The organism is Stenotrophomonas sp. YJH_SMC_138 (genome assembly GCF_059369855.1).
The window spans coordinates 793,084-848,766 of sequence record NZ_JCAFTB010000001.1 but is presented as its reverse complement, the minus strand read 5'-3'; the positions used below and the strand labels follow the sequence as shown (position 1 = coordinate 848,766).

Genomic DNA, 55,683 nt, shown 5'->3' with positions numbered 1-55,683 from the left:
CGTTCAGCACCTGGATGTCGCTGCCCTCGAACTCCTTGATGATCCGGTTGCGCGCGATCTCTTCCTTCTCTTCGATCAGGAACACGGCGCGGGCCAGGTCGATGGTGTACGGGTCGTCTTCCTTCTTCAGCGAGGCATAGGTGCTGCCGCGCTTGGCGAACGGGCCGAAGCGGCCGATGCCGACGCTGACCGGCTCGCCGTTGTCCTCGCCCAGCGCGCGTGGCATCAGGAACAGTTCCAGCGCATCTTCCAAGGATATGGTGTGCATCGACTGGCCGGGGCGCAGCGAGGCGAATTTCGGCTTCTCCTCGGCGTCCTCGGCGGTGCTGCCGATGGCGGCGTAAGGCCCGAAGCGGCCGAGGCGCACGCTGACCGGCTTGCCGGTCTTCGGGTCGGTGCCGAGCTCGCGCGCGCCACTGGCCTCGGCGCGGTCCACCGATTCCTTCTTGTCTTCCACCAGCTCCTTGAACGGCTCCCAGAAGCGGGCCATCAGCGGGATCCACTCTTCTTCGCCACGCGAGACGGCGTCGAGCTCGTCTTCGAGCTTGGCGGTGAAGTCGTAGTCCACGTACTGGGTGAAGTGGCTGGACAGGAACTTGGACACCGCGCGGCCGACGTCGGACGGGCGGAAGCTGCGGCCTTCCATTTCCACGTACTTGCGGAACAGCAGGGTCTGGATGATCGAGGCGTAGGTCGACGGACGGCCGATGCCGTACTCTTCCAGCGCCTTCACCAGCGCCGCTTCGGTGTAGCGCGGCGGCGGCTGGGTGAAATGCTGCTCGGCCTGGATGCGTTCCAGCGGCACGCGGTCGCCCGGCTTCATCGCCGGCAGCTTGCGGCCTTCGTCCTCGTCTTCGGCGCTCTTGTTGTCCTTGCCTTCCTCGTACACGGCCAGGAAGCCGGGCACCACCACGGTGGTACCGCTGGCACGGAACACGTGCTCGCTGCCAGCCGACAGGTCGACGCTGACCGTATTGAGCGTGGCCGGAATCATCTGGCAGGCGACGGCGCGCTTCCAGATCAGTTCGTACAGGCGGCGCTCGTCGTCGGTCAGGAAGCGGGCGACCTGCGACGGAGTGCGCAGGGCCGAGGTCGGGCGCACCGCCTCGTGCGCTTCCTGGGCGTTCTTGGACTTGGTCTGGTAGGTGTTCGGCTGGTCGGGCAGCGAGGCGATGCCGTAATCACGGGCGATCACGTCGCGGATTTCGGCCAGCGCGTCCTGCGACAGGTTCACCGAGTCGGTACGCATGTACGAGATCAGGCCGACGGTGCCTTCGTCACCGATCGCCACGCCTTCATACAGCTTCTGCGCCACCTGCATGGTCTTGCGGGTGGTGAAACCGAGCTTGCGCGAGGCTTCCTGCTGCAGGGTGGAGGTGGTGAACGGCGGCGCCGGGCGGCGCTTGCGCTCCTTGCTGGCCACGTCGGTGACATGCAGGGAGCCCTGCGCGGCCTGCTGGATGCGCAGGCGGGCGGCTTCGGCGGTGTCGCCGTCAGTGATGGTGAACTGCTCGAATTTCTGCCCGTCCAGCTTGATCAGCTTGGCGTTGAAGTGCTGCGACGGGTGTGCGCACTCGGCGGCGATCGACCAGTACTCGCGGGCGATGAAGGCTTCGATCTCTTCCTCGCGCTCGACGATCATGCGCAGCGCCGGGCTCTGCACGCGGCCGGCGGACAGGCCGCGCTGGACCTTGCGCCACAGCACCGGCGACAGGTTGAAGCCGACCAGGTAGTCCAGCGCGCGGCGCGCCTGCTGGGCATCGACCAGGTCGCTGGCGATCGCGCGTGGCTGGCTGATCGCTTCCTTGATGGCGCGCGGGGTGATCTCGGTGAACACCACGCGCTGCATCGGCTTGTCCTTGACCAGCCCGCGTTCCTTCAGGATCTCGGCGATATGCCAGCTGATCGCTTCACCTTCGCGATCCGGGTCGGTCGCCAGCAGGATGTCGTCGGCGCCCTTGGCGGCCTTGGCGATGGCGTCGACATGTTTTTCGTTCTTGTCGATCACGTCGTAGTGCATGGCGAACCCGTTGTCCGGGTCGACCGCGCCTTCCTTCGGAATCAGGTCACGCACATGCCCATACGAGGCCAGGACGGTGTAGTCCTTGCCGAGGTATTTGTTGATCGTCTTGGCCTTGGCCGGCGATTCGACGATGAGCAGGTGCTTGGGCATGGCAGCAGTGTCTGTGGGGCGAGCCGCAGGGGAGGGGCCGCTAGGGTGGAGCAAACGGCCGCATTAGTGAAGCGGCCACGGACAAATCAATACGCTGAACGCCCGGTAGTGTGCCGGGCGTTCAGGTTTCACCTTATTAGAGGAATCACGCCCGGCCAGCCCCTGTCAAGCAGCCAGACGTGAGGATGGCCGTTCATGAGGCCATCTTGGCGATGAAGCCGACCGCGGCCACCAGCACCACCAGGCCCGCCAGCACCAGCAGGCCGGTGAGCACCAGGATCACGATGGTGACCGTGCCCAGCTCATGGCGCTGCAGGTGCGGCTGGTCGGTGTAGGCCCAGCGGTCGACCACCAGGGTGTCGCAGATCATGTCGTGCAGGCCCTGCTTGCGCTCGGTGAAGGCGGCCATCAGGAAGCCGATGCCGAGGGTGAAGCTGCTCAGCAGCATGGCCCAGTAGCGGCCGAAGGCGCGGCCCTTGGTCAGGCGATCGCCGTTGCTGCGCACGACCTTGATGCCGACCGCCATCTTGCCCAGCGTGGCGCCACCCTGCGAGGAATGGAACCAGGTGTAGTAGGCAACGCCGATGGCCATGTTGATCAGCGCGCTGGCCACCTGCGCGACGATTTCGATGGAGGTCTCGCCGCTGCCCACCGCGCCCATGCTGGCGCCAAGCACCACGCCGATGATGGCGCCGATGATGCCGCACGGAATGGCCAGCACGAAGTAGTCGATCATGTACGCCGCTACGCGCTTCCAGAAGCCTGCGTAGACCACCTCGCCGCCGATCACCGGCTGCGGGCCACCGGCACCGGAAGCGGCCGGGGCGCTGTAGGGCGAGCTGCTGAGCGCGCCCGTGCCAGGCAGCGGTGCAGTGCCGTTGTCGATGGCGGCGTAGTCGCCGCGCAGGTCGAAGCCGCCGCTGGCGGTGGCCGTGCTGGCATCGGCCAGTGTCTGCAGGCCGAGCTCATCGACCACCTGGCGCAGTGCAGCCCACTGGGCCATGCCTTCGCGCCAGACCAGGGTGTCCAGGTTCAGTTCGCCCCGCTGGAAGCGCTGGCGGATTTCCTGGACCGGCAGCGGGCCCTGGCGTTGCTGTCCTTCGGCGTAGTACCACTCGGTCATTGCATGTTCCCTGTTGGATCGTCCTTGGAGGTGCTGCCGTGCGCGTGGCTCAGCCGCGGCACGACGGCGGCAGGTACTTGTCGTCGCTTTCACCGCTGCATTCCCAGCGGCCGCTGTCGCGATCATATTCCAGCCACAGCAGGTCGCCATCGAGGCTCTTGCCGGGCACGGCCAGCGTTGCTTCGATGCCGCAGTGGCCGTTGTTGAAGCGGCCGATGTTCACCGCCGACAGGCCGGCCTGGGTGAAATCACCCGGCGCCGGGAAACCGGCATCGTTGGCACCGGGGCAGCGGCCTTCGTCGTCGGCGAAGTGCTGCACCTGCTGTTTCAGCGGCTGCAGGGCATTGACCGCGGTGGCAACCTTGGCACGCACGGTGTAGTCGTTGTAGGCAGGCAGGGCGATCGCCGCGAGGATGGCCATGACCGGCACCAGCACCAGCAGCAGGCCGCCGCCGATGATCGCGGTCAGGGCGCAGCCGGAGAGCTTCTTTTTCGGCGGCGGCAGCACCCCGGCCGGGGTCTGCGTGGCATAGGGCGTGGACGGTGGCAGCACCGGTGGTTGCGGCGGCGGCGGCGCAACCGGTTCCGGTTCGGGCTCCGGCTCGGGTTCCACAGCCGGCGCGGCGACGTCCAGCGCCGGCACGATCAGGCCCAGCTCATCGACCACGCTGCGCAACGGCTGCCATTGCGGCAGGCCGTCGCGCCAGACCAGGGTGTCCAGGGAGATCTGGTTGTTGCGGAACAACTCGACCAACTGTTCCGCCGGCAGCGGGCCTTGCTGCCGGTTACCTTCTGCGTGGAACCACTCGCTCACGGGGACGCTCCTGAATGCGCTATGCCCCCAAGTGTACGGTCAGTGCAGGGGTTCTGGCTCGTCCATGAACATCTGCGTCTCCATCCAGGCGTAGGCCGCTTCGGAGCCGGGCTGGTTGAACAGCACCATCAGCACGACCCACTTCAGGTCGTCCAGGTCCAGTTCGTCCTGGTCCAGGGCCATCGCCCGGTCCAGCACCAGCTCGCGCTGGTCGGCGTCGAGGATGCCGTGCTGTTCCAGGTACAGCAGGAAGCCGCGGCATTCCACGTCCAGCTTGTCCAGCTCGGGGCCGTGGTAGATGCGCACGGGGCCATCGACCCGCGCCTGGGCCACGCTCGGCCGCTGCGCGGCCAGGGCATCGAGCCAGTCGAACGCCTTGTTGATCTCGGTGGGGCTGAAACCGGCCTGGATCAGGCCGTTCTGGAGCGAATCGCGGTCACGGATCAGGTCCGCATCTTCGCTGAAATAGTGTTCAAACAGGTACAGCAGTACATCCAGGATGCTCTCTTTCATTGCCCCTCGGCCTGCGTCGCGCGACGCTGTGGAGGTGAAGAAACTAGGGAGTTCGACAGTAGCGGCCGTGTACGCACACCACGATTCCCGCCAGTTCCATGGCCAGCAGCATGGAGGACACCTGTGACGCCGTCAATCCACAGCGCGTGATCAGTGAATCCATACCGCTTGGGTTGTGGTCCAGGGCCCGCCACAAGCACTGGTAGTCAGGGTCGTCGGCCCAGCGCGCCGGCAGGAGCGCCGGCGGTGCCTGTTCAGTGGGGGTGGCCAACCGCGATTGCAAGCCCGGCAGCTGCTGGCGAAGGGCGGGGGCGAGCAGTTCCAGGACCTCCTCGGGGCGCTCGACCAGCGCCGCGCCCTCACGGATCAGGCGGTGGCAGCCGGCCGCGCGCGGGTTGAGCACCGATCCGGGCAGGGCACAGACCTCGCGGCCGGCCTCGGCGGCCAGGCGCGCGGTGATCAGCGCGCCCGAGCGCTGCGCGGCCTCGACCACCACGGTGGCCAGCGCCAGCCCGGCCACCAGCCGGTTGCGCGCAGGGAAGTGGCTGGGACGGGCAGCCGTGCCCGGCAGGTACTCGCTGAGCACCACGCCTTCGGCGGCGATCCGCGCCTGCAGCCGGGCGTGGCTGTCCGGATAGGCCCGGTCAGGGCCGGTGCCGATCACTGCCATGGTGCAGCCGCCGGCCTCCAGCGCAGCCTGGTGCGCGGCCGCATCGATGCCTGCGGCCAGGCCGCTGGTCACCGCCAGGCCGGCCTCGACGAAGCAGCCGGCAAAACGCGCGGCCAGTGCACGCCCGCCCGGGGTGGGCGAGCGGCTGCCGTCCAGCGCCACCGAAGGGCGCCAGGCCAGGCAGGGATCACCGGCCACGAACAGCGCCAGCGGCGGGTTGGGTACCTCCAGCAGTGATGGCGGAAAGGCCGGATCGGTACACGGCAGCAGGTGATGGTTGTCCTGTTCCAGCCAGCGCCGGGCGGCTGTCCAGGCCCGGGTATCAACGCGTTCCAGGGCGGCGCACTGCTCCGGCGTGCAACCGTGCGCACGCCAGGTCGCAGTGCCTTGCGCGATGGCGGTTTCCGCATCGCCCGCGGCCTGCAGCAGGGCCCGTCGGGACGCCAGTGCGCCTCCCGCCATCAACAGGCGCAGCAGCGCCTCGTATGCATGTGTGGTCATCCCCCACTATCGGCCGCACACAACAAAGGCGCCCTAGGGCGCCTTCGCATGTGGCTGTCAGGTTTTGCCGGAGGTGCCTGCCGGCCCGCGGCCGGCACTTCAGTGGTGGCCGGGGCAGTCCGGCAACCGTTACTTCGCGTCCGGGTGCAGCGCGTTGTAACCCACCTGCACCGGCTTCACGCCCTGCATCACCAGCGCGTAGCTGACGTTGTCGAAGGTGCGGAACACCATCGCATGCGCGGCATATTCATCCGGCAGCGAGACCCGGCCTGCGCCGGTGCTGAGCGAGTCGTCCATGCGCGAGGAGGTCGGGTACTTCATGCGGTGCGCTACATGCCGGCCCGGGCGCCACAGCGAGAACACGGTGCCGTTGTCCACGCCCTGGGCACGGCCGGCCGAAATCGCGATCACGTCGCGTGGGCCACCGGCGGTGAACATGTCGGTGACCGCCAGCACGCGCACGTCCACGCCCTCGACACCCGCAGCGGGTACGTGGGGCACGAACTGCAGGTCGTACGGCCGGGCTTCGACCGGCACCAGGCGGTCGCCGGCGCGCACTTCGCGGCCGCCGACGTTCTTGTCCAGCACCAGCGTGGAGGCCTCGACCTTGCCGCCGGCGATCTGGGTGATGGTGCCGGTGGCGACCTGGGCCAGTTCGTAGCCGAGCACGCCACGACGTGCGTTGGGTGCGTTGTAGGCCTTCCACAGGTTGCCGCTGCCCGGGGTGACGTCGCCATTGGCGGTCAGGTCCTCGGTCGGCTTGGGCTGGGCGTAACGCACGGTCGGGCGTACCACGGCCCAGCGCTGGCCCACCTGGGCATCCGCCAGGCGCACGTAGACGGTGTCGCCACCGGACACGCGCAGGCGGCTGTCCTCCAGGCCGACGACGTAGGGCAGCTGCTTGACGCTGTCGACAACGCTCAGCTGCTTCAGGAACGGCTCGACCTGGGCCAGCGGAATGGCGTCGATCGGGGCCTCCTGGCGCGGACCGGCCTGGGACACGGTCACCCGGTCCAGGTAGGCCAGGCTCAGCACGTCACCTGGATAGATCAGGTGCGGGTTGGCGATCTGCGGATTGGCTTGCCAGATCTCCGGCCACAGCCAAGGCTTCTGCAGGAAACGTGCGGCGATATCCCACAACGTATCCCCTTTTCGGACCACATAGGTGTCCGGGTGCCCGCCATTCACTTCCACGGCGGTAGCATAGGCAGCCACGGTCAGCATCGCCGCGGCGACGACCGTACGAAAACGAAGCAACATAGGTGTGAAGCCCTGATTCCCCAACAGGTCCACGCACTATAGTCCAGAAACCGGGGCGCAAGGCAAGCGTTGGAGCTAGAATCTGCGACGTATGCCGGCGTGCCGGCCCCCTACCCGGAAACAGCCATGGCCCTTCTCCCCATTCTCGAGTTCCCCGATCCGCGCCTGCGTACCAAGGCTGCGTTGATCGACGCCGCCGAAGTCACCACGCCGGCCTTCCAGGAACTGATCGACAACATGTTCCTGACCATGTACGACGCCCCGGGCATCGGCCTGGCCGCCACCCAGGTGGACGTGCACAAGCGCTTCATGGTCATCGATGTCAGCGAAGAGAAGAATGAACCGCATGTGTTCATCAACCCGGAAATCGTCGCCAAGGACGGGGGCCGGGTGTACCAGGAGGGCTGCCTGTCGGTCCCGGGCATCTTCGCCGACGTGACCCGCGCTGACACCATTACCGTGAAGTACCTGGACCGCAACGGCCAGGAGCAGCAGCTGGAGGCCGGTGAAGTGCTGGCCACCTGCATCCAGCACGAGATGGACCACCTGGACGGCAAGCTGTTCATCGACTATCTGTCGCCGCTCAAGCGCGAGATGGTCCGCAAGAAGCTGGCCAAGCAGCGCAAGCACGTGGCGTGATCGCCAATCCGGGCCGCCCTCCGGGTGGCCCGTGCCTGCGCGACGCGCGCGGGCTGTACGGCGCCGGCCGACGGCGCCGTTTTCTTTCCTGCACGAATCCATCCTGCAAGTGGGGTAGCCATGAGGATTGTCTTTGCCGGTACGCCGGAATTCGCGGTGTCGTCGCTGCGCGCCGCGGCGCGCCACCACGAGGTCGTGGCCGTCTATACCCAGCCTGATCGCCCGGCCGGGCGCGGCCGTGGCCTGGCACCGTCGCCGGTCAAGCTCGAAGCCGTGGCCCGTGGCATTCCGGTCTACCAGCCCGAATCGCTGAAGGATGAAGCTGCCCAGCGGCAGCTGCGCGACCTGCAGCCGGACCTGATGGTGGTGGTCGCCTACGGCCTGATCCTGCCCAGGGCGGTACTGGCGATCCCGACCCACGGCTGCTGGAACGTGCATGCCTCGCTGCTGCCGCGCTGGCGCGGTGCCGCGCCGATCCAGCGCGCGATCCAGGCCGGTGACGCAAAGACCGGCGTGTGCCTGATGCAGATGGAAGCCGGCCTGGATACCGGCCCGGTGCTGCTGCACCAGGAGCTGCCGATCGCGGCCACCGATACCGGCGGCCAGCTGCATGACAAGCTGGCCGAACTGGGCGCACAGGTGCTGTCAGACGGCCTGGGCCTGCTGCGTGCCGGCATCAAGCCGATCGCGCGGCCGCAGCCCGAGCAGGGCGTGACCTACGCGCACAAGCTGGACAAGGCCGAAGCCCGCCTGGACTGGGCACAGGACGCCGATGCACTGGCGCGCACCGTGCGCGCCTTCAATCCGTGGCCGATCGCCGAGGCCACGCTGGCCGGCGAGCGCGTGCGCATCCACGGCGCGATCGCTCTTGACCTGGCCCACGGCCAGGCGCCGGGGGCGGTGCTGGCGGCCGGCCGCGATGGTATCGACATCGCCTGCGGCCAGGGCGCGCTGCGCCTGCGCACGCTGCAGCGCGAAGGCGGCAAGGCGATCACCGCCGCCGACTACCTCAATGCCCGCCGCGACCTGCACGTGGGGGCATAAGCGGTGTCGAAGCAGAATGATTTCTCCGTCGCCAAGGCGGCGCCCGGCGCGGCCACCCGCATGCTGGCCGCACGCGTACTGGCGCAGGTGTTCACCCGTGGCCGCTCGCTGAAGGCGGAACTGGCCTGGGCACTGCCCAAGCTGGCCGACAGTCGTGATCGGGCCTTGCTGGAAGCGCTGTGCTTTGCAGTCCTGCGCCGCCGCAGTACCTACGACGCTGCCTTGCAGTCGTGGATGCAGAAGCCGCTGTCGGCGCGTGATGCCGACCTGCGCACGTTGCTGATGGTGGGCTTCGCGCAGCTGGACGTGCTGGAACTGCCGGCGCATGCGGCCCTGTCGGCCACGGTCGACGCCGCCCGCGCGCTGGGCCGTGAGCGCCAGGCCGGGCTGGTCAACGCGATCCTGCGCCGCGCGCAGCGCGAGGGGTTCCCGGAGCAGCCTGCGCGTGACGCCTTTCCGGCGTGGCTGGCCGATGCCGTCGAGCGCGACTGGCCGTCCCAGGCCCAGGCGATCTTTGCTGCCAGCCTGCAGCCGGCGCCGCTGTGGCTGCGTGCCAACCGCCAGCAGGGGGGGCGTGACAAGGCGCTGGCCACGCTGGCCGAGGCCGGCATTGCTGCCGAAGCCAGCCCGCTCAGCGCCGACGCGCTGCGCCTGGTGGCGCCCATCGCGGTGAACCAGTTGCCGGGGTTCGCCGACGGTGCGCTGTCGGTGCAGGACCTGTCGGCGCAATGTGCGGCGGACGCGCTGGCACCGGCGTCCGGCGCCCGCGTTCTGGACGCCTGCGCGGCACCGGGTGGCAAGTCGGCGCACCTGCTGGAGCGTGACCCGAGCCTGCGCCTGCTGGCGCTGGATATCGATGCGCGTCGCCTGGCGCGTGCCCGCGATACCTACACCCGCACCGGTGTAGGTGAGGGCGCGCAGACCCGGGTGGCCGATGCCAGCGACCCCGGTGCGTGGTGGGATGGCACACCGTTCGACGCCATCCTGCTGGATGCGCCGTGTTCGGCCACCGGCGTGATCCGCCGCCAGCCGGACGTGATGTTCCACCGCCGCGCCGAGGATATCGATGCGCTGGTCGGCGTGCAGGCCCGCCTGCTGGAGGCCTGCTGGTCGATGCTGCGCCCGGGCGGCGTCCTGCTGTACGCCACCTGTTCGATCCTGCGCGCCGAGAACATCGATCAGGTGCGGGCCTTCCTGAAGTGGCATCCGGACGCGGTGGCACAGCCGCTGGATGACAGATTCGGCCTGGACTGCGAGGGGATCGCGCGCCAGCGACTGCCGGGTGACAGCGATGCTGACGGTTTCTTTTACGCGCGTCTGCTAAAAACGGCCTGACCCCCGCTGACGTTGCGAGTCCCATGCTGAAATCCCGCGCGTCGCGCGAGACGTGGTTGTTCGTGGTGATGGCCCTGCTGGTGCTGGGGGCCGGGCTGGGCCTTCGTGATCCGTGGCCGTCGGACGAGCCGCGCTTCGCGCTGGTGGCCAAGCAGATGTTCGACAGCGGCCACTGGCTGTTCCCGCACCGCGGGACCGAGCTGTACTCGGACAAGCCGCCGATGCTGATGTGGTGGCAGGCCACGCTGTACAGCCTGGTCGGGCAGTGGCGCGTGGCCTTCCTGCTGCCGTCGCTGCTGGCGGCACTGGGCACGCTGTGGTGCGTGGTCGACCTGGGCCGGCGGCTGTGGACGCGGCGGGTGGGGCTGTATGCCGGCTGGGCGCTGCTGTTCGCGCTGCAGTTCACCTTCCAGGCGAAGAAGGCGCAGATCGATCCCCTGCTGCTGCTGTTCATCACCCTGGCCAACTACGGCCTGCTGCGCCACCTGCTGCTGGGGCCGGCCTGGCGCTGGTGGTGGCTGGGCTGGTTCTTCGCCGGCATCGGCGTGATCACCAAGGGCGTGGGCATGCTGGCGCTGCTGATGATCGTGCCCGCGGCAATCGCCACGGCGCTGCAGTGGCCACGGGTGGGCCTGCACGCGCGCGACGCGCGCTTCTGGCTGGCGCCGCTGGCCTTCCTGCTGGCGGTGTCGTTGTGGCTGGCGCCGATGCTGCTGGCCGGCTTTGCCACCGGCTCGGACGAATATCGCGCCTACATGGACGATATCCTGTTCCAGCAGACGGCGCGGCGCTACACCCATTCCTGGGATCACCACCAGCCCGCCTGGTACTTCCTGGCGACGATGCCGCTGATGTGGATCCCGGCATTCCTGGCCCTGCCCTGGGCGATTTCGGCCTGGCGCCGCCGGCTGCAACGCCGCGACGCGCGCTATCTGCTGCCGCTGGCCTGGTGGCTGATGGTGGTGCTGTTCTTCTCGATTCCCGCCGGCAAGCGCGACGTCTACATCCTGCCGGCGCTGCCGATGTTCTGCCTGGTGCTGGCACCGCTGTTGCCGGGGTTGCTGAAGCGACGCGATGTGCAGGCCGTGGTGGGGCTGTTCACCGGCCTGCTGTCATTGGGCCTGGCCGTGGCTGGCGCGATGGCGGTGCTGGGTGACCCGGCCTTCGAGCTGCGCCTGACCCATAGCCGCGGGCTCGCCCCCGGGGCCGTCGACGCGCTGGCGTGGACGATCCTGGCGATGGGCCTGTGGGGCGGATTGAGCCTGCTGGCCTGTGGCCGTCGCCGGCACCTTGCGCTGGTGTCGACCCTGGCGGTGGTCTGGGTGCTGTACAGCCTGGTCGGCTACCCGCTGCTGAACGATTCCAGTTCGGCCCGTGGCCTGATGCGCGCGGTCGGTACCCGCCTGGGCCCCGATGCTGAGCTGGGGCTGGTGGCCTGGAAGGAACAGCACCTGCTGCTGGCCGACCGTCCCGCCGCGACCTTCGGTTTCGAGACTGACTGGGACGAGCAGCTGGTGGCGGCCACGCGCTGGCAGCGGCTGGCGCCCGGACGTCGTTGGCTGCTGGTCCACGAGTACGCGATGCTGTCGTGCGTCGACCGCAACCGCTCCGAACTGGCCGGCGTGGCCAACCGGCGGCGCTGGTGGCTGGTGCCGGCGGCGGCGGTGACGGTGCCGTGCGTGGTCACTGCCGAGGAGCGGGAACGTGAACGGCGTTTGCAGGAACATGACTAGCCAGCACGATTTCCGCTTGTCCAGTCTGCCCAAGCGGGTCCAAAGGCAGTAAAACAGCAGGCTGGGACGGCCCGCGTTGGCCCGTCCCATTCTTCCAGCAGATTGCAGCGATACTTCCCGACGTGCCAGCTTCACCGGACAACCTGAACTTCATGGCCGGCGACCCGCTGGGCGTTCCCGTCGGTGGGCGTCACGGGGTTGCACACGGGCTGGCCCAGCTGGGGCTGTTCTGCCTGCCGGCACTGGTGCTGACCGTGCCGATCAACCTGTTGCCGTATGGTCTCCTGCTGCTGCTCAGCACCCTGCTGGCGCCGGAGCTGCTGTGGCGCGCGCGGGGCATGGCCGGCCAGCCGGTGAAAGTGCTGGTCTGGCTGATGCTGGCGGTGCTGGCGCTCGGCGTACTGTCGGTGGTGCTGTTCGAACAGGGCCTGCGTGACGTCGACAACCGTTCGCGATTCGTGGTGATCCCATGGATCGCGCTGTGGATCTGCGCGCTGCGTCCCAGCCTGCGGTGGCTCTGGTACGGCTCGTTGACCGGCCTGCTCGCCACCTTCGTGATGTCGCTGTGGCAGGTGCTGGGCGGCGCCCCGCGCGCGGAGCTGTTCACCAACGCCATCGTGCTGGCCGACATCGTGATGGTGTTGATGGTGCTGCTGGTGTTCTGCCGGCCGTCGCGGCGCTGGTCGCTGGTGATCCTCGGCATGGCCGCCGGTTGCGGCACCATCGTGCTGACCGGCAGCCGCGGTGTGTTCGCCGCCTTGCTGGCGCTGCTGGTGGTGCTGGCGCTGAGCCTGCGCTGGCGTACCGGTGCGGCGCGCCTGTCGGTGCTGGCCGGGATGCTGGCGATCGGTGCGACGCTGCTGCTGTCGGTGCCGGAGCTGCGCCACCAGGTCCGCCTGAGCGAGCTGCACAGCGACGTGCAGCGGATGGAGCTGGGCGACAGTGATTCTTCCGCCGGTGCCCGCGTCGAGCGCCTGCAGGTAGCCTGGCAGACCTTCCTCGATCATCCGCTGGTGGGTGTTGGCATCGGTCATTTCGACAGCGCGATGCAGCGCGTGCCGGTCTGCCGGGAGAACCCGGAAGAGTTGCGCTGCCACCTGGGGCATGCCCACAACGACGTGGCCGAATGGGCGGCGACCCAGGGTGTACCGGGCCTGCTGCTGTTGCTGGCGGTGTATGGCATCCCGCTGTGGTTGTTCGTGCGCCTGCATCGCCGCAGCGGACGGGCGACCTTCCGCGGGCCGGCCGCTGCCGGCGTCATGCTGGTGATCACCTACGCGTTGTGCGGGCTGACCCAGTCGATGTTCGCGCACCAGATGACGGCCAGTTTCTACGTGACCCTGGTCGGGCTGCTGACCGGCCTGTCGATCGTCGAAGGCGCGCGCCACCGGGCGATCACCGGCTCGTGATGCGTCGGCGCGCCGGGCGGGCCCCGGCGATCAGGGGTTCGGCGGGTCGGCCACGGGCTGGCCGTTGCCCAGCATCCACAGCATGATGGTCTTCTGTCGCACGTAGTTGGCGCGCACGTAGGCGTAGACCAGGCCGTGCCAGCCGTCGCGGAAGCCGCCACGGAACACGAAGCCGCGCCAGAACCGCCAGGCCGGCGCCAGTACCAGCTTGCCCAGCGTGGCCCGCTTGCCGCGTGCGAACTCGTGCTCGGCCATCATCCGCGCGTACTTCTCGGTCTTGGCCAGCTGCTGCTGCAGGGAGCGGTACGGGTAATGGACCAGGTCGCCGCGCAGGGTGCCGACGCTGCCGTCGACGCTGGCCGCCTCGTGGATCTCGCGCTTGCCGCGCCAGCCACCGCGGCGGCGGTCGAACAGGCGCATCACCCGGTCCGGGTAGGCGTTGCCATGGCGCAGGAACCTGCCGAAGTACTCCGACAGGCGCGCGAAGCGATAGCCGGCATGGCCGGCGAAGCCACCGTCGCGGACCCGTTCGATGGCTGCGCGCAGTTCCGGGCTGATCCGCTCATCGGCGTCCAGGCACAGCACCCAGTCGTGGCTTGCCTGCTCGACGCAGTAGGCCTTCTGGCTACGGAAGCCATCGAACGCGCGCTGCAGCACGCGGGCGCCTGCGGCCTCGGCGATGGCCAGGGTGGCATCGGTGGAGTACGAGTCCACGACGATGATTTCGTCGCAGAAGGCCAGCGAGGCCAGGCAGTCGCCGATGCGGCCGGCCTCGTTGAACGCGATAATGCAGGCCGAGATGCGAGGCCGTTCGATGGGAGCGGTCGTGGAGGACATGATGGCCGGGTACCTGTTGTTTGCGACGGAGCGCTATGCGCTGCCTATTCTCGCCCCGTTGGCGCAGGCCTTGCACGCCTCCGGGCAGGAGGTGGCGGCCTGGTTCGAGGACGGCGCTGCCGCCAGCAGCCTGCCGGGCGTGCCCAACATCGGACTGAAACAGGCCCTGGCGATGCGGCCGCGTGCCGTGTTCAGCGCCGCCAACTGGGTGCCGACCTTCCTGTCCGGCGCCAAGGTACAGCTGTTCCATGGCTTCAACGTGGAGAAGCGCGACAGTGCGCGCGGCCACTTCCGGGTGCGCGGCATGTTCGACCTGTACTGCACGCAGGGGCCGGCCACCACCGCGCCGTTCCGTGAGATCGCCGCCCTGCAGGGCCATTTCGCCGTAGCCGAGACCGGCTGGCCGAAGCTCGACCCGCTGTTCCGCGACGACGGTGGCGAGAGCGCCGCGCTGCGCGCAGCGGCGGGCGGGCGCCCGGTGATCCTGTTCGGTTCGACCTTCACCGAGCGCCTGAGCGCAGCGCCCCACCTGCATGCGCAGATCGCCGCCGATATCGCTGGCGGTGAGCGCTACTGGCTGCTGACCCTGCACCCGAAGTGCCCACCGGAACTGTTCGAGCGCTACCGCGCGCTGGCCGGTGCCCATGCCCGCTTCATCGAGCCGGAGCAGGTGATGGCCGCGCAGCGCGCCGCCGATGTGCTGGTGTCGGACACCTCGTCGATCGTTTCGGAGTTCATCGTCCAGCACAAGCCGGTGGTGACCTTCCGCAACCGCGTGCCCAAGCCGCACATGATCGACTTCGACGACCCGGCGCAGCTGCCGGCGATGCTGCAGCGCGCGCTGCATCCCGACGCCGCGCTGCAGGCGGAGATCGTGCGCTACGCCGACGCCATCCATCCGTACCGCGATGGCCTGTCCAGCGAGCGGGTGATCGCCGCCACCGAGGATTTCCTGTCCGGTGAAATGGGCGTGCTGCGGCGCAAGCCCTTCGGCAGCTGGGTGCGCGACCTGCAGATCCGCAAGGACCTGGGATATTGGGGGCCGTCGCAGCGCTGATGCCTCGCCGACCCCGCTCGCGGTAGTGCCGGCCGCTGGCCGGCAACCTCGGGAATGTCTGCGGTTGCCGGCCAGCGGCCGGCACTACCGGTGTTGCTTACCAGCGCAACTTGCGCCGCGCCAGCGCCGCGGCCAGCTGCTCCATCACGTGTTGCGCCTGTGCCTGCGGCAGGTAGCGCAGGGTCAACGCCACATCACCGTGCGCACCGGCCGTATCCAGCTGCAGGCTGCTGGTGCCGAGCAGCTTGTCCAGCGGTGAACGCTGCAGGCGCAGGCCCTGCACCTTGTCCAGCTCGGCCCAGCGCCACCAGCGCTTCCACCAGCCGCCGCGCACGGCCACGTAATGGGCATCCAGATACCAGCCCATGCGCGCCATCTGCCGGTGTGCCACCAGCAGCGCCACCGGCAGCCAGGCCAGCATGATCAGGCCCCATGATCCCCAGCGCCAGTACGCGGCCGCTGCCAGCAACGGCACCAGCAGCAGCGCGCCCAGGCACAGTCGCCACCAGCCACGCTGCTGAATGGACTGCCATTGCGCTGGCGGCCATTGCAGTTGAGGCAACAGGTGCTGCACCAGCTGCTCGCAGCGCATTGCCGGTGCCAGCGGTGCCAGCTCGCGCAGGGCGCGGTCCTCGTCGCGCGAGGGGCCGCCGGCGGCGCTGTCGATGCGCAGCTGGCGCAGGCCGAACCAACGATGCAGGGTGGTTTCGCGCAGCGTCCAGGCCTGGATGCGGCGACGCGCGACACTGCTGCGGGTGCGGCTGAGCAGGCCGGCCGAGACGGTCAGGCGGCGATCCTGCTCGCTGAGGGTGAAGCCGTGATAGCGCAGCAGGGTCAGCACCACCGACAGCGCACGCAGCGCCAGCCAGCCCAGCAGCAAGGCTACGGCCAGCAGCAGGAAGGCGCCGGCCACGCCGGGATGCAGGTGGCTTGCGTAGCCGAAGGCTTCCCGGCCGCCACGCTGGATGGCCGCGTCCATCACCGGCCGCGGCACGGTCTGGAACAGCACGCCGAAGGCGGCGATCGCCAATGCCCAGCCGCGGTTGGACAGCAGGCCCATGCGCACCACGTCCCAGCTCGACAGGCGCAGCAGCACCTGTTCGGTGTCGGCGTCGGTGATCGAGTGGGCGGCCACGACGTCGGCGGCCTGCGGTGCCTGCCCACGCTGGCGCACCAGTCGTTCCAGCGCCAGCGCCTGGTCCAGCTTCAGCACGCGCATTTCGGCTTCCGGACGCACGCCACCGGCCGATTCCAGGCGCAGCTCGGCCACGCCGAACAGGCGGTGCAGCGGGTTCTGCCGCACTTCCACGTTGTGGATGCGGGCGAACGGGATCTCGCGGCGGTTGCGCGCCAGCAGTCCGCTGCGCACGGTGATCGCGTCGCTGCCGATGCGGTAGCGGTAGCTGAGGTACTGCAGCACCGAGACCAGCACCAGCGCGGCAATCGCCGACAGCGGAATCAGCTGCGCCCACATCGGGTCGCGGTCACCGCGTTGGCCGAACACCAGCAGCGCCATCAGCGGCAGGAAGTAGTGGCGCAGCTGCATCAGCAGCACGAACAGCCACGACCACGGGTGCAGGCGATGGTCCTCGCCACCGGCAGGCAGCGATGCGGGCAGGGGCGGCGGCAGGCTCACAGGGCGTCGGCGTCCTGGTCGAGCTGATGGGACAGGGTGTCACGCAGGCGCTCGGCGTCGGCCTCGTCCAGGCCGCTCACGGTCACTGCGCTCATGCGGGTCCCGGCGGTGTGCACGATCAGCGTGGCCAGGCCGGCACGGCGTTCCAGCGGGCCGCGGCGCAGGTCCAGGTGCTGCACGCGCGAAATGGGGATGCGCGTTTCCAGCTGCCACATCAGGTCGCGGCGCAGGCCCAGCCCTTGGGTATCCAGCCGCCAGCGGGTGCGGGTCAAGCGCCGGTGGCCAAGCCACGCGCCGAAGACGATGCCGATCAGCAGCCCAAGGGCGGCCGTCCACAGGCCGCCGGGCAGCTCGAAGAACCACGCGGCCGCGGCCAGCGGCAGGCCCGGCACGAACAGTCCGCCGAAGGCGCCTTCCAGTGCGGCCAGGCGGGCGGCGCGCTGCGGCAGCGACTGCCAGGCATCGGCAGGCGGGGAGGTCAGGGGAACGTCGATCACGCAGGCTCCGTCAGGTGGCAGGGCGGGCGGTGGCGGCAGGGCCGCACCGCGCAGACGGTAGCAGGTCGACCGCGCTACTGGGCAGCCTGGATCAGCGCGTCCACATCCAGCATGTGGCCGGCACGATCGGCCTTGGTGCGCAGGTAGTGTTCGTTTTCGGCAGTGATCTCGCCGGTGACCGGAATGCAGTCCAGCACCTCGATGCCGGCGTTGCGCAGACGCTGTGCCTTGGTCGGGTTGTTGCTGAGCAGGGCCACGCGCGAAATGCCTAGGCCATGCAGCATCGCCACCGCACTGCCGTAGCGGCGCTCGTCGGCACCGAAGCCCAGCTGTGCATCGGCATCGATGGTGTCCAGGCCGTCGTGCTGGTAGCCGTAGGCGCGCATCTTGGCGGCGATGCCGGTGCCGCGGCCTTCCTGGTCCAGGTACAGCAGCACGCCGCCGCCCAGTTCCTTCAGCTTGCGCAGGCCGCGCCGCAGCTGGTCGCCGCAGTCGCACTTGAGTGAGCCGAACAGGTCGCCGGTCAGGCACGAGGAGTGCACGCGTACCGGCACCACCGCCGACAGGTCCGGTTCGCCGACGATGATCGCGACCTGGTCGCGCTGGGCCACGCCGCCGCGGAACACCGCGAAGGTGGTCATGCCGACGTCGCGCAGCGGTACCGGCGAACGGGCGACCAGTTCGTAATCGTGGGCGGCGTGTGCCGCGCCCTCGGCCAGGTCGCACAACGCCACTTCGGCCGCACCCGCAAAGGTCATGTCCTCTGCATCCAGGCGCACCGCCACCATCGCCGGCAGCAGCAGGCCCAGGCGGGCCAGCTCCACCGCGCCGGCATCGAAGGCGTCGCCGGCCGTCCAGTCGTCCGGCATCGGGCCGGGCTCGCGCAGGTAGCCCAGCGAGGGCAGGGCATCGAAGGCAACCCCTGCCAGCGGCAGGCGCGCGCCTGCCGGTGCCTCCACGCCGAGCACGCGGGCGCGGGTGGCGGTCAGGAACAGGTAATGGCGCTCGCGTGCGGCAGCGGCGAAGGCAGCGAAGCTGCTGGCAGTGGCGCTGTCCAGTGCAATCACCGCCAGCCGCTGGCCCTGCCCATCGTGGAGCAGTACCGGGCGACCGGCACGCAGTTCGGCCACCGCGCGTTCGCAGCGGATCGCGGCGGGGTCGCCGAACAGGGAAGAGGCAGCAGGCATGGCGGGACCGGGGGAGGCGGACATCGCAGTCTCTATGGGGGCGCCGGCGTCGTATTCAACGTGGTGCGGCCGCCGGTCGCAGGGGCCGGATGGGCATGGGCGTGGGGGCCGTCAGTGCGGATGCTCTTCGGTCGCATACGGATCTTCCTCGCCGCTGCCCGGTGGCCGCAGCGTATAGCGCTTGTAGGTCCACTGGTACTGCGACGGGTCGCGGCGGGCGATGCGCTCGATGCCGGCATTGAGCGCGGTGGCGGCCACCTGCGGGTCCGGATCGGCCACGGCCGGGTCGGTCGGCTCGATGTGCAGGGCGAATTCCATGTCCGGCCCGATGCGCTCGCACCAGCCATACAGCACGGTGGCGCCGGTGCGCTCGGCCAGCCGGTTGACCAGGGTCATGGTCAGCGCCTGCACGCCGAAGAACGGCACGAACACGCCATCGCCGGCCTTGGGCTGCTGGTCGGGCAGGATGCCGGTGGCGCCGCCGTCCTTGAGCACCTTGAACAGCTGGCGCACGGCCGGGCCCTCGGCGCGTACCTGCTGCACGTTCTGGCCGCCGCGCACCAGCTGCAGGAAGGCGTCGCTGGCCTCGTCTTCCGGCGGCTTGTAGACGATGGCGATCTGCCCGCGCGAGGCCAGCCACTGGTTCAGCAGCTCCCAGTTGCCGAAGTGCGGTGCGGCCACGATCACGCCCTTGCCGCTGGCCAGGGCCGCGTCGTACAGGGCTTCGCCGTGGCGCTGCTTCAGGTGCAGCCGCAGGTTGTCGGCCGGCTGCCGGCTCCACAAACGCAGGGTCTCGATGGCCTGCAGCGCAGTGGAGCGCAGCAGTTCGCGGTGCAGGCGGTCGCGTGCAGGACCGTCCAGCTCCGGGTAGGCCAGTTCGAGGTTGCGCCGGGTAACGCGGCTCTCACGGGCATTGACACGAACCCACGTCCACGCCAGGGCGTGTGCGAACCCCCGCAGCAGCGGCCAGGGCAGGCGGGCGAACAGGGTGGTGGCGCGGTAGACCAGCCGGGCTTTGCGTTGCGGATTCATCGGCGCCAGTTTAGCCAAGGGCGCTGCTATCGTGGCCGGCCCCGTTCATTGGAAGCCCACGATGCTCGTCCTGATCCAGCGTGTCAGCCAGGCCGCCGTCCATGTCGACGAGGAGGTGGTGGGGCAGATCGGCCCCGGCTTGCTGGCCCTGGTCGGCATGGAACCGGGGGATAGCGAGGCCCAGCTGCGGCGGATGGCCGAACGCCTGCTGGGTTACCGGGTGTTCGCCGACGAGGCCGGGAAGATGAACCGGTCGCTGCGCGACACCGGTGGCGGCCTGCTGCTGGTCAGCCAGTTCACCCTGGCGGCCGATACCCGTTCGGGCATGCGGCCGAGTTTCACCAGCGCCGCACCGCCGGACGAGGCTGAACGCGGGTTCAATCGATTTGTCGACATCTGCCGTGAAAATCATGCGCCAGGGGTGGAAACGGGCCGGTTTGGTGCCCATATGGTCGTCAGCCTGGTCAACGACGGTCCCGTGACCTTCCTTCTCAGGCCCTAGGCCGCCGGGACCACCGCCCGGCAGGCAGGGCCCCGGGCTGGTATAATGCTACGTTCCCTATTTCTCCCTAGCCGGTGGCGCGAGCACTACATGGCCAACGAACGTCCTGCCCAATCCGAAATCAAGCAACTGATCAGCAAGGGCCTGGAACAGGGCTACCTGACCTACGCCGAAGTCAATGACCATCTGCCGGACGACATGGTCGACCCGGAACAGATCGAAGACATCATCGGCATGATCAACGGCATGGGCATCGATGTCCATGAAGTTGCGCCGGATGTGGAAACCCTGCTTCTCAACGACGGCAACACCGGTAACCGCGAAGTCGATGACACCGCGGCCGAAGAAGCTGCCGCCGCGCTGAGCGCGCTCGACACCGAAGGTGGCCGTACCACCGACCCGGTGCGCATGTACATGCGCGAAATGGGCACGGTCGAGCTGCTGACCCGCGAAGGCGAAATCGCCATCGCCAAGCGCATCGAGGAAGGCCTTTCGCAGGTCCAGGCCGCCCTGGGCCAGTTCCCGGTTTCGGTCGAATCGCTGCTGACCGACTACGAGGCCCACAAGGAAGGCAAGAAGCGCCTGGCCGAAGTGATCGTCGGCTTCAACGACCTGGCCGACGAAGAGCCGGCGCCGCCGGCGGTCGCTGCCGATGACAGCAGCGATGCCGACGCAGAAGGCGACGAGGACGAGGACGATGACGTCGAGGGTGGCGAGGAAGAAGCCGCACCGACCGGTCCGGATCCGGAGGAAGTCGCTGCGCGCATGCAGGCGCTGAGCGATGCCTTCAATGCCTTCAAGAAGGCGGCGACCAAGGGCGACAAGAAGAACCTGCCGCGCCTGCGCGAAGAGATGTCGGCGGTGTTCGTCACCCTGAAGCTGCCGCTGCCGCTGACCGACGTGCTGACCAAGCAGCTGCGCGACACCATGGCGTCGATCAAGGCCCATGAGCGACGCGTGCTGAACCTGGCCACCGTCACCGCGCGCATGCCGCGCAAGGACTTCATCCGCTCCTGGGAAGGCAACCAGACCAACCTGGAGTGGGTGGAAGACGCACTGAAGCGCAAGCAGAAGTGGTCGTCGGCCCTGCGCGAAGTGAAGGACCAGATCATCGCCGAACAGCAGGCGACGATCGACATCGAGAAGCTGACCCAGCTGGACCTGGAAGAGCTGAAGGAAATCAGCCGTGCCATGGCCTACGGTGAAGCCAAGGCGCGCAAGGCCAAGAAGGAAATGGTCGAGGCCAACCTGCGCCTGGTGATCTCGATCGCCAAGAAGTACACCAACCGTGGCCTGCAGTTCCTCGACCTGATCCAGGAAGGCAACATCGGCCTGATGAAGGCCGTGGACAAGTTCGAGTACCGCCGCGGTTACAAGTTCTCGACCTACGCCACCTGGTGGATCCGCCAGGCGATCACCCGCTCGATTGCCGACCAGGCGCGCACCATCCGTATCCCGGTGCACATGATCGAGACAATCAACAAGTTGAACCGCATTTCCCGCCAGATGCTCCAGCAGTACGGCCGCGAGGCTACGCCGGAGGAGCTGGCCAAGGAAATGGACATGCCGGAAGACAAGATCCGCAAGGTGATGAAGATCGCCAAGGAGCCGATCTCGATGGAAACCCCGATCGGCGACGACGAGGATTCCCATCTGGGCGACTTCATCGAGGACACCAACGTGGAGTCCCCGATCGAGAACACCACCAACATCAACCTGTCTGAAACCGTGCGCGACGTGCTGGCCGGCCTCACCCCGAGGGAAGCCAAGGTGCTGCGCATGCGCTTCGGCATCGACATGAACACCGACCACACGCTGGAAGAAGTCGGCAAGCAGTTCGACGTGACCCGCGAGCGCATCCGCCAGATCGAAGCGAAGGCGCTGCGCAAGCTGCGTCACCCGAGCCGCTCGGAGCAGCTGCGCAGCTTCCTGGATATCGATTGATTTCCAGCGGTTGGTGAAGCGTTGAGAGAAACCCCGCCTGGTGCGGGGTTTTTCTTTTTGGGGTGCCTGGACATGCCCGACGGGGCTTGCCGATGACGCATCTGCCGTTTGAATTTTTCCTGCGACGGTCGCACGCTGATCGCGCAGATGCTCAACACATCCCGTAGGCGGGCCAGTCATCACCGGCGCCGATGCAAGCGCGCGGCAGGTCACGTGCAACTCGTACGGCCTGCGGCATTGATTCGTCATGCATCTGGAGTCACGCCATGAATGATGTGGAGCACGATGTTCCCGAGCCCGTGCAAACCGATTTCCCGCCGCTGCTGGACTGGGATGAGGTGATGCGGGATGAGTGCGAGGATCGATTGGGATTTGCACGCCGTACGACGTATGCGCTGCTGACGCTGTCGGAGCCCGGATTGCTTGCCGGCTTCAGCGGCGACAACCAACAGGGACTGGAGCAGATCAGAAGGATGGTTGCGTTGTTCCAGGCATGCCTGAGGCGGCAGGTATGGCTCGCGGAAGCGGCGGAGAGGCGGCTGGGGCATATTTCGGAGGCGCTTGCCGCCGTCGGGTAGCCGATCGGGCGCGGCCTCCACTACACTGTGACGCTGCGCCGGGCCTATAGCTCAACGGTTAGAGCAGGGGACTCATAATCCCTTGGTTCCAGGTTCGAATCCTGGTGGGCCCACCAATTCATCCAATGGCTTGCATCATTTCAAAGGCACCGCTATGCAGTGCCTTTCGCGTTCAATGCCTATGCGGCGCCTATATTTCAGTCGAGGCAGGCCCCTGGGGATGACCATTCATTGGGTGCCCACTGCTGCAGATCCGGGTCGGCTCGATGCGGGATCCGGTAGTCGCGCTTCTACTACTTCTCGCAGTTGCAGAATGAACGTTGCTGTTCATGCAAGCGGGAGGTGCTGTTCCCGCTTGCCTGATCTGTTCTACGCTTCCAATGCTACTTCGGGCGAATAGGAGTAATTGGTTTGATCGTTACCCTTCCGTTGCCGCTACCGCCGCAGTTACCGTGGCAGCCTCCACCCAGATTGGCTCCGCCCGTGCCACCACTACCTCCTCCACTGCCGCCGCCAGCGCCGCCACCACTGGAGGGCGGACGCGTAATGGGCTCTTGGTTGGTTCCATTCCAGTCATAGCTGTCCGTCAACTCATAGGTGGCGCAGTGCGTCGTGTTGCAGACGATGACCTTGGAGCCTGCCTGTATTGAGTATTCGAACCCCCCCTTCCTTTGCTGGTTTACGACATCTCTGTATCTATTAAGGAACGCCTTCGTGGCGTTGTCTGGAATTCGAGCCTGCAACTGACACGTACTACAGTTAACTGGACCAAAGACGGTGAGGGCAGGATCAAAGGGCCAAATCGCATAAGCCATGGGAAGGGCTGCGATTGCGGCGGCCAGGGGAGTTGCAATCAACCATTTCTTCGGAATCATTGCTTTCATCGTGCGCCACGTTGGGTGGGTAGGAAATTTCTGTTGGATTACAAGCAGCAGGATCTGTATATAGCCTCAGACATCTCGTTGGATCGCTCTATCTGGTTGGGATGTAACAGTTTGGAGAGCCTCGCAATGGACGCCGCCGAATGGCTGTTGGGTTGCGCGCGCTGATATGCGAGCCAGTATGCAAGGCTCTTTTCAGGGGATTTATCGGTAATGATCCCTCGGTCATGGATGTCAGCAAGGGCTTCAATCGAGTCGACGCTTCCCAGTGATACCGACTCATTTAGGTAATCAATCGCATCCCTTCGATAATTGGTTATTCGCTCCGGATCCTTGAGCGCCTCAGTCAAGTCGCCAATGATGGCTTTCGGGTCTTTGGCGAAAATCAGTCTCGCTTCGACCGATCCTTGGGCGGCAGCAAGAGAGAGCCAATTCTCATCTCCGAGTTCCGTTCGCCCTATCAGTCCTTGGCAGTGGTCAATCTCCTGTTCGATCTTCCTTGAGTACTGCTCCCCCAGGCCAACTGATGCGTAGGCCTTGTACTCATCGGCATCACCTGAGTTAAGCGCCCGCTTGCAACTGGCAATGCGGTTGTGGATCTCATAGCTCGACTGGGCATTGCCCGACCGTGCAGCCGCGATGCGTATGTCAATGTATTCCGAGGCATCGCCTTCGTAGTGAGGCGCATCGATCTTGAGCAGAAATGCCTTGCCACCCAAAGCCAACCTTGATTCGGTGGATTGGGGCGGCGAACGCGAGGATTGGTGAATGCTTAATTCAGATGCGGCATCCGTTGGCGAAGCGCCTCTTTCACTGCGAGGAACCCCATCTCCTTTGTTTCCTGTGACGTCGGATGGTCTGCAGGCCAACCAGGAAATGGTTGCGATTGCGCCGATGACGACCATTCCATATACGAGACTCCTACTCATCTTCACCTGATTCCTTTCCCTTGTCGTGGCGGAGGTTTGCAATGGACTGGACCTCCGGCCGTGGTGATAACGGATTTCAGGCCTGATCCCCTGCCTCCCGATTCCCGGAATTTCATATTGCGGGTTGACATTCAATGTCAACCAGAAATTCGTTGCAGCTGGCTGCACTTGCTTCTTGCGTGTTCTCAGTCACGCATCACTGGACTTAAAGCGACAAATGCCCTGCTTGGGGTGGCAAGCGCATGAGTGGCAAAATGGCCATTCCGTGCCGCGGTAGCACTTGGCTTCTTTAGCTCGTTCGCCGGGCGGCGGCCGCCGCAGTTGCGATCTCATCGCGAAGGTTGCGCCCTCCCTCCTGATGCGGCCGCGACGCGGTCGTGTTTATCGTTGGCCTTGGTGTATCTGTAGTGGAGCTCCAGCCCGGCGCCCGCGAGCTTCGTACATCCGGTCAGCCCACACCGTGCGATGCTGGATCTGCGGCCTATTGGCCGATCGGTAAGGTGGCTAGTTCGTTGTCTCTGAGCATCCCTTCATTGCGCCCAATGGCGACCGCTCGGCGACCTTCTGTCAGCGGAAATAGGTGGACGATAATGAGCGAAGATGGTCGCGCGGCTTGGAAGAATCAGCGGCTTGGTTTGCAGCGGGAAGGTCTGTGGAGACGCGTGGAAGCCCTCTGGAAGCCTCAAAATTCCTTGGTTCCTGATTCGAATTCTGATGGGGCCAGAAAGAAGGTGGCACTTGGGTTTCGGTCTCGGTGCCTTTCTTGAGTGGTCGGCAGCCCACGATCTGGTGGTGCATCTCCTGGATACCCCGCATGGCATTCGTCGTGATCGCGTCCGCCAGCGCAATCGCGAGAAAGGCGCAACGTTCCCCATTGAGGTACCCGCTGCCTTCTTTGAGCTGGCGAGCGAGCATTGGGAACCGATGGACCCAACCGAATGCGAGATCTACGACGTCAGGCAATCACCTGGAATCCAAGGCCCCCTTCTGACTGACAGGGATACCAAGGCCCCAACGCCGCTGCACGCTCCTGACACATGAGGTAGCGCGTCATCGCCCCGCAACCGCGATGCTGATTCATGGGAGGAGACGGCGGCAGCCGCCATGCGGCTGCCGCGCATGTGGACGTCCTGCTGCTTGCAACTACTTCGGCATCAACACCGTGTCGATCACGTGGATCACGCCATTGGACTGGCCGACGTCGGCAATGCTGATCCCCGCCTTGCCGCCCTTGGCATCGATGACCCACAGCTTGCCGTCATGCAGTGCGACGGTGAGGGATTCACCTTCAACGGTCTTCAGCGTGGCCTTGCCGCCGTGCTTCCTGGCATCGGCCATCAGCTGCGCTGAACTGTAATTGCCTGGCACCACGTGGTAGGTCAGGATCTTGGTCAGTTGTGCCTTGTTTTCAGGTTTCACCAGCGTATCGACCGTACCTGCGGGCAGCTTGCTGAAGGCTGCATTGGTGGGCGCGAAGACGGTGAAGGGGCCGGCGCCATTGAGGGTATCGACCAGGCCCGCTGCCTTGACCGCAGCGACCAGGGTCGTGTGGTCCTTGGAGTTGATGGCGTTCTGGACGATGGTCCTGGTGGGATACATCTCCGCTCCGCCGACCATCACGGTACTGGCGGCGAAGCTCATTGAAGTGGCTGAGACGAGTACGGCGAAGCTGACTGTGGCGGCTATCCGCTGAAGGGCTTTCACGGCGCGTTCCTCTATAGGATGCCCGCAAGGCGCGGGCATCCTACATACGCGCTGGCGCGGCCCTTGGATGCAGGCAGATGCATCAGTGCGCGTTGTCGCTTGAAACGTCGCAGCGTTGTAAAAGCCGAGTGAACGACTGCCCCTGCCGGCGGCTACGCAGTACGAACTGCGCGCCGCTCAGCGGCGCGGATGGCGGATGTCGGAAGCGCAGCCAGAAAGGCGCGCGTTGCTGATGGCCTGGCGGACACCACAGCCACGGCATGACAGCACGGTTCCACCGGCAACGTGTTCCATCTCATGCTCGTCCCACACGCTCGTCGATCCGCAGGCGGTGCAGGTGGCGACGATCTGCAGTGCGCGGGCCAGGTCGCCCTGCTCCCCAGCCTTGTAGGTGAGATCGGTGATCTGAAAAATGCCGGTATGACTCATGGGAATGCCGGGGGGTGCTTGTTGACGAACGATAGGGCCCACCGGGTATCGGTCGTGTCGGTGCTGTGTTGATGGATGGTTGAAGTGCAGGCTATTCGTCGCTGCGTCGATTGAGCTCTTCAAGCCGTGCGCGGCTGACTGACTGGTGATTGCCGCAGGTTGGGCAACTGAGGGCAGCCGCACCGTCGAGATCGACAAGGCCATGGTTGGGAATGGCCCTGAACTGCCAGGAACACTTGATGCAGGAGCAATCGATTCGGGTGACCTGCAGCAGGGTGCCGTCTGCCCGCGTCACTCCCTCGACGCTGATTACGTAGAACTGTCCGATGTCACGCATGAAGATGAACGAAATCCCTGAATCCGTAGGGCGCCATCATGCTGTTTTGTGGGCCATCTGGGACAAAGGTGGCTTGGTCGAATTCTGAAGAGTTAAGAATTCGAGTGACGGTGCGGACTCGCAGCGGGACAGGTAATCCAACGCCGCGCGAGTGAGAGTTGGATACGACGACGTGAGCGCCTTCCGCAAGGTGTTCCAGAGCATTGTCGGCATGTCCCCGTCCGCATGCCGGGATCATTTCCGTATCCGGCGGCGTGCACAGGGGGAAGGCGACGTCGGGGGGCCGTGGTTGACGGGATGGTGTCGATCCATCGCCAGCATGCCGGTGTCACCGCGCGGGGTCGTCGACCACAGGCATGCTGGGCGTGCGGATGTTGATTCCGATCCCGACAGGAGATCGCATGATGCGCAGTGCTTGTGCGTTCTTCGTTCTGGCTGCATCGCAATGCGTTCGGGCATTCGAGTCCGACGCTGGCGAATCACCCAGGTCAAGACGCCGGCGCCGATCATCGATGGCCTGCAGTACAAGCGCGCCTTCAACCTGGCCGGGCCCTCACGGCCGAGGGTTACGGTGCCATCGAGTACCTGCATGCACAGGGCAAGGTGATCCACACGCTGGCGCCAGAGGCCGAACTTCGCCGCTAGCGGGTGCACACTCCGAATCGAGGCTTACCCGCGCCGACCGCGCCCGTCGATGCTGTAGCGCCCAGCCCCGGTGCAGGCCAGCAGCAGGAACCCACCGGCCAGCCCCAGGTTCTTCAGGAACATGATCTGCTGGGTCTGGTCGGCGAAGTTGTGGTGGAAGATGAAAGCGGTGACCAGGCTGAAGCCCACCAGCACGATCGACACCAGCCGGGTCTGGAAGCCAAGCAGGATGCACAGGCCACTGCCGATCTCGAAGGCGACCGTTGGCCACAGCAGGATGCCGGGCACGCCCATGGCTTCCATGTAGGCCTGGGTGCCGCTGAGATCGCCGAGCTTGCCCAGCCCGGAGACCAGGAACAGCGCCATCAGCAGGATGCGCGCAAGCAGGTAGGCAAGCGAATGCGATGAGGTGCTCACAGGGATGTCCTCGGGGATGGCCGACGAAGGCGATCGGAGCCCACCCGCAGTGAAGCCCGTGTCTACGCGGGGGCAAGCCGCCTTGACAGGCGCCGCGCGGCAGTAGACCTTTCCAGCATGACGATCGATATTGAATCGCTCAGCCTGCGGGAGCTGGGCGCCTTGGTGGTTGCCGCTGAACAGCGGAAGCAGCTGATTTCCAACCGCCGTCCTGCCAGCGCGGTGCGGCGTATGCTGAAAGCCGCCGCGGCGGAAGCGGGATATACCCTCGAAGAACTCTTTGGCGATGAAGCCATCGAAGCGGGGGCACCCAGCCGGAAACCGGCACGGCGCAGAACCGGCAAAGTGGCCGCCAAATACCGAGACCCGGAGTACAAGCGGCTGACCTGGTCCGGCCGCGGGCGCATGCCGCGTTGGCTCGCTTCCAGGATCCAGAAGGGCCACAAGGTCACCGACTTCCTGATTCCCGGGTTGGCGCGACCGACGGCGCGCAAGGGCAGCCCGATCGGCAAGCGCACGGTCTTCAAGAAGGATTGAACCTGCCACGCTGCTACCCTGCCGGGGTCTTTGAACGAAGGAGCGCGGGATGGCACACGATGCAGGCAGGACGATCACGCCCACGGTGCTGTATACCGCCGCGGCCGCGGCCGTGCTGGTCAGCCTGCTGGCCTGGGCGGTGGAATGGAGCGGGATGGCCTATGTCTGCCCATATTGCCGCGTGCAACGCACGGTCATCGGCGTGTTGGGCCTGCTGACGCTGTTCGCGCGCCCGGGCGGCATCGTGGTGCCCTGGCTGTCGTACAGCGCGGGCGCCTTCGCGTTCGTGGTGGCGGCGATGCAGCACTTCAACGGTTGGAAGCGCATTTCCGCCGGCGACTTCAGTTTCAACGAACAGTGGTACATCGATCCGTGGCTGCTGTCGGGCTGCGCGATGCTGGTCCTGGTGGCGCAGCTGATGCTGGTGCAGGCCGCCTGCCGGCGCAGGTTGCACTGACAGTGTCGTCGCTGCGGGAGAAGTGCCGGGTATGGCAAGCGCTCTCAATCCTTCAAAGCGGTAGTGACATCGCGTGTGGCGCGCGATGCTCATGAAGTATGCCGTCGCACAGGATCCTCTACATACTGAATCCATCGGGCAACATGGCACGAAAGTTCAGCGTCATGCGTGATCGTGAAGGCGGCATCCGTTGCGACAAAATGGAACCCGGCGCGATGGATTGCGAACCCTTCGTCATCATCGACGAGCTCCCGGTCGAGCAACCGGCGATCAACTATCTTCAGTTCAAGCGCATAGTCGCTCAATCGGTGATCAGCCTGTCTGAGCCCGGCTACCCGACCAATGTGTACGATGACATCCAGAATCCGCAGAGAAGGGATGCGGTCAGCCAGCATCTGGGGCAGCGTTTCGAGACTTACATCTACCTGGCTTCCGGCGCGTACTCGCTTGGCATCGATGTCTGGGCGCCGCAGAAGATCCGCTATGCTGACGGGTCTACCGCTTCCTACAACTACAGCATGATCAACCGTCGCTGGGAGCCCAACGCCCTCCTTTACAAGGACAGGTTCGGTAACTCCATTCCGCTTAGCGTTACACAGTTGAGCGAGGGGCGAGGCGGCGTTACGCATCGCTTCGAATTCCCGAATGGGAATGCCACCGATATGGGAAGCTTCGTCAATGCGCTCAACAACATCGGTGTCCCGGTGACGGGGGCGGGCAATCAGTCTGTCACCTGCACCAGCACGATCAGGCTGACCGAGGTCAAGGTGACCTGCAACCGGAACTGATGAGGAATAGATCGATGCGAGTTTCACCAAGCCTGGGTTCCACGGTCATATTCGGTACTTCCTTTGTGGGAGCACTGCTATGCGGGTTCGTGTTTCCATCCATGTCGGCAGGTTCCCCGGAGCTGACCCCTTGGATGTTCAACGGTCTGCTGGCGTGCGGCGCGGTTGCGCTTTTTAGTGCTCCCTTTGGCTGGCGGGGTTACCTGAACTGGAGATCGCGTCGATTGAAGTAACGCATGGGGCCTGCGTAACTGCTGGCCCCTTGTTATCTGGGAGGAGGCGCAGCGCTAGGCGTCCTGGAAAACCGCCAGCTGCGCAGCAAACGCACGCTGGTAGGCGGGCCGCTGCATGGCCCGGGCCACATAGGCGGCGATCTGTGGGCACTCGTCGAGCAGGCCGCTGCTCTTCAGGCGCAGCAGCACCGAGACCATCATCAGGTCGCCCACGCTGAATTCGCCGTCCAGCCACGTTGTCCTGGCCAACCACGTCGATAGTTGGGCCAGCCGCGTCCGGACCCGCTCATCGAGCATTGGCAGCCGTTGCGCGTACCAGGGTTGCTCGCGCTCAAGCACCCAGGCCATGGAGCGCTCGACGATGGGGGGCTCCACCGTGTTCAGCGCAGCGAACACCCACGTGATCGCGCGCATGCGGGCGTCCGGATCGCGCGGCAGCAGGCCGGGGTGCTGTTCGGCCAGGTGCAGGGCGATGGCGCCGGATTCGAACAGGGTCCGGTCGCCCTCCTGCCACGTGGGAATCTGCCCGAACGGATTCCGTGCCAGGTGCGCGGGCTGCTTCAGCTCGGCGAAGCTGAGCAGTTGTACGTCATAGGCCACGGCCAGTTCCTCCAGCGCCCAGCGCACGCGCATGTCACGGGCCAGGCCCTGGCCGCGGTCGGGGGAGGCGGCGAAGGCGGTGAGGATCGGTGGCATTGGAGCGCTCCTGCAGGCCGATGGGCCTGCCTTTCCTGTTCCGACGAGCGACGGGGCGGGAAATCGACAGCCCTCGATGCGGGCCTTCACCCGGCCCGATGCTGCTCCCGATACTGATCGGGCGTGCACTGCGCGTGCCGCTTGAACATTTCGGCAAACGCGCTGACGCCTGAATAGCCAAGCTCCCCGGCGATGCGGCTGATCGGCTTGCGTGTGCACAGCGCCTCGGTGGCGCGCACGAACTTCACACGCCCACGCCGGCCGCCGAGTGACATGCCCAGTTCACTGCGCGCCATGCGCTCCAGCGTGCGCACGCTCATGTGAGGCCGCTGCGCGATCTCGGCCACGGATTCGGCCGTGCATTTGCCGCCTGCATCGTGCTGATGCAGCGCCGGAAGATTCCGCTGACGGTGCTGGAGTCACTGTTCCTGCAGGCCACGGCGGCGTCGCTGATCCTGCTGCCGCTGCAGCTGCCGGAGTGAACAACCTGACCGCGGTGGGCTGTTTCGGTTTCGCTGCGGTGTGTGCGTCGATCCTTGCACCCCTCAGCTGGATGACCGGTCTTTCGCGGTTGGGCGCGGCGCGCGTTTCGGGATTCTTCAGCCTGGTGCCGATCGTGACCACCGCACTGGCGGTGCTGCTGCTGGGTGAGTCACTCAGCGGATGGGGTGCTGGGTGGCAGCCTGCTGGCGGTGTCGGGTGTGGTACTTGCTGAATATGCCGCCAGGCACGGGTGCGGAAGGCCGATGCGGCCCGATATTCCAGCAAGGTCTGCACGAAACGTGCACCTCACGTCGACGTTGTGCGATGCCGTTGCGCTTCAGTCTGGCAACCCCATTCCCCGCCCGCGCAGGAGCCCATCGATGAATACGCCTGGAAAGCCGAGACCCACCTGGAAGCAATGGCACGTGCTGCTGGTGATCCTGGCAATCGCGCTGCTGGTCACTCTGATCATCGTCACCGCACCGTGGTAACGCGTGCAACGCGCTCAGATTCCGTGAAAGCCGACGATGCTTGAAATGACGAAGTCAGCAGGTGTTCCGCATGGTGATGCGTGCATCAATTCGTGCTCACCTGGTTGGCACACGCGATTGCACACAGTCGGGTCGAAGGCAATGCAGATGCACTGCCATTCTCCACTGACTTTCGAGCACACAGGAGCGACGCCATGAGCACCCAGTCCACCATCGAACATCGCCTCAACGACCTGATCGAAATCGCCCGCGATGGCAAGTCGTTCTATGAAGAAGCGGCCACCAAGGTCAAGGATGCCGAGCTGTCGGCACTGTTCACCCGCATCGCTGGCGTCAAGGGCCGCATCGTGGCAGCGTTGAGCGGCTCAGTGGCCGCCAGCGGTGGCAAGCCGGCCGAACATGGCACCGTGGTCGGTTCGATGCAGCAGTTCTACGGCAAGGTTCGAGCCGCTTTCGGTGACACCAACTATGGCTACGTGGCTGAACTTGAAGAATCCGAGGACCGCCTGCTGGGCGCGTTCAAGGATGTGCTGCAGGACAACGAGCTGCCGCCGGCCGTGCGCCAGGAAGTGACCCAGCTGCTGCCGGAAGTGCAGGAGTGCCACAACGTCATGCGTGCGCGAAAGCACGCAATGAAGGCCGCCTGACCGCAGCGGTCGGCCCAATCAGCGGGACTGGCAGCCGGGGCGGTTTACCGCCCCGGCTGTTGCATTTGCGGCCCGCGCCGATGGCCTTTGATCAGGCCGCGTCGTCGTTCAGCATGTAGCCCAGCCCACGCTTGGACTCGATGCTGACACTGGCCGAGCGTAGGGCACGGCGCAGGCGTGATACGTGCGGATCCAACACGGTGGTACCGCCGTCGGCGCCGGCCAGGTGCACGGCAGCACTCAGCACTTCATGGCGGACGATCCGGCCCTGGCGGGCGCAAAGCGCTTCCAGCAGCAGCAGCTGGCTGCGCGGCAGGCTCAGGGGCGCACCGCCTACCAATGCCATGCGGTTGGAAAAATCGAACGTGAAATTGCCGATTCTCAGAATGTGGCCGGCATCAGCGTCGAGGCGCCGGGTAATCGCGCGCAGCCGCGCGGCCAGTTCGTCGAACTCGAACGGCGTGGGCAGGTAGTCATCGGCACCGGCATCCAGGCAAGCGATGCAGTCGGCAGCGTGGTTGTGGCGCCCCAACAGCAGAATGGGCAGCCAGGTACGCAAGCCGCGCACGATCTGCACCAGCTTCAGTGAATCGCCTTCGGGCAGCCAGCGGTCGAGAATGAGGGCGCGGTACTCCACGGCCTGTACCGCGGCCTTGGCCAGTGACCAGGTTGCCACGAGGTCCACCAGCATGTTGCGGCTCTGCAATACGTTGCGAAGCGCCTGTGCAAGTTCGGCGTCGTCCATGGCCACGAGGATGCGCATGCTGCGTCTTTTCCTGATTGCTGGATCCGGCGGGCGTGCAGGCGCACTGCGTAGCGTCCGTCATGGTGGTGAGGTCGCAGCGGGGCCGAGCAATGGTCACGGCTGCAGCACGTGCTGCAGCTGGCTGATCATCCCCCCCCGGGATGCCTGTCCTGGCATTGGCAGATGCAGGACGCGCAGCGCGGGCAGCGGACGGCTGCCTGCCAAGCGATCTCTACGTCGTATGGAGACCTGCCACGTGGCGGTGCATCACACTGTGGCAGATGTCGAGGTGGTGGGCGCGCACCACCACCTCAGGCAAGCCGGAGAGGCTTAGCCGTTGCAGCAGTTGCTGTCGGAGCTGCTGCAGCTGTTGCCCAGGTTTTCCTGCTGGTTTTCGATCATCAGGCGCTGCAGATTCAGGACGCGATTCATATCAACTCTCCTTAGTCGTACATGGGATCGGGAGGCATGCGTGCCTCCCACGCGTTACGCAATGAAATGATTCACTGCGCGATTGCACCACGCAATCTCAAAGCCCTGTTGCAGTTGCTGAAGAACCCCGGTCTATACGTGGCGGATGGAAAATGGCATTGCCGATTGGAATGAGTCAAGTCAATTGTGGAATGAGAATCGCCTGCGCAATGTAGCGGCAAGGTACGGTGGCAATCATCGATCTGCAGGGACATTCCGGGCGGCTGCATTGCAGCGATAGCCGGCGGATTTCACGCCGTGCTTACGAATGAAGCAGGCAGGGAATCCGCATTCCGCATTTTGCGATGCCTGCAGGCTGGAGCGCCCGCAATGCATCCATCGCGCATGTGCGAGGCGTTCGCGGATGTGTGCACCGGGCAAATGAGCCGTGGAACCGACCAGGGAGAGACGATGTCAGCGCGTCAACGATCACTGCGTGAAGCACGCCACATGGACAAGGCCGCCTATGTGGGGGGCGACGAGCGGTTCTACGAATTGAGCTACAACCAGTACCGGCCCAGCGAAGATTTCCGCAGTATCGTTGAAGCGGAGATCGAGGCGGCCGGCATGGCGTGGACGATCCATCGCATCGGAGTCTGGTCGCACCTGGCGACGCATGGCGACCCGGTCGCCGGCAACCTGCCGCCGCAAGGCTGGAAGATCCACGTTTCAGCCACGCAGGAGAACTGCCAGCGGTTGCTGCGCACCGTCACCCGGATGGCCCTGGCCGAGCGCGTGAAGTTCAAGTTCGCCAATGACATGAACACGATGCGCATGATGAGCTCCAAGCGTTGGCCACGCGGTGGCTCGGGCAAGTTCATCACGCTCTATCCGCTGGACCTTGCGGTCTTCACGCGCTTCATCGAGCAGCTGCACGGGGCGCTGAAGGACGAAGATGGCTCGTACATCCTGTCCGATCGACGCTACAAGGACTGCCGCTGCCTGTATTACCGCTATGGCGGCATGCGCCAGGTGTACCGGCTTGATTTCATCGGCCAGAAGGTGCCGATGCTGGTCGCGCCCGACGGCAGCCATGTTCCCGACCTGCGCAATCCCTATTTCGAGGTGCCTGCCTGGGAAACCGACCCGTTCCCCAGCGAGGATGATCCCGGCGAGATGACGTTGAAGGAGGGCCGCTATCAGGTGCAGGCCGCGCTTGGGTTCTCCAACACGGGCGGGGTCTACCTGGCGTTGGATCAGGTCACCGGGGAGGAAGTGGTCATCAAGGAGGCGCGGCCCCATGTGGAAATGCACGGGGAAGGGCTCGACGCCACCAGCCGCCTGGCACGCGAACGACGCAATCTGGAACTGCTGGGCCCGGTGGGCGCCTCGCCGCGCTGCCTGGATGCATTCACCGATTGGGAAAACAGCTATCTGGTGGAAGAGCGCCTGGATGCATTCGATCTTCGCGAGCTGATGCTCAAGCATTCGCCGCTGATGAAGGCCCGTCCCAGCGCACGCGATGGTAGTGACTACTACGGCATGTGCGTGACCATCTTCACCGGTCTGCTTCGCGCGGTCGACCGCGCACACAAGGTGGGAGTGGTGATCGGTGACATCTCGCCGTCCAACATCATGGTCGACCGCAGCGACATGCGTGTGCGCCTGATCGATCTGGAGGCCGCGTTCCTGGACGGCAGCGATGAGTGGGATGACATCCATACGCCCGGATTCCGCCGGATCATGAAGGGTCGCAAGCGCGCCAGCTGTTTCAGGGATGACCGCTATGCGACCGCGGTGGTGATGTTCTACTGCCTGTTCCCGCTGATGGCCATGGCCTACATCCGTACCGACCTGTTCCAGAAGGTGCTGCCGGTGATGATGGAGGACATCGGCTGGCAGCACACGCCAGTGGCCGAGGTCATCCAGGCGCTGGTGGACGATCGTATCGGCCTGGAAGAGGCCGCACAGCTGCTGCAGCAGCCGGCGACCCTGCAGGCGCCGTTCTCGTCGCCGCAGCGCCCGTTACCGGCGCCGCGCCAGTGTATCCGGCGGCTGCTCGCGTTCATGGATGCACACAGCCGGCTGCAGCCGGAGCGGACGCTGTTCCCACTTGACCCGTTCTCGCACTCCACCAACACGATGAGCCTTGGTCTGGGGGCGACCGGTGTGATCCACGCCTTCCATGGGGTGGGTCATCAGCCGTCGCCGGCGGTGATGGAGCGCTATGCGCAGGAGCTGCAGGCCCTGGATCGCACATCGCTACCGCCGGGGTTCCTCACCGGCCTTGCCGGCATCGCCTGGTCGGCGCTGCTGCGTGGCGAGGTGGAACTGGCCCGCAGCCTGCTCGACAGCGCTGACGGCAGTGACCTGTTGCATGCGCATCACTCGCTCTATCACGGCATGGCGGGTATCGGAATGGCGCACCTGGCCATGCATCACGCGACCGGCCTTCCCGGGCATCTCGACAGGGCGCTGTCGCTGGCGCGGCGGCTTGCAGACACCGTCCACCACGGAGAGCGGGGTGCCTACTGGCAGGACGAAGGTGGCGTCCGCATCGGCATGGGTTACGGCCAGGCCGGCGTGGCGCTGTTCCTGCTGAGGCTGTCGCAGCTCAGTGGTGATCCGGCATGGCGCGTGCTTGGCGAGCAGGCACTGCGACACGATCTCTCCTACGGCTTCGAGCTGGAGACCGGAGTGACCACCTTCCCCAGCTCACCGGAAGAGGTCAACACCTATGAACCCTATCTGGAGCAGGGGACTGCGGGCATCGCCAAGGTCGCGATCCGTTACGGCCTGTGGCAGGACGTGAATCGGCTGGTGGATGACTTCCATCGCAAGTATTCCGGCTTCTGCGGCCTGTTGTATGGCCTGTCGGGCATGCTGGATGTGTTTGTCGACGCCCATCTCTACTCCGGTGACCCTAGGTACCTGCAGATGGCGGAGCGACCGTACCAGGGCATCGTCGATCTGTATCTGTTCGAGGAGGAGGAGGGAATGGCGGCGGTGCCGGGCGAGAATCTGTTCCGCATTTCCTTCGACCACGGTACCGGCATCGCCGGAGTGATCCGCGCCCTGCATCGGTACGACACGCTGGCGCCGGATGAGTTCTTCCTGGATGCACTCGATGTGCATGGCGCGGTGGTACGGGAAGTGGACGGAGTCGGGGTGGGGCAGGCGGCGGTTGCATGAATGCGCGCCCGCACCCGGCCGGACAGCCACTTCAGCGCGAGCAGACCGCGCAGCGGCACAGTGTGCGCGCCATCCTCGCCAGCTTCGCGATCCTGCTCGGCCCCCTCCGCGGGCGCTACCTTGCGGTGGCCGCCACCACCGCGATGTTCGGCGGACTGGGCGGGCTGCTGCATCCGCTGCTGATCCGCGCGATCTTCGACGAGGCCGCCAGCCGGCAGGATTTCAATCGCTTCCTGCTGCTTACCGGTGCATATCTGCTGCTGTGCCTGGTGACCAACCTGGGCAACTACAGCTGCGCGCTGTGGCAGCAGCGCGTGGATAACCGCATCGTGGAGCGGATCGGGACCTCGTTGCTGACCGCCTACTATGGCCGCAGTTATGACGAGGTGGTGCAGAAGGGGGCTGGCTACTATGTGGCGCGGATCCGCTCGGACGTGAAGGATGGCGTGGTGCCGATGCTGTCGGTCGCACGCACCACCCTGACCCAGGCGGTGACATTCGTCGCCTTGATCGCAGCCCTGCTGATCATCTCCTGGCGTGCGTTCCTGGTGCTGATGGCCATCATTCCCATCGCCACCACGGTCAGCGTGCTGGTCGGCCGACGCATCCGCGAGCTGACCGTGGTGGAGCGTGACCGCGAGGCCGAACTGGTTTCTTTGCTGACCCGGGCCGTGTCTGCCTTCAAGATGGTCTGTACGTTCGGCCTGGGCCCCAGGACGGTGCAGGCCCATGACCGCAGCCTGCGCGAGGTGCTGGATTCGACCTACCAGCGCTTCAGGGTGGTGAGGACCCTGCAGGGTGCGAGCGACCTGACGATGGTGATCTCGGATGTCTGCTCGATCTTCGTCGGCGCACTGTTCGTGTTCCGCCAACAGATGACACTGGGTTCGTTCATCGCCTTCATGAACGCCTTCTGGCGCTCAGCCACGACGCTCATCGGCATCTTCAAGAACATTGCCGAGATGCACAGCCACGGTGTGGTGGTGGTGCGGGTGGCGGAGTTCATGACCGCGCCGGCAGCCGCGGCGTCGGCCACGCACATCGAGGGTGGTCTGCTGGCGACGTCGATCGGCTACGGGTACGGCGCCACTCCCGTGTTTTCGGATTTCACCCTGGCCCTTTCACCCGGTGAACGTGCACTGGTGATTGGCGACAATGGCAGCGGCAAGACGACCCTGGCCAACGTCCTGGCCGGGTACTTCCAGCCCGTCGCCGGCCAGCTGCTGCGACCGGCGCGTATCCGCGCCATCACGCTTCCTCTGCAGTTCCCTCCGCTGAAGGTGCGCGACCTCGGCGCCGATCCGGTGCTGCTGGCGCGACTGGGGATGGACGGCGACGGGATCGCCGACAGCCTGCCGGAAACCCTGTCGGCAGGGCAGCAGCAGAAGATCGCCCTGGCGATGGTGCTGGGCGAGGATGCCGACCTCTACATTCTTGATGAGCCGGTCGCCAACCTCGATACGGCCAGCCGCGAGATTGCGATGGACGCGATCTTCGCACGCAGCCATGGCCGCATGCTGGTGATGATCATGCACGGCGCCGAGGCCTACCGCGCCCGATTCGATCACGTACACGAACTTGGCAGGTCCATGTGGCAACCGGCACGGGTCACGCCCGTGCACGTCCGGGGAGAGGCATGACATGAAGTCGATACAGGGTGCAGAAAAGGGTGCGGGCATGCGCAGACTGGTCTACTGCGCGCAGGTGGCGCTGCACAATACACTGCGGAGCAAGGCCATCACCGCCCTGATGGTGCTGGCCATCGCGGTGGGAATTGGAGCCAGCATGACCACCTTGACCGTGGTCTACCTGCTGTCCGGCGATCCCTTGCCCGGGCGCAGCGGTGACCTCTACTACCCCCAGCTGGATGCCAATCCGAACTCGAAGGGCCGCGAGCCGTACGACGTGCTGGACTATCGCTCGGCCTTCGACCTGTGGTCGTCCGGGCGCGCGGACCAGCAGACGCTGGTGGTTGCCAATCCGGTCAAGCTGCGGCCCGATCAGGGCAGCGCGCCACCGGTCATCCGCTCATCGATCTCCACCACCACCGACTTCGCGACGATGTTCGCGGTGCCGCTGGCGCATGGACGCTGGTGGTCGCGCGAGGAGGATGACGCGCGCGCACGTGTGGTGGTGATCTCGTCGGAGCTCAACGAGCAGATGTTCGGTGGGGGCGACAGTGTGGGGCAGACACTGCGGGTCAAGGACACCGCGATGCGCATCGTGGGCGTGCTCGCGCCCTGGCGACCCTCGCCGCTGTTCTACAAGGTGCGGGGCGGCCGCTTCAGCGGCGGCAACACGTCGGGCTTCTTCGCCTCGGCCGATGATCTGTTCATGCCGCTGACCTCCAGCCTGGAGATCAATGACGGCGACTTCGTGCCGTTCACCTGCTGGTCCACGCCGGAGGAGCGCGGCCGGCTGCAGACCGCGCCGTGTGTCTGGGTACACCTATGGGTCAAGCTGGACAGCGCCGCCAAGGTGGCCGCCTATCAGCGGTTCCTGCAGAACTATGCCGCTGAGCAGAAGGCCCTGGGCCGGATCAGCCACGCCGACAACACGCGGCTGCGCTCATTGATGCAGTGGCTCGACTTCAACCAGGTGGTACCCAGCGACGTGAAGCTGCAGGCCATCCTGGCCTTCGCCTTCCTCGGGATCTGCATTGCCAATGTGGTCGGTCTGCTGCTGGCGAAGTTCCTGCGCTACAGCGGCGAGATCGGCTTGCGTCGCGCACTGGGCGCAAGCCGCGCGGCGATCTTCCTGCAGTGCGTGGTCGAGGCCGCGCTGGTGGGGGCACTGGGTGGCACGCTGGGCCTGTTGCTGACCTGGCTCGGCCTGAGCGCGGTGCGCAGCCAGCCGGTGGCCTATGCGGACCTGGCGCGGCTTGATACCACCATGCTGCTGTTCACCCTGGCGCTGTCGGTGCTGGCCAGCCTGCTGGCGAGCCTGATTCCCGCGATCCGTGCCAGTGCGGTCCAGCCCATCGCCCAACTGAAGCTTCTGTAGAGGAACCACCATGCAGATCGGCATCGTACTTTCGGCCCTGCGCCGGCACCGCCTGGCGACCTTCCTCATCGCGATGGAGATCGCATTGGCCTGCGCCGTGCTGTGCAACGCGATCTTCCTGATGATCGAGCGGAACGCTGCAATGCAGCTGGTCAGTGGCCTGGACGAGTCACGGCTGGGGGTGATCCAGCTCGACGGCATCGATGCCGAGCGCGCCAACGATGTCAACGCGCGGGTCGTTGGTGCATTGCGGGGGCTGAGCGGCGTGACGGCGGCCGGGCTGGTCAGTGCCATGCCGTTCGGCAGCCCGGGCATACGCGCCGGCGTCAACCTGGACGAGGACCAGCAGGTGCCCGGCGGTGTTCTGGATTTCTACCTGGCCGATGCCGTGGCCCTGGACGCGCTGCAGTTGCACCTGGTGGGGGGGCGCATGCCCGGTGCGGACGAGTTCGCACCGACCGATGAACTGGTGCCGGCCAATCCCCCGGCGCTGGTCACCCAGGAGCTGGCCCAACGTTACTGGCCCGGTGAAAACGCCGTGGGCAAGAGCCTGTGGGCGATGGATACCCGGCTGCGGGTGATCGGCGTGGTCGAGCACATGGCCGTATCCCGCCCCGGCCGCGGTGAAGCCAAGGGCTCGGACTGGTCGGTGATCGTGCCCGCATCGCAGGGGCCGCGCCTGACCGGCCGCTATCTGGTGCGCGCCGAGGCCGGCGACATGAACCGCGTAATGCGCGATGCGCAGCAGGCAATCCGCCGTGTCGCGCCGGACGTGGTGTTCGATGTCGAGGGCAGCCGGCGGATCTCCGAACTGCGCGAGCGGCATTTCGAAGGTGACCGGGTCATGATGGGGCTGCTGGGCGGTGTCATCATCGCACTGCTCGCTGCCACTGCCCTGGGCATTGTCGGACTGGCCAGTTACTGGGTGGAGCAACGTCGCAAGCAGATCGGCATCCGCCGCGCGCTGGGGGCCACGCGCACCGATGTGATGCGCTATTTCCAGATCGAGAACCTGCTGATTGTCTCCATCGGCATCGCGGCCGGGGCTCTGCTGGCCTACGCGATGAACCTGACCCTGATGCGCTTCTACGAACTGCCGCGCCTGCCACTGCTGTACCTGCCGGTGAGTGCGGTGATCCTGCTGCTGCTGGGCCAGGCGGCGGTACTGCTGCCGGCGCTGCGTGCCGCGGCCATCGCGCCGGTGTCGGCCATCCGTTCGTTGTGAGTCCCGCAGCGGCCTTGGCCGGTCGCTGCTTCCATCTGCAAGCGAGAATTCCCATGCTCAGGATGCAAGGCGTCAGCAAAGTGTTCCAGGTGGGTGAAGTCATGACCCATGCATTGCGCTCCATCGACCTGTCGGTGCAGGAGGGCGATTTCCTCTCGATTACCGGCCCTTCCGGCTCCGGCAAGTCCACACTGCTGAACATCCTCGGTCTGCTCGAGGGCTTTTCCGGCGGCCACTACGCGATCGGCGGCGTGGATGTTGGCTGCGTGCGCGACGCGGCGCTCAGCGCGCTGCGCAACGAGAAGATCGGCTTCGTGTTCCAGGCGTTCAACCTGATTCCGGATCTGACCATCCAGGCCAATGTGGAGGTGCCCCTGCGCTACCGTGGCATGGCGGCAGCCGAATGCAGGCAGCGTGTGGCCTCGGCACTGGCCCAGGTCGGACTGGGCAGCCGCATGTCGCACTATCCCGGCGAACTGTCGGGCGGGCAGCAGCAGCGCGCGGCGATCGCCCGCGCCATCGCGGGTACGCCGGCCCTGCTGCTGGCTGACGAGCCGACCGGAAACCTGGACTCGCAGATGTCGCAAGGGGTCATGGAGATTCTGCGTGAGCTCAACCAGGGCGGCATGACCATCATCATGGTGACGCATGACAAGGAGCTGGCGGCGTGCGCGGGTCGCAGCGTCCACATCGTGGATGGGCAGATCGTCGAGGTCACAGCGCAGGCCATGCAGGCGCTGTGCGCCTGAGCTGAAAGAGTGTCACCCGCAAGCAGAAGGGGCGGCCGATCGGCCGCCCCTCCTGTTTTCATCGCACTGCAGGCACAGATCAGAAACGCACGGACCAGCGTGCATTCGCACCATGGTCACGGCTCTCGCTGCCGAACTGGCCGCTGTAGCCCAGCTCCAGCTGCTGGCGCGAGGTGAGCCACGCCGACAGGCCCAGTTCGGCCACCACCGCGTTGTCGGCGATCGGCGCGCCGTTGACCGCGAACGTGGAGCTGCCATTGGCAAACGCAAGGTTGGCGACCTGGCTGCGATCCCCCGAGGCACGACGATAGCCGACGCCCCCGCGCAGGTGCAGCCAGCTGTCCTGCTGGAACGAAGCCTTCAGCCCCTTGTCGAAGCGCACGCCGGCGGTGGCGATCGTGGTTCCGGTGTCGTCCACCTTGCCCTGCAGCGCCGCTGCTCCACCGCGTTCGCTGATGCGCTTGAGGTCCACTTCCACGCGCGCCACCTGCAGGTACGGCTCCAGCCCGGCTTCGGGGCCACCGAAGCGATAACCAGCTTCGATGAAGGCCTGGCGGGTGCGGGCGTCGTAACGCGCGCTCAGGCTGTCACTGAAACCTGCGAAGGCGACTTCACGCGTGCTCTTCACCTCGTGCTTGCTCCACGCCACACCACCGCGCAGGCCGAAGCCGCCCCAGGTGTGGCTGGCATAGGCACCGAAGTGCGTGTTGTCGATCTTCGACTTGGCGCGGCGGTCCTGCTGCTTGACGTCGGTACGGCCGGTACCGGCCAGCACGCCGACCTGCCAGCCGGAGAACTCGCGGTCGATGCCGACCAGCAGGCCGTTGCTGTTGGCCTCGGTGCGGGCGGTGTTGAAGTCACCGTCCAGCCTGCTGTTGCCACCGATGGCCTGCACCCATGCACCCGTCGCATCACCCACGTCGCTGCCGGGCGCGGTGGCGCCGGCACGGCGTGACAACGCGGCATCGCGCACGTAGCGGCTGCCCTCGACCAGGGCGATGGCCGTGGCCGGATGCAGCTCGCCGCTGAGGCCATCGAGCACGCCACCGACCTGCTGCGGGAACAGCTGGGTCAGCGGCTTGGGCAGGCCCTGGGCGATCGGCAGCAGGTCGGCGGCGGCCGCCACCGCACGCTGGTTGGGCGTGTTGGCAGCCGTGGCCAGCGAAGCGCCACGGGCAACGTCGATGCGCGTGCCATTGGCACCGTAGGCCAGGCTGAACTGCAGGAAGGGCGAGAACGCACTGAAGTCGGTCTTGGCGAACTGGCCGCTGATGCCACCGTCGGCACGCAGGACGTTGAACTGTTCGCCGAGGTAATACACGCCCGGTTCCGGCAGGGCGACCAGGGTGCCGCCGAGGGTCGCGGTGCCGGTCACGTGCAGCTGGTCACTGCGACTACCCGGTGCCAGCTCCGCCGCATACACGCCGGTGGCGCCCTGCACGTAGTTGCCGTTGATGGTCAGCGTGCCGATCGAGTTGCCCGGCGCGATGATGCCGTCCACGCGGGTGTTGCCGAGCGTGCCGACGCCCTTCAGCAGGCCATTGGCGCCGACGGTGGTGGTGCCACCGGTCTGCGTGCCGTTGAAGGACACCACGCCGCCGTTGACTACCAGGTTGCTGTTATCCAGCACGCCGCTGGTGCTGACCGTGCTGACGCCACCGGTGGTGGTCAGGGCGGTGGAGACCAGCCTGCCGTTGAGCAGCAGCCGGCCACCCTGGACCTCGACCGCCGAGGTGAGCGTGTTGGCGCCGTTCAACTCCAGCATGCCGTCCTGCACCACGGCGCCGTTGAAGCTGTTGTTGCCGCTCAGGCGCAGCCAACCGATACCGGATTTGGTCAGCTTGCCGGGGCCGCCGATGTCGTTGGTCCAGTTGTCCCACGCATCGCCTTCCCAGACCTTCAGGCCGCCGGCCCTCTGGTTCATCACCACGTTGGTGTCCACGCGCAGCGAGCCGTAGCCTTCGATGGCCTTGCGCAGGTCGACCATGCCCCAGCCGTAGATTGCATCGATGCCTGGCGCGCCGAGATCGCGTGCGGTGGTCAACAGCACGTCGCGGACCTGGGCGTTGTCCAGGTACGGGAAGCGCTCCATCAGCAGGCCGAGGGCGCCGGTGATATGGGGGGCGGCCATCGACGTGCCGGTCTTGGTGCCGTAGACGTAGTTGGTGTTCTCGCTGTCGATGATCAGCCGCACGTAGGCGGAGGTGTTCTCGATGCGGCCCTGGATATCACCGGAGACGATGGTGCTGACGATATCGGTACCGGGGGCCGAGATGCACCAGTTGGCGGCAACCCCGCAGATGCTGGAACTGCCATCGATCACGTAGTCGGTTTCACCTGCGGCGGCGTCGGGCCGGCGGACATTGGCGACCGCCAGCCAGTACGGTTCCAGTTCGGGCTTCCAGCGCGGCATCGAGGCGGTGATGCCGGCAACCGCACCGCTGCCATTGCCAGCCGACCACACCTGGATGAGAGTGGAGCCCGGGGCATTGCCGTTGTTGGCGTAGATGCTGCCGTACACGCCGTAGTCGGCACCAATGCTGGCGTACTGCTGGTCCAGCGCGGCGGCGGTCATGTTGCGCGTGGAAATGCCCCAGCTGTGATTGATGGCGCGTACACCCTGCGCCTGGATCTGCGCATACATGTCCAGCGTGGCGGCATCATCCGGATCGGTGCGGTACACCGCGCGCGGACGATAGAACCTGTCCGGGTCCAGGCGCCACTCGTAGTAGGTGTCACCGAACACGCGGGCGGCGGTAAGATCCGCACCAAAGGCCACGCCATGCATGCCGGTGCCATTGCGGTTGGCGCCGATGGTGCCAAGCACATGCGTGCCGTGGTCGGCGTAGCTGAAGCCGTAGGGCTGGCCGGCGGCGATCAGGCGTGCCGCCAGTGAGGCCGGAACGCCGGCGCCCAGTCCGTAGTAGTTGTAGCCGGGCTGTTCGCCGCGGGTCTGCCCGCAGGCGCCGGCCCCTGCGACCACGCCCGGCGTCGCACAGTCGGCACCGATGGTGATGCTGGAGGTATTGCGTCCTGCAAACTCCGGATGCGCCAGTGCGGAGCCCGAGTCGAACAGCGCCAGGCGTACGCCCTTGCCAGTCAGGCCGCGCGCATAGGCGTAGTCCGCGCCCATCGCGCCCAGGCCCCAATCGGCGTTGAATTCATCGCTGCGCCAGCTGGCCGGATCGCCGGGGTTGCCAAGAACGGCGGTGCTGCTGGCGGCGGCTGCAGTGGCCGTGGTTGCAGGTGCGGTGCTGGCAGCGGGCTGCGCCCACGCGGCCTGCAGCTGGCGCTGCTGCTGCCAGGCCTCGAGTGATTCGCTGGCCATGGCTGGCAGTGCGGTGGCCAGCAGCAGCGAGCTGGCGACGGCAAGCGCCAGCGGGCGATGCGACAGGGAGCGGGACGAACGGCCGTACAGCGGGTGATTCATCGGACAACTTCCTTGGTTGACGGACAACAAGGCCGTTAACGCCAAGGCATGGCGATATCCCCCAGTAATGTGAAGAGAATTTTATGAACGTGTTAATGTTTTGTGATCGGTGCATGGTGCGGCTCCAGCGGGCAGGGCACCGTGACCCTTGCTTCCGAGGCTTCGGAACCGCCCATGCGTACCGCATTCCGTAAACCACCGTTGGCGATATTGGGCGGTGCCGATCCTGGCAGCGACGCGTTCGAGCGCGCAGCTGGTGGCCAGGTGCCCAGCGTCATCCCGGAAGGCAGCATGCCGCCGGGCGACTGGCCGGCCACGGTGGTGGTGCCCTGTGGCATGGGGATGCGCGCAACCTGATCATGGCCCTTGCCGGTGATGCCTGCATCGTCAGCGGTGGGCGCGCCTGCACGATCTCGGAGGTTGGGCTGCACAAGCGGCCGCTGCTGCCGCTTGCAGGGACAGGTGGCGCGTCCGACGCGCTGCCGGACACCCCTCCGGACGAGCGCAGCAATTCGCCGATCCTGCCGTGGCGCAACAGTGATGAGCTGGCCGGGCAACTGCGTGTCCTGGGAATGCTGCAACACTGAGTCCAGCCGCATCCGCCTTCACCCAACGTCCCGGGTGCAGCGCTAAGGTTGCCCGGCCTGGGCTCACCAGGCTTATCAAGGAGTGATGTCGATGCGTACTTTCAGGAAAGTGATCGCCGGTGCTGTGTTCGCGTTGGCCTGCAGTGGGTCGGTGGCCGTGGCCGGACCGGTCCAGCCCTGCGATTTTCCCTGCTGGAAGGCCTACCAGGCGTGTGTAGCCGGTGGGGGTGATGCCATGGAATGCCAGTACGAATACGATCGATGCGTCATGGAGCGCTGCGGCGCGGTGTAAGCCCAGCCATGATCGGCTGATGACGGGCCCCGTCCATGACGGGGCTCTTCTGTTTGTGCGCAGGGTCGGGCACTCTCGGCGCATTCTTCCTGGTGGAGTGGAACATGGCCGTCATGCGTGTCGTCGCCAACATCGCCACGTCTGATCCCGCCCGTGCCGCTGCATTCTATGGCGAGCTGCTCGGCATGCCGGTGGTGATGGATCATGGCTGGATCGTCACCCATGGCGGGCAGGGCAGTGCGCTGGCGCAGGTCAGCTTCGCCAGCGAAGGGGGTTCCGGCGCACCGGTGCCGGACCTGTCTATCGAAGTGGACAACCTGCAGGAGGTGCTGGAACGCATGCACGCGGCTGGCATCGCGCTGGACTATGGCCCGGCCGACGAGCCCTGGGGCGTGCGGCGCTTCTTCGTCCGCGACCCGTTCGGCCGGCTGTTGAACATCCTCGCCCACGCCTGAGCGACGGCGGGCGCTTCAGCGACGGGTGCCGCCACGCTTCGGCGCCGGCGACACGCCGACCATGCGCAGGCAATCGGCCACCACCGCCGCAATGAAGGTGTCGGCGTCCTGCGTGGGCGCAGCGATCAGGTCATCGGTGGCGCCATGTACGCCGGCATAGATCAGCGAGGCCGTGATCTGCGGTGCCGGCAGCTGCCACAGGCCTGCACGGGTGCCCGCCTCGAGGATGTCGAGCAGCTGCTGCTGGATGGCGTTGCGCTCGGCATTGCCGCGCTGGTGGTGGTGATGGTTGGCGTAGACGACGTCGTGCAGTGCGTGCGTGCGCACATAGGTCTCGATGTTGGCGCGGATCCAGGCGCACAGTCGCGCCACGCCATCGTGGGCAGGCTGCTGCTGAACGGCATGGTCGACCTCGGCCATGAACTGCAGCGTGTAGCGCTGCGCCAGCGCCTGCAGGATCTCGGTGCGCGAGGCGAAGTAGGTATAGAACGTGCCCTTGGCCACGTCGGCGGCGGCCACGATGTCACTGATGGTGGTCGCTTCCACGCCCTGTGACAGGAACAGCGCCTGCGCGGCGTCCATCAGCTCTTCCTGGCGGGTTTCAGCGGGTTTGGTGCGGGGCCTGGCGACTGCGGGAATCTGCATGGGGCGGGGTCCGGGTGCGACGGTCGCCATTCTAGCTTCCCCCGGCAATGACTGACCGCCGGTCATTGACTGACGGTCAGTCAGCAAACTACGATGCGCGCACGCTCCCTCCCGGCATCCGCACATGCAACGCTTCCGACGGCCGGCCCTGGTGCTGGCGGCCTACCTGGGCACCTTCCTCGCCTCGCTGGACATCAGCATCGTCAACGTCGCGCTGCCGACGCTGCAGCAGGCACTGCACACCGACATGGCCGGGCTGCAGTGGGTGATCAACGCCTATGCCATCGCCCTGTCCGCAGTGATGCTGTCGGCGGGGCCGCTGGGTGACCGCTATGGCCACCGCCGCATGTGGCTGCTCAGCGTGGCGACCTTCACCGTGGGCTCGCTGCTGTGTGCCTGCGCAGGCAGTCTTTCCGCACTGGTGGCAGGGCGGGCGGTGCAGGGGGTGGCCGGCGCCCTGCTGATCCCGAGTGCGATGCCGATCCTCAGCCATGCGTTCCCTGATCCGCGCCAGCGTGCACGCGCGATCGGGGGCTGGTCGGCGTTCAGCGCGCTGGCGCTGGTGCTGGGGCCGCTGCTGGGAGGCGAACTGGTGCAGCACGCAGGTTGGCCCAGCATCTTCCTGATCAACCTGCCGCTGGGCCTGCTTGCACTCGCGCTGGGGGCCTGGGGCATTCCTGAGCGACGGCATCCGCAGCACGCCGCGCTGGACCCGGCCGGGCAGCTGCTCAGCATCGTCGCGCTGGGTGCACTCAGTTACGGCCTGATCGCGATCGGCGAGCACGGCCTGCTGGCACCTTCGACCCTGCTGGCGCTCGGCATCGCAGCATCCGGCCTGGCGCTGTTTGCGTGGGTCGAGCGCCGCGTGGCGCGGCCGCTGCTGCCGCTGGACCTGTTGGCGAAGCCGGGTTTCGGCATGCTCAACCTGGCCTCGTTCGTGCTTGGATTCACCGCTTATGCGAGCCTGTTCTTCCTGTCGCTGTTCTTCCAGCAGGCGCAGGGACACGGGGCCGCGCAGGCCGGTGCGCAGCTGGTACCGCAGTTCGTGCTGATGGCGGTGGTGTCGCTGCTGTTCGGCCGTCTGGCGGCGTGGTTCGGGCTGCATGCCGCGCTGGTGACGGGCTATGCAATGACAGGCATGGCGCTGTGTGCGATTGCCACGTTCGAACCGACTACAGCGCACGGCCAGGCCAGCGCACTGCTGATGCTGCTCGGCACTGGCATGGGACTGGCGGTACCTGCGACCGGCATGGCGGTGATGTCATGCGTACCGGCCGAGCGTGCCGGCATTGCGTCGGCCACGATGAACGCGTTGCGCCAGGCGGGCATGAGCCTGGGCATCGCGCTGCTGGGCAGCCTGATGGGCCTGCGCGCGGTACGCCAGTTCACTGCGACAGCGCAGGCGGCAGGGCAGCCCGCAGTGGCCGCACAGGCGCGCACGCTGATCCTGCAGCCGTCTTCACTGCTGCCGGGGACGCAGATACTGGCCTGGTACCGCGACGCGATGGCCAGCGGTTTCGGCTGGGCGATGGCTGTCGCGGGCGTGCTGGCCCTGTTGGCGGCGCTCGCCCTGTACCGCCAGTGCAGGCGCGCCTGAGCACGCTGCGGTCAGCCCTGCTGGCGTTGCGGCCCTTCCTTCGTCGGCGCGGGTTCGGCCGCGTGCTGCCGCTGTTGCCGTGCATTGGCATGGCGCGCGTGCCCGCCTTCGCGGCCGATCGCTGCCATGTGCTGGCGATTGCGGCTGATCGCCTCGCCGCCCTTGCGGCCTGCCACGCGTGCCTCGGCCGGGCTGAACTCATGTGCATTGCCGGACGCATGCGCGGCGCGTCCACCCTTTGCGGCAATCGCGCGCTGCTTGTCCCGGTCCATCGAAGCGAAGCCGCGATGGGAGGTGCCGTGATGCTGGTCAGCCATGTGAAGGCTCCCGGTGCATGGAAGGGGAGCTCATCCTTGCGTGTGCCCGGATAAGGCAGTGTCCGCACCGGCGGTGCTGCCCTCACGCCACGCCGCACCGGCTTTCACGGCGCAACTACGTCGCTGCGCGATGAGCGCCGCTTGGCTAGGATGGACCGGCATGGCGGATGACCGCCCAGACAGGAAAGGACGCCGTGAACAGATTCGGATGGCTTGTACTGCTGGCCTGCGCTGCACCGGCCCATGCGGACACTGCGCTGCTGAGCGGCAGTTTCGTTCACTTCGGTTACTCGGCCACCGATGAGCAGCTGCCAGCGGCACAGCTGCCGCTGTTCCTCGACGAACTGCGGGACCTGGGCAACGACACGCTCATCATCGGCCAGACCCGCGCCACCCGTGCCGGCGTGGGCTGCGCCAGCAGCGCGCAGGATTTCGAATGGATCGCCGGCTTCCCGGCCAAGCTGGGCACGGTGCTGGACGCGGCCGCAGCGCGTGGGATGAAGGTCGTGGTCGGCACCACCTACAGTTCGGGCCAGTGTGCGGCGTTCTGGCAGGGCTCGAACGCTGCAGCGGTGGCGCAGGACGCAGCGCAGTCGATGGCGCAGCTGGCCCAGCAGTACGCGATGCATCCGGCATTCGCCGGCTGGTACATCACCGATGAGCCCGCGCAGGTACCGGCCGAGCGTGCGTCGTTCTATCGTTCAATCGTTGCCACACTGAAAGCGGCGACGCCGTCCAGGCCGGTGATGGTGGCGCCCTATCTGGCATCCTCCAGCGTCGACCCGGCCAGCGTGGCCAGTGCTGCGCTACGGTTCCGCTCTGCCACGGGGGTCGACGTGCAGATCTGGCAGGACGGCATCGGCGCGGCGTCGCACGCGAAACTGTTCCAGTGGGATCGACCGGGCTATTCCACCGAGCAGTACTACCAGGCGTTGTCGGCGCAGCTGGGCGCCAGCGCTGTGTGGGCCGACATCGAGCTGTTCAACCATGGCAGCCCGCTGTTCCTTGATACCGGTAACGGCCTGTCCGGTGCATACCGGTCGGCGTCGGTGCAGCGCATCAACCAGCAATTGTGGAGCGCGCGTTCGGCTGGCAAGCGCGTTGCCTGGCTCAACCAGTACCACATGTCCGAAGTGGTTGGCCCCGGCCAGGGCTACGGCGAGGCGCCGCGGATGATGAACACCTATCGCGGGTTGTACGGGTTGGGTGCCTCGTACATCGTCGATCCGGTGCAGACCACCTATCACTACAGCGTGGCGCCGGCGACCAGCTATCCCGACGGCAGCGGCCATGAGCTGTTCGACCGCCGGGTAGGCGACCCGCGCAATCCGATGGACGCGGGCTGGGTAGGCGTGCACGGCAACGTCAGCATCACCATCGATCTGGGCCAGCGCCGACGGGTGGACTGGATCGGCCTGCATACGATGACCCGCCCGGCCTGGGGCATCGTCACGCCGACTTCGGTGGAGGTGATGTGCGCCGAGCCCGGAACTGCCGCCGTAACCATCGGCACGCTGTCGGCACCCTTCACTCAGTCCGGCGTGATGGGCTCGACCGAAGAGGAGTACGTGCTCGGCAATGCAGCCCCCCTGGCTGCGCAATGCCGCACGCTGGAGCTGCGCGTGGCCAACGGCAGTTGGACATTCCTCAGCGAGATCGAGATGGCTGCAGAGCAGTAACGCCTCAGCGCCGGCGGGCGTCCTGCAGGCGCTGTGCGAAGGGCCGTTGTTCGAGCGCCACCAGTGCTTTGCGCAGCACCTGCTCCAACGACTGCCCCAGATCGGCATCGAGGCTGCGTGCCGCCACTGCGGTGGCCTGCCATTGCGCCTGCAGCACAGGCATCGCGCGCTGCGCGCGCGGGCTCAACTGCAGGATGCGTTCGCGCCCGTCGTCACCATTGGCAGTGTGCAGCCAACCATCGCGCACCATCGCCGCCACGGTCTGGCTGAGCGCCGAATGGCTGAGCCCGCAGGCCAGCGCGAGGTCCTTGATCCGGCAGGGGCCCTGCGCCATCAGCGTGCGCAGCACCGGCGTGTAGCGCGGCCGGTAGTCCAGTTGCAGGTGCCGGTAGGCCTGCTCGACGGCCGGGTCCAGCTGGTCCAGCAGTGCGCGCAGCAGGGTACCCAGCGTGGCGTGTTGGAGATCCATGAGTGGGATGATATATAAGCGCTTATATATCCTCAATGCGGGGTGGATGATGGCGGTCTCCTGGATGCTCGGCGCGCTGCTGGCGACGGCCTGCCCGGCGCAGGATGCGGTGCTGCAGGCGGCCGCCAGCGCCGTGCAGGCGCAGTACCTGGACGAGGCGGAGGCCGCCCGCATCGCCGATGCCCTGCGCAGCTGGTCGGCGCAGCAGCGCTATGCGGACAGCTGTTCGGATCCTGCTGCGTTCAGCGCACGCCTGAACCAGGACCTGGACATGTTCGATGGCCACTTCCACGTTGAGCGCGTGGATGCAGCTGCCGGCCAGGACGACTGGTTGATGGCCTGGCGTGCCGATGCCCGCAGCAATGGTGCCGGTGTGCGCGAGGTGCGGGTGCTGGAAGGCAACATTGGCTACCTGCGGTTGAGTACTTTTTACCCGCTGGATCTGGCGCGGCCGAAGTTCGCTGCGGCCTTCACGCTGCTGGCCGACACCGATGGCCTGGTGCTGGATCTGCGCCAGAACGGGGGAGGCGACGATGCAAGTGCCGACCAGCTGGTGCGCACGCTGCTGGACGCGAAGATCGGCGCGGTGCAGCAGCTGGACCAGCGTGGCCGGCGCACGCCGGTACCGCTGCCGCCTGCCAGCCTGCCCGTGTACCTGAAGCCGCTGGTGGTGCTGATCGACCGGCGTACCGGTTCGGCGGCCGAGTTCGTCGCCTATTCGCTGCAGGCCCTGGGCCGCGCGCGCATTGTCGGCACGCGCAGTGGCGGTGCCGCGCATATGTTTGGTGATCCTGTGTTGCTGCCCGATGGCTATCAGATCAGCATTCCCGACCGGCAACCGATCAATCTGCGCACCGGCGGCAACTGGGAAGGCACCGGCGTGAGGCCTGATGTGGCCGGCGGCGACGATCCGCTGTTCATCGCGCGGCAACTGCTGGCGCCTGCGAAGTCGTCAAGATGAACGCACGATTGCATGGCTGTCCTATCGCAGATGCGCGAATGCATGCCTAGAATCGAAGCATCCCGGTAGTTCCCGGGCGCTTCGAGTGAATGGACTCAATGAAGATTCTGTTGACCGGCAGTTCCGGGCGCATCGGGCGCGCGATCTTCGGTGCGTTGGCGGCCGCCCACGAAGTGGTGGGGCTGGACCGCAGCCCGTTCGCCACCACGCGCATCATTGCCGATGTCACCGATCGCCAGGCGGTCACGCGTGCGGTGCAGGGCGTGGACGCGGTCATCCATACCGCGGCCCTGCATGCTCCGCATGTCGGCCTGGTGCCGGACGCGGTATTCCAGCAGATCAACGTGGAGGCAACCGCGCACCTGCTGCAGGCCGCACGCGAAGCCGGCGCACGGCGTTTCGTGCTGACCAGCACCACCGCGCTGTACGGCCATGCCGTGGTAGCCGGTGGCTGCCGTTGGATCGATGAAGACACCGAGCCGCTGCCGCGCACGATCTACCACCGCACCAAGTTGCAGGCCGAGACCCTGGCTGAAGCTGCCGCCACGCCGGGCTTCAGCGTTCGCGTGCTGCGCATGGGCCGGTGCTTCCCGGAACCGCCCGAGCGCATGGCGATGTTCCGCCTGCATCGCGGCATCGACGCCCGCGATGTGGCCAGCGCACACGCTGCACTGCTGCTCGACGAAGGCGCCCGATTCGCCCGCTATCTCGCCTGCGCACCGACGCCGTTCCGGCGCGAGGACTGCCTGGAACTGGCCACCCACCCGCGCAGCGTGCTGGCCCGTCGCGCGCCGCAGCTGCTGGCCGAGTTCGAACGCCGTGGCTGGCCGCTGCCATTGAGCATCGACCGTGTCTACGACAGTGCCCGCCTGCGCAGTGAGCTGGGCTGGCAACCGTGCTTCGGGCCGGATGACGTGCTGCAGCAGTATGCCGTCGGCAGCATCGAGGTACTGCCGCGCGCGCAGTGGATCAAGGACCGCGTGGCCGAGTGAGGCCATCGCGACGGACGGGTGGCTGACCCGACCCTGAGCAGATTCAGGAATGTGCAGGCCGGTCGCCTCAACCTCGTTGGCGGGCGGCCGCTAACCCGGTGCGCTTCCAGCGCCGGGCCCGCCCGGCGGCCGGTGGCCTGCGCGACGGATCGCGCGCCTGCGCGGTGCCTTCGTGGTGCCGGTCGTCCTGAACTGCCTTGCGGACCCTCCCATGCCTTCTTCCCGTTCCGCCGCTGCCCGCCGCCCGGGCAGCATCGCCCACAAGCTGATGCTGGGCACCGCCGCGATCGCGCTGCTGTGCTTCGGCGTGACCGCGTTCCTGATCTACCGACAGGCCAGCGCCAGCCTGATCAGCGCCTCGCGCCAGACCATGACCAGCGAGGCGACCGCTGAGGCGCGCCAGGTGGCGGCCGATCTGGGCACCGCCTTTGCCAGCAACGATGCCATGGTTGAAGGCGTGCTGGCCCAGCGCGCCCGTGGTGACGTGCCCGACCGCGCCAGCCTGGCGGCGGTGCTGGGCGAGCAGCTGCGCGCCCATCCCGAATGGCTGGGCAAGAGCACCATGTGGGAGCCCGATGCCTTCGACGGCAAGGATGCCGAGTTCGTCAACACCGAGGCGCACGATGCCACCGGCCGCTACATGAGCTACTGGGCCTGGCAGGAGGGCAAGCCGCAGCAGTCGGTGATGACCGATTACACCGAGACCGCCAGCGGTTCCGGTGACTGGTACATGGTGCCCAGCCGCGACAAGCTGCCGAAAGTGAGCGAACCGTATGCCTATGACATCGCCGGGCAGCAGGTGCTGATGAGTACGCTGAGCACGCCGATCATCGAGAACGACAGGTTCCTCGGTGTGTTCACCGTCGACTTCTCGCTGGCAGCGTTGCAGAAGCACCTGGCCACGCTGCAGCCGATGGGGGCCGGCCGCGTCGAACTGCTGTCGCCGAAGGGCGTGGTGCTGGCCTCGGCCAATGCCGCCGAAATCGGCAAGCCTCGCAACGACGCACTGACCCGCAGCATGCTGGCCGAGATCGCCGCCGACCGCCCCTTCGAGGCCTTCAGCCCCGATGCGGCCGGCAACGTGCGCGTGTATGTGCCGCTGCGCGTGGGCGATGCCCCGCAGCGCTTCGCGCTGGGCGTGGTGATGCCGCATGCGGTGATCGTGGCCGAAGCGCGCCAGCTGCTGTGGCTGACCCTGCTGGTCGGCGTGATCGCCGCGCTGACCCTCAGCGCCGGTGTCTACGTACTGCTGCGCCGCCTGGCGATCCGCCCGCTGGCCGAAGCGGTGCGCGTGGCCGGTGACGTCGCCGCTGGCAAGCTGGACAGCACCCTGCCAGCGCGCAGCAACGACGAAGTGGGGCGCCTGCTGGACGCGATGCAGGGCATGCGCGGCCAGCTGCAGGCGGTGATGGCTGCGCAGGCCGAAATGGCGCGCCGCCACGATGCCGGTGAACTCAGCTACCGCATGGATGCCGCGGCGTTCCCGGGCGAGTACGGCCGCATGGTGGCCGACAGCAACCAGCTGGTGGCCTCCAGCAACGCGGTCACCCAGCGCCTGGTTGAAGTGATGCAGCGCTATGCCGTCGGCGACCTCAGCGTGGACATGGAGGCGCTGCCGGGCGAGAAGGCGGTGTTCACCGCTGCGATGGCGACCACCAAGCGCAACCTGGCCGCGATCAACGAGCAGATCCAGCAGCTTGCCGCTGCGGCCGCCGCCGGTGACTTCGCCGTGCGCGGTGATGCACTGCGCTTCGACCACGATTTCCGCCGCATGGTGGAGACCCTCAACACCATGATGGAAGTCAGCGACCACAACCTGGCCGCACTGTCGACGCTGCTGCGCGCGATCGCCGCCGGTGACCTCAGTACCCGCATGCAGGGTGACTTCCATGGGGTATTTGCGGTGATGCGCGACGATGCCAACAGCACCGTGCAGCACCTGACCCAGATCGTCGGCCAGATCCAGCAGTCGGCAGCCAGCATCCGCCTGGCCGCCGGTGAGATCGCTGCCGGCAACAGCGACCTGTCGCGCCGTACCGAACAGCAGGCTGCCAACCTGGAAGAAACCGCCGCGTCGATGGAAGAACTGACCTCCACCGTGCGCCAGAACGCCGACCACGCGCTGCAGGCCAACGCGCTGGCCGGTTCCGCGGCGGGCGTGGCCAGCGAAGGCGGCCAGGTGGTCAGCCAGGTGGTGCACACCATGGAGCAGATCGAGGCGTCTTCGCAGCGCATCGCCGAGATCATCTCGGTGATCGATGGGATTGCGTTCCAGACCAACATCCTGGCGTTGAACGCAGCAGTGGAAGCGGCGCGCGCCGGTGAGCAGGGCCGTGGCTTCGCCGTGGTTGCCAGTGAAGTGCGCGCGTTGGCGCAGCGTTCGGCGGGTGCTGCGAAGGAGATCAAGGAGCTGATCGACGCCTCGGTGGCCCAGGTCGGTGCCGGTGCGCAGCTGGTGCACGGCGCGGGGCGCACCATGCAGGACATCGTCGGTCAGGTCGGTCGGGTCAACGAGATCATGGCCGAGATCTCGGCCGCGTCGCGCGAACAATCGGCCGGCATCGAGCAGGTCAACCAGACTGTGGTGCAGATGGACGAAACCACCCAGCAGAACGCCGCGCTGGTGGAGGAAGCCAGTGCCGCCGCGCGCGCGATGGAGGAGCAGGCCGAGCAGCTGGCGGTGGCGGTGTCGCGCTTCCGCCTGCAGGCCGAGCCGGCGGCCGTGGCACGCCGCGCGGCCTGATCGCGCAAATGAAGACGCCCGGCGGGGGCCGGG

At 66.5% G+C, this 55,683-nt stretch carries 53 protein-coding genes, 1 tRNA gene and 1 pseudogene (1 of these 55 only partly in view); 29 read left to right on the top strand and 26 right to left on the bottom strand.

Annotated features, from left to right (window positions below; translation table 11 throughout):
- The 6 genes from AC5P7I_RS03720 to AC5P7I_RS03695 form a co-directional block, all read right to left on the bottom strand.
- A protein-coding gene (locus AC5P7I_RS03720) for a DNA topoisomerase I (protein ID WP_069117783.1) crosses the window boundary here: on the bottom strand, positions 1 to 2,173 show its 5' portion. Its footprint begins 320 nt before the window's first position; the window shows 2,173 of its 2,493 coding nt (coding positions 1–2,173); the start codon lies at positions 2,171 to 2,173; its stop codon lies off the left edge, out of view.
- A gap of 193 nt (positions 2,174 to 2,366) precedes the next feature.
- Complete coding sequence (locus tag AC5P7I_RS03715) at positions 2,367 to 3,296, bottom strand: RDD family protein (RefSeq protein WP_262087835.1); 930 nt, start codon at positions 3,294 to 3,296, stop codon at positions 2,367 to 2,369.
- A 49-nt stretch (positions 3,297 to 3,345) separates the two neighbouring features.
- Positions 3,346 to 4,110, bottom strand: a complete 765-nt coding sequence (locus AC5P7I_RS03710) for a pilin (protein WP_014648567.1) — start codon at positions 4,108 to 4,110, stop codon at positions 3,346 to 3,348.
- Positions 4,111 to 4,149: 39 nt separating this feature from the next.
- Positions 4,150 to 4,623 carry a DUF494 family protein gene (locus AC5P7I_RS03705; RefSeq protein ID WP_005419622.1) on the bottom strand — a complete coding sequence of 158 codons (474 nt, stop codon included), beginning with the start codon at positions 4,621 to 4,623 and terminating at the stop codon, positions 4,150 to 4,152.
- A 43-nt stretch (positions 4,624 to 4,666) separates the two neighbouring features.
- Positions 4,667 to 5,794, bottom strand: a complete 1,128-nt coding sequence (gene dprA / locus AC5P7I_RS03700) for a DNA-processing protein DprA (RefSeq protein ID WP_262087836.1) — start codon at positions 5,792 to 5,794, stop codon at positions 4,667 to 4,669.
- 129 nt (positions 5,795 to 5,923) lie between these two features.
- Complete coding sequence (locus AC5P7I_RS03695; RefSeq protein WP_032958270.1) at positions 5,924 to 7,054, bottom strand: LysM peptidoglycan-binding domain-containing protein; 1,131 nt, start codon at positions 7,052 to 7,054, stop codon at positions 5,924 to 5,926.
- Positions 7,055 to 7,180: 126 nt separating this feature from the next.
- Between AC5P7I_RS03695 and def the strand changes: the two genes are divergently transcribed.
- The 5 genes from def to AC5P7I_RS03670 all read left to right on the top strand — a co-directional run bounded on the left by def (position 7,181) and on the right by AC5P7I_RS03670 (position 13,214).
- A complete protein-coding gene (def, locus tag AC5P7I_RS03690) occupies positions 7,181 to 7,693 on the top strand; it encodes a peptide deformylase (RefSeq protein WP_014648564.1) in 513 nt (170 codons plus the stop codon).
- A 120-nt stretch (positions 7,694 to 7,813) separates the two neighbouring features.
- Positions 7,814 to 8,737 carry a methionyl-tRNA formyltransferase gene (gene fmt, locus AC5P7I_RS03685; RefSeq protein ID WP_053494589.1) on the top strand — a complete coding sequence of 308 codons (924 nt, stop codon included), beginning with the start codon at positions 7,814 to 7,816 and terminating at the stop codon, positions 8,735 to 8,737.
- 3 nt (positions 8,738 to 8,740) lie between these two features.
- Positions 8,741 to 10,072 (top strand): 16S rRNA (cytosine(967)-C(5))-methyltransferase RsmB, encoded by a 1,332-nt coding sequence (rsmB, locus tag AC5P7I_RS03680; protein WP_046432737.1) that lies wholly within the window; start codon positions 8,741 to 8,743, stop codon positions 10,070 to 10,072.
- Positions 10,073 to 10,095: 23 nt separating this feature from the next.
- Positions 10,096 to 11,805, top strand: coding sequence for an ArnT family glycosyltransferase (locus AC5P7I_RS03675; RefSeq protein WP_262087837.1), 1,710 nt, complete (start codon positions 10,096 to 10,098; stop codon positions 11,803 to 11,805).
- A 152-nt stretch (positions 11,806 to 11,957) separates the two neighbouring features.
- Positions 11,958 to 13,214 (top strand): O-antigen ligase family protein, encoded by a 1,257-nt coding sequence (locus tag AC5P7I_RS03670; protein ID WP_014648560.1) that lies wholly within the window; start codon positions 11,958 to 11,960, stop codon positions 13,212 to 13,214.
- A 30-nt stretch (positions 13,215 to 13,244) separates the two neighbouring features.
- On the opposite strand, the gene AC5P7I_RS03665 is transcribed toward AC5P7I_RS03670, so the two are convergent.
- Positions 13,245 to 14,051: a glycosyltransferase family 2 protein gene (locus tag AC5P7I_RS03665; RefSeq protein WP_262087838.1), complete on the bottom strand. Its 807-nt coding sequence runs from the start codon at positions 14,049 to 14,051 to the stop codon at positions 13,245 to 13,247.
- On the opposite strand from AC5P7I_RS03665, the gene AC5P7I_RS03660 reads away from it, so the two are divergent.
- Entirely contained in the window at positions 14,050 to 15,108 is a 1,059-nt protein-coding gene (locus tag AC5P7I_RS03660) for a CDP-glycerol glycerophosphotransferase family protein (RefSeq protein ID WP_032958279.1), read from the top strand. The two genes, AC5P7I_RS03665 and AC5P7I_RS03660, sit on opposite strands and share 2 nt — an antisense overlap.
- 97 nt (positions 15,109 to 15,205) lie before the next feature.
- On the opposite strand, the gene AC5P7I_RS03655 is transcribed toward AC5P7I_RS03660, so the two are convergent.
- The 4 genes from AC5P7I_RS03655 to AC5P7I_RS03640 all read right to left on the bottom strand — a co-directional run bounded on the left by AC5P7I_RS03655 (position 15,206) and on the right by AC5P7I_RS03640 (position 19,460).
- On the bottom strand, positions 15,206 to 16,744 hold the full coding sequence (locus AC5P7I_RS03655) for a PH domain-containing protein (protein ID WP_262087839.1): 1,539 nt from the start codon (positions 16,742 to 16,744) through the stop codon (positions 15,206 to 15,208).
- Positions 16,741 to 17,241, bottom strand: a complete 501-nt coding sequence (locus AC5P7I_RS03650) for a PH domain-containing protein (RefSeq protein WP_014648556.1) — start codon at positions 17,239 to 17,241, stop codon at positions 16,741 to 16,743. Before AC5P7I_RS03650 ends, AC5P7I_RS03655 begins: the two co-directional genes overlap by 4 nt.
- 74 nt (positions 17,242 to 17,315) lie before the next feature.
- Positions 17,316 to 18,452 (bottom strand): GTP cyclohydrolase II RibA, encoded by a 1,137-nt coding sequence (gene ribA, locus AC5P7I_RS03645; protein WP_032958282.1) that lies wholly within the window; start codon positions 18,450 to 18,452, stop codon positions 17,316 to 17,318.
- An 87-nt stretch (positions 18,453 to 18,539) separates the two neighbouring features.
- Positions 18,540 to 19,460, bottom strand: a complete 921-nt coding sequence (locus tag AC5P7I_RS03640) for a lauroyl acyltransferase (RefSeq protein ID WP_014648554.1) — start codon at positions 19,458 to 19,460, stop codon at positions 18,540 to 18,542.
- Positions 19,461 to 19,521: 61 nt separating this feature from the next.
- Between AC5P7I_RS03640 and dtd the strand changes: the two genes are divergently transcribed.
- From dtd to AC5P7I_RS03620, 4 genes are all read left to right on the top strand, one after another.
- Complete coding sequence (gene dtd, locus AC5P7I_RS03635) at positions 19,522 to 19,962, top strand: D-aminoacyl-tRNA deacylase (protein ID WP_014648553.1); 441 nt, start codon at positions 19,522 to 19,524, stop codon at positions 19,960 to 19,962.
- Positions 19,963 to 20,052: 90 nt separating this feature from the next.
- Positions 20,053 to 21,906 carry an RNA polymerase sigma factor RpoD gene (gene rpoD, locus AC5P7I_RS03630; RefSeq protein WP_014648552.1) on the top strand — a complete coding sequence of 618 codons (1,854 nt, stop codon included), beginning with the start codon at positions 20,053 to 20,055 and terminating at the stop codon, positions 21,904 to 21,906.
- A gap of 266 nt (positions 21,907 to 22,172) precedes the next feature.
- A complete protein-coding gene (locus AC5P7I_RS03625) occupies positions 22,173 to 22,484 on the top strand; it encodes a hypothetical protein (protein WP_262087840.1) in 312 nt (103 codons plus the stop codon).
- 40 nt (positions 22,485 to 22,524) lie between these two features.
- A tRNA-Ile gene (locus AC5P7I_RS03620) sits at positions 22,525 to 22,600 on the top strand.
- Between the two features lie 267 nt (positions 22,601 to 22,867).
- Here AC5P7I_RS03620 and AC5P7I_RS03615 read toward each other — a convergent pair.
- The 7 genes from AC5P7I_RS03615 to AC5P7I_RS03585 form a co-directional block, all read right to left on the bottom strand.
- Positions 22,868 to 23,368 (bottom strand): hypothetical protein, encoded by a 501-nt coding sequence (locus tag AC5P7I_RS03615; RefSeq protein ID WP_262087841.1) that lies wholly within the window; start codon positions 23,366 to 23,368, stop codon positions 22,868 to 22,870.
- Between the two features lie 38 nt (positions 23,369 to 23,406).
- Positions 23,407 to 24,270 (bottom strand): hypothetical protein, encoded by an 864-nt coding sequence (locus tag AC5P7I_RS03610; protein ID WP_262087842.1) that lies wholly within the window; start codon positions 24,268 to 24,270, stop codon positions 23,407 to 23,409.
- Between the two features lie 591 nt (positions 24,271 to 24,861).
- Positions 24,862 to 25,209, bottom strand: a complete 348-nt coding sequence (locus AC5P7I_RS03605; RefSeq protein WP_262087843.1) for a hypothetical protein — start codon at positions 25,207 to 25,209, stop codon at positions 24,862 to 24,864.
- Positions 25,210 to 25,437: 228 nt separating this feature from the next.
- Positions 25,438 to 25,998, bottom strand: coding sequence for a fasciclin domain-containing protein (locus AC5P7I_RS03600; protein ID WP_032958323.1), 561 nt, complete (start codon positions 25,996 to 25,998; stop codon positions 25,438 to 25,440).
- A 177-nt stretch (positions 25,999 to 26,175) separates the two neighbouring features.
- On the bottom strand, positions 26,176 to 26,427 hold the full coding sequence (locus AC5P7I_RS03595) for a hypothetical protein (RefSeq protein ID WP_014648542.1): 252 nt from the start codon (positions 26,425 to 26,427) through the stop codon (positions 26,176 to 26,178).
- A gap of 91 nt (positions 26,428 to 26,518) precedes the next feature.
- Entirely contained in the window at positions 26,519 to 26,764 is a 246-nt protein-coding gene (locus tag AC5P7I_RS03590) for a hypothetical protein (RefSeq protein ID WP_014648541.1), read from the bottom strand.
- A 669-nt stretch (positions 26,765 to 27,433) separates the two neighbouring features.
- On the bottom strand, positions 27,434 to 27,826 hold the full coding sequence (locus AC5P7I_RS03585; RefSeq protein WP_032958324.1) for a DoxX family protein: 393 nt from the start codon (positions 27,824 to 27,826) through the stop codon (positions 27,434 to 27,436).
- A 117-nt stretch (positions 27,827 to 27,943) separates the two neighbouring features.
- On the opposite strand from AC5P7I_RS03585, the gene AC5P7I_RS03580 reads away from it, so the two are divergent.
- The 3 genes from AC5P7I_RS03580 to AC5P7I_RS03570 all read left to right on the top strand — a co-directional run bounded on the left by AC5P7I_RS03580 (position 27,944) and on the right by AC5P7I_RS03570 (position 29,608).
- A complete protein-coding gene (locus tag AC5P7I_RS03580; RefSeq protein WP_041863852.1) occupies positions 27,944 to 28,363 on the top strand; it encodes an H-NS histone family protein in 420 nt (139 codons plus the stop codon).
- A gap of 49 nt (positions 28,364 to 28,412) precedes the next feature.
- Positions 28,413 to 28,820 (top strand): hypothetical protein, encoded by a 408-nt coding sequence (locus tag AC5P7I_RS03575; protein WP_262087844.1) that lies wholly within the window; start codon positions 28,413 to 28,415, stop codon positions 28,818 to 28,820.
- A gap of 164 nt (positions 28,821 to 28,984) precedes the next feature.
- Positions 28,985 to 29,608: a hypothetical protein gene (locus tag AC5P7I_RS03570; protein ID WP_227864596.1), complete on the top strand. Its 624-nt coding sequence runs from the start codon at positions 28,985 to 28,987 to the stop codon at positions 29,606 to 29,608.
- A gap of 287 nt (positions 29,609 to 29,895) precedes the next feature.
- On the opposite strand, the gene AC5P7I_RS03565 is transcribed toward AC5P7I_RS03570, so the two are convergent.
- Together AC5P7I_RS03565 and AC5P7I_RS03560 are read right to left on the bottom strand one after the other, a co-directional pair.
- Positions 29,896 to 30,537 (bottom strand): glutathione S-transferase family protein, encoded by a 642-nt coding sequence (locus AC5P7I_RS03565; RefSeq protein WP_262087845.1) that lies wholly within the window; start codon positions 30,535 to 30,537, stop codon positions 29,896 to 29,898.
- A gap of 86 nt (positions 30,538 to 30,623) precedes the next feature.
- A pseudogene (locus AC5P7I_RS03560) lies at positions 30,624 to 30,893 on the bottom strand (helix-turn-helix domain-containing protein); the annotation flags it as partial.
- 122 nt (positions 30,894 to 31,015) lie between these two features.
- On the opposite strand from AC5P7I_RS03560, the gene AC5P7I_RS03555 reads away from it, so the two are divergent.
- Together AC5P7I_RS03555 and AC5P7I_RS03550 are read left to right on the top strand one after the other, a co-directional pair.
- On the top strand, positions 31,016 to 31,252 hold the full coding sequence (locus AC5P7I_RS03555; protein ID WP_232017591.1) for an EamA family transporter: 237 nt from the start codon (positions 31,016 to 31,018) through the stop codon (positions 31,250 to 31,252).
- Positions 31,253 to 31,705: 453 nt separating this feature from the next.
- Positions 31,706 to 32,158, top strand: coding sequence for a PA2169 family four-helix-bundle protein (locus tag AC5P7I_RS03550; protein ID WP_014648535.1), 453 nt, complete (start codon positions 31,706 to 31,708; stop codon positions 32,156 to 32,158).
- A gap of 91 nt (positions 32,159 to 32,249) precedes the next feature.
- Here the strand turns inward: AC5P7I_RS03550 and AC5P7I_RS03545 are convergent, their stop codons facing one another.
- The gene (locus tag AC5P7I_RS03545) at positions 32,250 to 32,921 is read right to left on the bottom strand and encodes a response regulator transcription factor (RefSeq protein WP_032958333.1); all 672 of its coding nucleotides are present in this window, start codon (positions 32,919 to 32,921) and stop codon (positions 32,250 to 32,252) included.
- A 312-nt stretch (positions 32,922 to 33,233) separates the two neighbouring features.
- Complete coding sequence (locus AC5P7I_RS03540; protein WP_014038605.1) at positions 33,234 to 33,335, bottom strand: class III lanthipeptide; 102 nt, start codon at positions 33,333 to 33,335, stop codon at positions 33,234 to 33,236.
- 450 nt (positions 33,336 to 33,785) lie between these two features.
- On the opposite strand from AC5P7I_RS03540, the gene lanKC reads away from it, so the two are divergent.
- From lanKC to AC5P7I_RS03515, 5 genes are read left to right on the top strand one after another with little or no spacing between them, the layout of a single operon-like run.
- Complete coding sequence (lanKC, locus tag AC5P7I_RS03535; RefSeq protein ID WP_262087846.1) at positions 33,786 to 36,506, top strand: class III lanthionine synthetase LanKC; 2,721 nt, start codon at positions 33,786 to 33,788, stop codon at positions 36,504 to 36,506.
- Positions 36,503 to 38,146, top strand: a complete 1,644-nt coding sequence (locus tag AC5P7I_RS03530; RefSeq protein ID WP_014648531.1) for an ABC transporter transmembrane domain-containing protein — start codon at positions 36,503 to 36,505, stop codon at positions 38,144 to 38,146. The genes lanKC and AC5P7I_RS03530 overlap by 4 nt, the downstream gene beginning before the upstream one ends.
- 37 nt (positions 38,147 to 38,183) lie before the next feature.
- On the top strand, positions 38,184 to 39,509 hold the full coding sequence (locus AC5P7I_RS03525) for an ABC transporter permease (RefSeq protein WP_049439340.1): 1,326 nt from the start codon (positions 38,184 to 38,186) through the stop codon (positions 39,507 to 39,509).
- Positions 39,510 to 39,519: 10 nt separating this feature from the next.
- A complete protein-coding gene (locus tag AC5P7I_RS03520) occupies positions 39,520 to 40,734 on the top strand; it encodes an FtsX-like permease family protein (protein ID WP_032958343.1) in 1,215 nt (404 codons plus the stop codon).
- 53 nt (positions 40,735 to 40,787) lie between these two features.
- Positions 40,788 to 41,483, top strand: coding sequence for an ABC transporter ATP-binding protein (locus tag AC5P7I_RS03515; protein WP_262087865.1), 696 nt, complete (start codon positions 40,788 to 40,790; stop codon positions 41,481 to 41,483).
- A gap of 79 nt (positions 41,484 to 41,562) precedes the next feature.
- On the opposite strand, the gene AC5P7I_RS03510 is transcribed toward AC5P7I_RS03515, so the two are convergent.
- Positions 41,563 to 44,913: an autotransporter domain-containing protein gene (locus AC5P7I_RS03510; protein ID WP_262087847.1), complete on the bottom strand. Its 3,351-nt coding sequence runs from the start codon at positions 44,911 to 44,913 to the stop codon at positions 41,563 to 41,565.
- 174 nt (positions 44,914 to 45,087) lie between these two features.
- Here AC5P7I_RS03510 and AC5P7I_RS03505 point away from each other — a divergent pair, with 174 nt between their 5' ends.
- The 4 genes from AC5P7I_RS03505 (at position 45,088) to AC5P7I_RS03490 (ending at position 46,247) form a co-directional block, all read left to right on the top strand.
- Entirely contained in the window at positions 45,088 to 45,270 is a 183-nt protein-coding gene (locus AC5P7I_RS03505) for a hypothetical protein (RefSeq protein WP_262087848.1), read from the top strand.
- A 2-nt stretch (positions 45,271 to 45,272) separates the two neighbouring features.
- On the top strand, positions 45,273 to 45,500 hold the full coding sequence (locus tag AC5P7I_RS03500; RefSeq protein ID WP_262087849.1) for a hypothetical protein: 228 nt from the start codon (positions 45,273 to 45,275) through the stop codon (positions 45,498 to 45,500).
- A 91-nt stretch (positions 45,501 to 45,591) separates the two neighbouring features.
- The gene (locus tag AC5P7I_RS03495) at positions 45,592 to 45,792 is read left to right on the top strand and encodes a hypothetical protein (protein WP_032958391.1); all 201 of its coding nucleotides are present in this window, start codon (positions 45,592 to 45,594) and stop codon (positions 45,790 to 45,792) included.
- Positions 45,793 to 45,896: 104 nt separating this feature from the next.
- Positions 45,897 to 46,247, top strand: coding sequence for a VOC family protein (locus AC5P7I_RS03490; RefSeq protein ID WP_032958352.1), 351 nt, complete (start codon positions 45,897 to 45,899; stop codon positions 46,245 to 46,247).
- Between the two features lie 15 nt (positions 46,248 to 46,262).
- On the opposite strand, the gene AC5P7I_RS03485 is transcribed toward AC5P7I_RS03490, so the two are convergent.
- A complete protein-coding gene (locus AC5P7I_RS03485) occupies positions 46,263 to 46,892 on the bottom strand; it encodes a TetR/AcrR family transcriptional regulator (protein WP_046432686.1) in 630 nt (209 codons plus the stop codon).
- A 124-nt stretch (positions 46,893 to 47,016) separates the two neighbouring features.
- Between AC5P7I_RS03485 and AC5P7I_RS03480 the strand changes: the two genes are divergently transcribed.
- Positions 47,017 to 48,489, top strand: coding sequence for an MFS transporter (locus AC5P7I_RS03480; RefSeq protein ID WP_262087850.1), 1,473 nt, complete (start codon positions 47,017 to 47,019; stop codon positions 48,487 to 48,489).
- 11 nt (positions 48,490 to 48,500) lie between these two features.
- Here the strand turns inward: AC5P7I_RS03480 and AC5P7I_RS03475 are convergent, their stop codons facing one another.
- Positions 48,501 to 48,806 (bottom strand): KGG domain-containing protein, encoded by a 306-nt coding sequence (locus AC5P7I_RS03475; protein WP_046432675.1) that lies wholly within the window; start codon positions 48,804 to 48,806, stop codon positions 48,501 to 48,503.
- A 194-nt stretch (positions 48,807 to 49,000) separates the two neighbouring features.
- Here AC5P7I_RS03475 and AC5P7I_RS03470 point away from each other — a divergent pair, with 194 nt between their 5' ends.
- Positions 49,001 to 50,485, top strand: coding sequence for a DUF4434 domain-containing protein (locus AC5P7I_RS03470; RefSeq protein ID WP_262087851.1), 1,485 nt, complete (start codon positions 49,001 to 49,003; stop codon positions 50,483 to 50,485).
- A 4-nt stretch (positions 50,486 to 50,489) separates the two neighbouring features.
- Here the strand turns inward: AC5P7I_RS03470 and AC5P7I_RS03465 are convergent, their stop codons facing one another.
- Complete coding sequence (locus tag AC5P7I_RS03465) at positions 50,490 to 50,954, bottom strand: MarR family winged helix-turn-helix transcriptional regulator (protein WP_014648520.1); 465 nt, start codon at positions 50,952 to 50,954, stop codon at positions 50,490 to 50,492.
- A 49-nt stretch (positions 50,955 to 51,003) separates the two neighbouring features.
- Between AC5P7I_RS03465 and AC5P7I_RS03460 the strand changes: the two genes are divergently transcribed.
- The 3 genes from AC5P7I_RS03460 (at position 51,004) to AC5P7I_RS03450 (ending at position 55,650) form a co-directional block, all read left to right on the top strand.
- Complete coding sequence (locus AC5P7I_RS03460) at positions 51,004 to 51,915, top strand: S41 family peptidase (protein ID WP_262087866.1); 912 nt, start codon at positions 51,004 to 51,006, stop codon at positions 51,913 to 51,915.
- Positions 51,916 to 52,013: 98 nt separating this feature from the next.
- Positions 52,014 to 52,907, top strand: coding sequence for an NAD-dependent epimerase/dehydratase family protein (locus AC5P7I_RS03455; RefSeq protein ID WP_014648518.1), 894 nt, complete (start codon positions 52,014 to 52,016; stop codon positions 52,905 to 52,907).
- 211 nt (positions 52,908 to 53,118) lie between these two features.
- Positions 53,119 to 55,650, top strand: a complete 2,532-nt coding sequence (locus tag AC5P7I_RS03450; RefSeq protein WP_262087852.1) for a methyl-accepting chemotaxis protein — start codon at positions 53,119 to 53,121, stop codon at positions 55,648 to 55,650.
- Positions 55,651 to 55,683: the final 33 nt, after the last annotated feature.

Coding starts and splice junctions, on each gene's coding strand:
- AC5P7I_RS03545 (WP_032958333.1), bottom strand. CDS start 32,921: ATGCGCATCCTCGTGGCCATGGACGACGCCGAACTTGCACAGGCGCTT.
- AC5P7I_RS03695 (WP_032958270.1), bottom strand. CDS start 7,054: ATGTTGCTTCGTTTTCGTACGGTCGTCGCCGCGGCGATGCTGACCGTG.
- AC5P7I_RS03565 (WP_262087845.1), bottom strand. CDS start 30,537: ATGCCACCGATCCTCACCGCCTTCGCCGCCTCCCCCGACCGCGGCCAG.
- dprA (WP_262087836.1), bottom strand. CDS start 5,794: ATGACCACACATGCATACGAGGCGCTGCTGCGCCTGTTGATGGCGGGA.
- AC5P7I_RS03670 (WP_014648560.1), top strand. CDS start 11,958: ATGGCCGGCGACCCGCTGGGCGTTCCCGTCGGTGGGCGTCACGGGGTT.
- AC5P7I_RS03665 (WP_262087838.1), bottom strand. CDS start 14,051: ATGTCCTCCACGACCGCTCCCATCGAACGGCCTCGCATCTCGGCCTGC.
- AC5P7I_RS03705 (WP_005419622.1), bottom strand. CDS start 4,623: ATGAAAGAGAGCATCCTGGATGTACTGCTGTACCTGTTTGAACACTAT.
- AC5P7I_RS03525 (WP_049439340.1), top strand. CDS start 38,184: ATGCGCAGACTGGTCTACTGCGCGCAGGTGGCGCTGCACAATACACTG.
- AC5P7I_RS03455 (WP_014648518.1), top strand. CDS start 52,014: ATGAAGATTCTGTTGACCGGCAGTTCCGGGCGCATCGGGCGCGCGATC.
- AC5P7I_RS03675 (WP_262087837.1), top strand. CDS start 10,096: ATGCTGAAATCCCGCGCGTCGCGCGAGACGTGGTTGTTCGTGGTGATG.
- AC5P7I_RS03550 (WP_014648535.1), top strand. CDS start 31,706: ATGAGCACCCAGTCCACCATCGAACATCGCCTCAACGACCTGATCGAA.
- AC5P7I_RS03475 (WP_046432675.1), bottom strand. CDS start 48,806: ATGGCTGACCAGCATCACGGCACCTCCCATCGCGGCTTCGCTTCGATG.
- AC5P7I_RS03575 (WP_262087844.1), top strand. CDS start 28,413: ATGGCACACGATGCAGGCAGGACGATCACGCCCACGGTGCTGTATACC.
- AC5P7I_RS03570 (WP_227864596.1), top strand. CDS start 28,985: ATGCGTGATCGTGAAGGCGGCATCCGTTGCGACAAAATGGAACCCGGC.
- AC5P7I_RS03490 (WP_032958352.1), top strand. CDS start 45,897: ATGGCCGTCATGCGTGTCGTCGCCAACATCGCCACGTCTGATCCCGCC.
- fmt (WP_053494589.1), top strand. CDS start 7,814: ATGAGGATTGTCTTTGCCGGTACGCCGGAATTCGCGGTGTCGTCGCTG.
- AC5P7I_RS03590 (WP_014648541.1), bottom strand. CDS start 26,764: ATGCGTGACATCGGACAGTTCTACGTAATCAGCGTCGAGGGAGTGACG.
- AC5P7I_RS03580 (WP_041863852.1), top strand. CDS start 27,944: ATGACGATCGATATTGAATCGCTCAGCCTGCGGGAGCTGGGCGCCTTG.
- AC5P7I_RS03485 (WP_046432686.1), bottom strand. CDS start 46,892: ATGCAGATTCCCGCAGTCGCCAGGCCCCGCACCAAACCCGCTGAAACC.
- AC5P7I_RS03625 (WP_262087840.1), top strand. CDS start 22,173: ATGAATGATGTGGAGCACGATGTTCCCGAGCCCGTGCAAACCGATTTC.
- AC5P7I_RS03605 (WP_262087843.1), bottom strand. CDS start 25,209: ATGCTCGCTCGCCAGCTCAAAGAAGGCAGCGGGTACCTCAATGGGGAA.
- ribA (WP_032958282.1), bottom strand. CDS start 18,452: ATGTCCGCCTCCCCCGGTCCCGCCATGCCTGCTGCCTCTTCCCTGTTC.
- AC5P7I_RS03510 (WP_262087847.1), bottom strand. CDS start 44,913: ATGAATCACCCGCTGTACGGCCGTTCGTCCCGCTCCCTGTCGCATCGC.
- AC5P7I_RS03465 (WP_014648520.1), bottom strand. CDS start 50,954: ATGGATCTCCAACACGCCACGCTGGGTACCCTGCTGCGCGCACTGCTG.
- AC5P7I_RS03505 (WP_262087848.1), top strand. CDS start 45,088: ATGCGTACCGCATTCCGTAAACCACCGTTGGCGATATTGGGCGGTGCC.
- AC5P7I_RS03610 (WP_262087842.1), bottom strand. CDS start 24,270: ATGGTCGTCATCGGCGCAATCGCAACCATTTCCTGGTTGGCCTGCAGA.
- AC5P7I_RS03530 (WP_014648531.1), top strand. CDS start 36,503: ATGAATGCGCGCCCGCACCCGGCCGGACAGCCACTTCAGCGCGAGCAG.
- AC5P7I_RS03515 (WP_262087865.1), top strand. CDS start 40,788: ATGCTCAGGATGCAAGGCGTCAGCAAAGTGTTCCAGGTGGGTGAAGTC.
- AC5P7I_RS03615 (WP_262087841.1), bottom strand. CDS start 23,368: ATGAAAGCAATGATTCCGAAGAAATGGTTGATTGCAACTCCCCTGGCC.
- dtd (WP_014648553.1), top strand. CDS start 19,522: ATGCTCGTCCTGATCCAGCGTGTCAGCCAGGCCGCCGTCCATGTCGAC.
- AC5P7I_RS03540 (WP_014038605.1), bottom strand. CDS start 33,335: ATGAATCGCGTCCTGAATCTGCAGCGCCTGATGATCGAAAACCAGCAG.
- AC5P7I_RS03500 (WP_262087849.1), top strand. CDS start 45,273: ATGGCCCTTGCCGGTGATGCCTGCATCGTCAGCGGTGGGCGCGCCTGC.
- AC5P7I_RS03595 (WP_014648542.1), bottom strand. CDS start 26,427: ATGAGTCATACCGGCATTTTTCAGATCACCGATCTCACCTACAAGGCT.
- lanKC (WP_262087846.1), top strand. CDS start 33,786: ATGTCAGCGCGTCAACGATCACTGCGTGAAGCACGCCACATGGACAAG.
- AC5P7I_RS03450 (WP_262087852.1), top strand. CDS start 53,119: ATGCCTTCTTCCCGTTCCGCCGCTGCCCGCCGCCCGGGCAGCATCGCC.
- AC5P7I_RS03480 (WP_262087850.1), top strand. CDS start 47,017: ATGCAACGCTTCCGACGGCCGGCCCTGGTGCTGGCGGCCTACCTGGGC.
- AC5P7I_RS03640 (WP_014648554.1), bottom strand. CDS start 19,460: ATGAATCCGCAACGCAAAGCCCGGCTGGTCTACCGCGCCACCACCCTG.
- AC5P7I_RS03715 (WP_262087835.1), bottom strand. CDS start 3,296: ATGACCGAGTGGTACTACGCCGAAGGACAGCAACGCCAGGGCCCGCTG.
- rpoD (WP_014648552.1), top strand. CDS start 20,053: ATGGCCAACGAACGTCCTGCCCAATCCGAAATCAAGCAACTGATCAGC.
- def (WP_014648564.1), top strand. CDS start 7,181: ATGGCCCTTCTCCCCATTCTCGAGTTCCCCGATCCGCGCCTGCGTACC.
- AC5P7I_RS03660 (WP_032958279.1), top strand. CDS start 14,050: ATGATGGCCGGGTACCTGTTGTTTGCGACGGAGCGCTATGCGCTGCCT.
- AC5P7I_RS03460 (WP_262087866.1), top strand. CDS start 51,004: ATGGCGGTCTCCTGGATGCTCGGCGCGCTGCTGGCGACGGCCTGCCCG.
- AC5P7I_RS03520 (WP_032958343.1), top strand. CDS start 39,520: ATGCAGATCGGCATCGTACTTTCGGCCCTGCGCCGGCACCGCCTGGCG.
- AC5P7I_RS03495 (WP_032958391.1), top strand. CDS start 45,592: ATGCGTACTTTCAGGAAAGTGATCGCCGGTGCTGTGTTCGCGTTGGCC.